This window comes from Marinobacter algicola DG893, assembly GCF_000170835.1.
Taxonomy (GTDB): domain Bacteria; phylum Pseudomonadota; class Gammaproteobacteria; order Pseudomonadales; family Oleiphilaceae; genus Marinobacter; species Marinobacter algicola.
In genome coordinates this window covers 57672-115342 of sequence record NZ_ABCP01000006.1, presented here as the reverse complement: position 1 = coordinate 115342, position 57671 = coordinate 57672, and the positions used below count along the sequence as shown (strand labels likewise).

Genomic DNA, 57671 nt, shown 5'->3' with positions numbered 1-57671 from the left:
ACACCGAAGTTGTTGGTGATGGTGCCGGTCTGGTCGCCTACCATGAAGTAGTTGATCTTGCCGATGGTCTCGGAGCTGCTGTGCCACGCCTTGTGGGTGAAGTGGGTATCGGTGGATACGGAGAACACTTCCACACCCAGTTTCTGCAGCTCTTCGTACTTGTCGGCCACGTCGCCCAGCTCGGTCGGGCAAACGAAGGTGAAGTCGGCCGGGTAGAAGAAGAAGACAGACCACTTACCTTTTACATCGGCTTCGGAAATTTCAACAAACTCGCCGCCCTTAAAGGCGGTGGCGTTGAACGGTTTAATTTCGCTGTTAATCATACCCATAATAGATATCTCCCGTTGGTTGAGTTTAGGCATTGGCTAACTTGAGTTGGCTAAACTATTGATTTGATCAAAAACATTCAAATTGATTGTTTTTAGCCGTTCGATAGGAAACCGCTATTTCATTTCTGGGAAGGCTGCGGAGAAAGACTAATCCGTGTTATCGGGCTCGAAGGCGCCCTTGTGAAAGTCGATGGCAGCGTCCACTTCTTCCATACCGCAGACCCTTGGTTCCGCCAACGTGCCACCGGCCAGTGCCCGAAGCACTGCGTGCACGCCATGAGATAATGATTCGGTATTGTAACCGCCCTCCAGCACCATGGCCAGCCGGCCGTTACAGTGCTTGTCCGCAATCTCCTGCACAATGCCCGTCATGGCCGCAAAGCCTTCGTAGGACACATTGAGCGCCAGGTCATACCAATGGGCATCAAAGCCGGCGGAGACCAGTACCAGGTCCGGTTTGAAATAGTCTGCGGCAGGTACCAGTATCTCACGCAGCGCTTTCAGGTAAGCGACATCGCCCGCGCCACCGGGCATGGGAACGTTAATGGTGGTGCCCTCGCCCAGGCCGGCGCCAACATCGGTTAACGCGCCACTGCCTGGGTAAAATGGTGCGGCCCGGTGAATATCAAAAAACATGGTGTCCGGGTCAGCCCAGAAGATATCCTGGGTGCCATTGCCATGGTGGGCGTCCCAATCGACGATCAATACCCGTTCACAGCCCAACTCCGCCTGCGCGTGTGCGGCTGCAACGGCAACATTATTGAAAAGGCAGAACCCCCTTGCGCGCACTGGTTCGGCATGGTGGCCAGGCGGCCTGACCATCGCGAAGGCGCTGTTCGTGCGGCCCTCAACCACCGCTTCCACGGCTGCGATAGCGGTACCTGCAGCCACTTCGGCAGCTTCAACACTACCCGGTGAAACGGCGGTGGTATCCACATCCAGCCACGCACTTTCGTCCCGCAATGAGAATATGTCGTCCAGGAAGGAAGTCGTATGAACCCGCCTCAACTGATCCGGCGTTGCGGCCTTACCAGGCTCGATCCGGACACCGGGAATGGGCTCACGGGCGAGCAAGTCCATGATCGCGGTAATACGGCCCGGATGCTCCGGGTACTTCCACTGCACATTAAGCCCCGAAAGAATGGAACGTACCCGTTTGTCCAGGCGACCGGGCAGAAAATCCATGTTGGTATCCGGGTGATGGGCCAACACCCGTTCATCATAAAAGACGGTGACGTCCCGCTGTTGTGACAAGGCAATGCTCTCCTCTGCCGGACCTTAGCACAAGCATAGTCTTCTCAGGGCAAATCACAACGTTGCTCACAACCGCCAACGCGTCGGATGCGAGTGTTTGAGCATTTCAGAAGCAGCACTGGCAATGTATGGACAAAATATAATTCTGACGGAACAGATCCGCGCCAGTAGTTGGATATTATTCATCCGTTTTGGGAGGTGACCACAAGGGCACCTCCTCACGGCTGGGCGGTTCCCAGTCCTGCTGCATCACGTCACTCAGGGTATCCTCCAGCTTCATGAACAGCTCACCGTAACGTGGGCTGAAGCGGATACCCTCTTCGATTTCCTTCCAGGCGTCGAACAGTTCGTCCTCGTGGGACTTTTCATTGTTGATAAACGCCCAGGTCATCTGTCGCGACCGCAATGGGTGAACGCCGAATGCGGTCAGTGCATGGCCACCCAGCTCCACCGCAGAATGGTAGGTTTCGCTGACGACATCGTCGGCGCCGGCCTGGCGCAATTGATAGCCATGGCCCCGGTCGAACGCCCGTGCCAGAACCCAGACGCCGGGGTAGTGTTGCTTGACGTGGTGCACCAGGGCCACGGCTCTATCCCGGTCGTCAATCGCAACCACGAGCAAGCGCGCGTGGGCGATGCCCGCCGTTTCCAGTAACCCCGTATGGCTGGCATCACCGAAATAGCTCTTGATATTGATACGTCGCAGGTTTTCGATCTGATCCAGGGCCAGGTCCAGAGCGACAATGGGAATCTTGTTGGCGCGCAATAACCGGCACACAATCTGGCCAAATCGTCCAACCCCGGCCACGATCACTGGCGCCTGCTCCTCGATCACATCGGCTTCCCGCTGCTCATTGCGGGCTTCACGATACCGCGGCAGGATCAGCCGGTCATAGGCAATGAACAACAGCGGCGTCAGGAACATGGACAGCGCCACCACCAACCCCAGAAGCTGGGCGATGTCTGTGGGGATCACACTGTTCTGCATGCTGTAGGTCAGCAGCACGAAGCCGAATTCGCCGGCCTGGGCCAGCCCCAGGGTGAACAACCAGCCATCACGGCCCCGCAGCCCGAATAACAATGCAAGCAGCAACAGAATGGCTGCCTTGACCAGGATAACCGCCAGCGCCAATGTGATCACAGTGCCCCATTGCGCTGCCAGCATCTCAAAGTTGATACCGGCGCCCACTGTGATGAAAAACAACCCGAGCAGTAGCCCTTTAAAGGGTTCGATGTTGGCCACGAGTTCGTGACGGAACTCGCTGTTGGCCAGCACCACACCGGCGAGGAAAGCCCCAAGCGCCGGCGACAGATTGACGACACTCATCAGCGCGGCAATACCGATCACCAGCATTAACGCGGTGGCTGTAAACACCTCCCGCATACCGGACTGAACCACGTAACGAAACAGGGGCCGACTCAGGAAATGACCGCCGACGATCACCGTGGTCACAGAGCCGATCACCACCAGGGCGTGAGCCCAGCCCGGCAGATGCGCCACCAGGCTGAAACCGCCCTGGTGCCCCGGATCCGTCGCCCCAACGCCCGCCAGTTCGGATATCGCCAGCAGGGGAATCACCGCCAGCATCGGAATAACGGCAATGTCCTGGAACAACAGCACCGAGAAAGCACCCCGGCCACCCTCGGTTTTACTGAGCCCCTTCTCGTTAAGGGTCTGCAGAACAATGGCGGTGGAAGACAACGAGAAGATAAGGCCAACGGCGACGGTGGTCTGCCATTGCAGCCCCATCCACCAGGCAATCGCCATTCCGGCAGCGGAGGTGAGCACCACTTGCAGGCCACCCAGGCCCAGCAAGCGGATCCGCATGGCCCAGAGGGATTTCGGGTCCAGTTCCATGCCCACCAGAAACAGCATCATGACCACACCAAATTCGGCGAAATGCTGAATGGTTGCGGTTTCCTGGCCCACCAGCCCCGTCACCGGCCCGATAACGACACCGGCCACCAGATACCCCAATACCGAACCCAATCCCAGGCGCTTTGCCAATGGCACCGCGACAACAGCGGCGGTCAGATAAATAAACGCCTGGATAAAGTATTCGGTCATTACGGCCCCATCAGTTCAGCGAAGGATAAACACCTTGATACTAGCTGGATTCCCCCGTGTTGCCATCCACCGGAACCGCAAACCTCTGTGACGCAGGACTTTTAATTACGACTCCACTGCTGTTCAAGCAACGCACGCTCCTGGTCGGGCCCGATGGCGGGCTTGGCCATCATCCGGTCCAATTCCTCGTCAAGCACACTGCCACCGCTCGCCGTCCGGTATACATCAGGTGCCAGAGAGGGCTCCGCTTCGGCCGTAGCCACCTGCTCCCAGGAGCCCATGCCGGTGCGACAGGCAATTCGCTCCGACGCGGAGGTTTGTGTCTCCAGGCGAAACTGGCGGCACCATTGGCCTGCCTGGCTCTGGAACGTCAGTCTCGGCGTCATGCTCGCCTCGTCATTAACCTGGTAAACCTCGCCACTGGGCTGGCTATCCAGAACGTTCGCCACCGCGGGCGACATCGGATCGCCGTCCGTTGCCACCGTCAGCCATTGCGTCAGCGCCACCCCCGCGATGATAGCGGCGGCGATCGCTTTACCCGTGTGGCCGGGCAGCCTGCGCCACCACGGAAAGGTGACCACATTGTCCTGCGCGGGCGCAGCACTCCGGGAGGCCTTTTCCTCCAGCATTTGGGTAATCGAAGCCGGCATGGGACGGTCATCAATCGAGCCGTAATGGGCCTGCAGCTCGGCATCCACGGACGCCATCTCGGCCAGTCGATCGGCCAGCGTCGGGTCTTTCTCGAGCTGGTCTCGAACCGCTTCCATCTCCGCGTCGGTCAATTCGTTATCGAGGAAAGCCGACAGGGTTTCATCAGTCATCTTCACGAATCGGTCCTCATGGTTGCAGGCGTCAGGGCCTCACTCAATGCCGCCCTGGCTCGGGCCAGCCGGCTCATCACCGTACCCTTGGGCACCTCCAGGATTTCAGCCACGATTTTGTAGGGCATGCCCTGGATCGCCACCAGGGAGATGATCTGGCGCTGGTCCTGTGGCAGCTTTGCCATCGCAGCGTCCACCCGGTGCCACTCTATCTCTTTGGTGGTCTGGTGCTCGCCATTGATCACCTGGCCATCCGTCAGCTCCGGGTGTTCCGCTGCGTCCCGCCGAACCTTGCGCGCTCGGCACTCGTCTATCCAGACATTGCGGCAAACCCGGAACGCCCACTTGGTAAGGTCGGCGTCGTCCGGCATGTCCCTGGTCAGCAAGCGCTCCACCGTATTCTGCAGCAGGTCGTCGGCGTCTGACAGGGAGCCGGTCAACGAGTAAGCGAATCGTCGGAGCCTTGGTAATAGTTCGGTGATTTCCTCTTTCATAGCCTTCCATTTCCAAAGGAGTTATCGGTAAAACGGTCGTGAAACCGATTTATTCCATGAACGAAGGAATTTTTTTTCCGCCGGGCCGTTGTATCGTATGACACACATCTTTAATCGGACGGGCACGATGAAACCTTTTCTCTTGAGACACTTGTTCCCTGCAATCGCTCTTTGCACGCTTTCCGCACCGGCCTTGTCCATCGGTGTCGGTGACGTAACCAGCGGCCAGATAGACCCGATAACCCGCCAGGTTGAACAGAAGACACAGCGCATGGTGGAGCAGGCCATGGACCGTCGCCTTGAGAAGCAGATCAACACACAGGCCACAGAGCTCATGGAACCGCTCGAAGTGTTACCATCGGTCCTTTCCATTCTCACGCGTCAGGGACAAAAAGCGTTCAATGATATCCAACTGGACGACGGTTTCCGTGCCGTGGAAGGTCAGTGGCTGGTGACCGGTACCGGTGCGGAACTCGCCCGCCTTGACCAGCCGGGGATCACAGTTCTCGAACGCCGAGAGCTGACCGGCCTGGGAATGACCGTGGTGCGGTTCCGGGTCACTGCCGAGCTGGATTCCCATAATGCCCTACAGGACGCCCTACCAGAACTCGCGGATCGACTGGACCGCAACCATATCTATGCTCCGCAAATGGATGCGAAAGAGCCCCTGTCAGAGACCAATGTGCCACAGTGGCGTAGCCTCTGCACCGCCCCGGTTCGCGTTGGAATGGTGGATACGTCGATTGCCACAGACCATCGGGTATTTGAAAGTGCACAAGTTGTGCAGGAGCGTTTTCTGGCATTGGCGGAAGTGGACGGAACACTGACTGAGCCGGCAATTCATGGCACGGCCGTCGCCAGCCTGCTGGTGGGCAACCGGCCTGGGCAATGGCCTGCCCGGCTGCCGCAGGCTACGATCTTCAATGCCTCGGTGTTCTATGACCGGGATCGCACCCTCTCAGGCGCCACACTTGGCCATTTACTGGAGGGCCTGAACTGGCTGGCCGGTCAGGATTTGTCGGTTATCAACATCAGCCTGACCGGCCCGGACAACCAGCTTCTCGCTGCGGCGGTGAGCCGCCTCAGGGAGCGCGGCGTGCTGATGGTTGCGGCGGTCGGCAATCAAGGGCCCTCTGCCCCGCCATTATATCCGGCCGCCTACACGGAAGTGATCGGTGTGACGGCGGCGGACCGTTCCGGGAAGCTCTACCGCTGGGCCAATCGGGGTGAACAGGTGATGTTTGCCAGCAGCGGCGTCACCGTTCCGGTAGCACACCCAGATGCCGGCATGGTTGCAGACAGCGGCACCTCGCTGGCGTCGCCGGTGGTTGCCGCTGCACTGGCCTGCCAACGTAACGAACTTTCGGAAGACAAGGCCGTTGGTGCCCTGATCAATGCAGCGAAGGATCTTGGCCGTCCTGGCCGGGACACCGAATTCGGTCACGGCTTTCTGGATTTCTGACTGCCGGGTTTCAGAAATCCGCCCGGAGCGTCACCCCCGCCACCGTCTTGTCGTAATCGGCGGAATCCACGTTCGAGGTATACTGGCCCCAGGAAACACTGGGCTCAACACTGAATACCTCGTTAAGCCCGATCCGCCAGCTGGCCTCCAGAATACGGGCTTTGTCCGCCCGCTCATTGCTCGAGCGTTCGGTAAGGTCGCCGGTCAGAGGGTCCGTCAGAACCGGATCGGTGCTGGTGACAGTCACCTCTTCGTATTCCCTGTCCTCATAGCGCCAGCCAAACCGCAACCGGTTTTCCTCGCCGGCCAGGGTAAACCGATGCACCAGCGCTACCCGAACCCGAAACAGGTCGTTGTCGTAGGCTTTCGCCTCCGCATCTTCGCGATCACCGTCGAGGCCGATTAGAAAGTGGCTCTGGGCCTGGTTGAAAAAGAAGAACGCATCCAGGCTGGCGCCTTTTATCTCGGCATCCCGTGCATCGTTGTCATCGAATTCCTTGCGCTTGTCCTGCAGGCTGCCCCGCAGATAAACGTCCTCCGCGAGCAGGCTGCCCAGGTAGACACTGGCACGCCGGAAATCAAGGAACGGGTCTGACCCCAGGGTTGCGTGGGAATAGTGATAACTGGTGCCAACGGTCACCGGGTCGAAGTCATAGCTGACATCGGCCGACAGCAGGTGAATGTTTTGATCGAACTCATCAAGATTCTGGTACCGTCTGCCCGAGAGCGAATAGCCGAGTGTCACGTTTAATCGCTCGGTGGGTTTCAGGATACCTTCCAGACCGGCATCAAAAACCCAGGCCTGATCGCTCTCATCGGCGGACGTATTCAGTTCGTCCACGGTCACGTTGCTGTCGTGCTCATAACCGCCTTCAAGATATCCCGTCGCCGACGCTTTCTCCTGCGCCTGAACCATCAATGCCGGTGACGCCAGGCCAATGGCCAGCGGCAATGTCAGAATACGTGGAATCAGCTGCATGTCTGCTCCTTTAAGTTGGGCGTCCAAAAGAAAGCCGGGCCATAGGGCCCGGCGAGTCTCGAGGAATTGTTACAGTAGGCCGCCACTGCCGGACCCTTTCACGGTCCCCTTGACGGTGTTCTGCACTTCACTCCGGACGCTCTCAGATACAGACGTTCCGATCTGCTGATTGGTTTCAGCGCGAATCTCGGCATTTCGAGCCTCATTCATGCGCTCTTGCGCCTGTTCACGCTTCTCACCGGCTTCATCGCGAGCTGTATCCGCTGTGGCATCAGCGGTTGCTCGCACTTTCTCGCCAGTTTCGACACCGGCGCTGACCGCCTGATTGGCCCTTCCGCGGGCTTCTTCGCTGGCCGCCTGGCGTTGGTCGGCAGCTTCGTCTCGAGCGGCTTCGCCGTTGACACTGCCCTCTGCGCTTGCAGAGGCACCACCGTTCGCGGAAACACCGTTGCGGGTGCTGGCTTCCGCACTCATGTTGGTCTCAGCCTGCGCGTTGGCATTGGCCGAGCCAGACCCTTCAGCGGCGAAAGCGCCGGTGGAAAGGATGGAACAGATTGCGAGTGTCAGTACGTGCTTTTTCATGGTTACGTCCTCCTGATTTACCCGTTTCGGGTGGCTTTCATCAGGGAGACGGCTGAGCCTGGTGTTTATTCCAAAAAAATTCACCGTCTAGGTTTTTGGCACGTAAGAGCGGACATCCCAGCAGAAATAGCGTTTCAGCACACTGTTCGCCTCCTGCTCTTTCTGGCGCCAGCCGTAGACCTTGGGTTTGCTGGTTTCAATGGCGAGGGTGCCAAACACCAGCCAATCGTAGATCGCCAGTGTGGAGGTCACATTCTTCGCTGAATTGGGCCCGCGGGCATGATGATGGTGATGCTGAGTGGGAAACACCAGAATGTGCGCCAGTGCCCACATGGTCCTGCGCACCCAGGCCCAGCGGTGGTTGTGGAAGTACAGGTCATAGTTCCAGTTCACATGAGTATGGGCCGCCCATAGACCCTTGAAGGCGGTGGCAATCAGGAACACCTCTACCAGCCCCAGATAGAGGCACAGCAATTGAAAGGTGTAATTGGGCATGATCAACCACCAGGCCCAGCCGTTGACGAAGGTCTGCGTTACCGTCAATTGGCCCTTGTTGTCCTGGCCCCCCGACATGTGGTGCGGGCGGTGGCTCATCTTGTAAAACGCCTGAACCCATTGCAGAACACGGTTATTGGGTCGGCGCCGGTGGGCAAACAGGTGGAAACTGCCGTGGATAAACTCCTCCACGCAGAAAAACACAATCAATGTGGGCCAGAAATACGACTGCTCGAGCCAGGCCAGTGAACCGGCGCTGCCGGGAAGCAACGTTGACAGGCCAAGCGTCAGCAATAGCAGCACCAGCGGCCGCTGCACGGCCACCATCATGAACGTGGCCAGGAACGCCATGCGCCAGTCCTGCTTGTTCTTTCGGCCGTCACGGGTACGGCCGCTTAGCACCTCCCAGAGGGCAGTGACCACAATAAAAGCCGTAACCAGCATCGTCAGTTTCTGATCATCCATTATTGTTCTCCGAGACGAGGGTTTGTACGTCTTCTGACGCTACTGGGGAGAGCTATATTTTTCTATTCAATATTTGCTATAAGTATTATCCATGAAACTGAATTTACGAAGTGTCGATCTCAACCTGCTGCCGGTCTTCGACGCCATAATGGAAGCCGGGCAGCTCTCCCGCGCCGCCGATTCCCTGGGCATGAGCCAGCCGGCGATCAGTGCCGCATTGCAGCGCCTGCGTCATACCCTGGGTGATCCCCTGTTTGTGCGTACCCATCAGGGTATGGTGCCGACGCCCCGCGCCCGTGAGCTGCACAGAAGTCTCAGCCAACAACTGGGCGCCATGCGGGACACGCTGGACCCGGCCAATCGCTTTGTGCCCGGGACCAGCCAGCGACGCTTTCGCGTGCTCAGCAACGACTATTTCGAAATGGTGGTGTTACCAACGTTACTGACCCGCCTGAGAAGCGAGGCGCCCAATGTGGTGGTGGAGGTTGCCCTGGCTGGCGATGACATGCCCCAGAGGCTGTATACCGCCGAAGCGGATCTTGCCGTGGATGCCTTTGCAACGGAGAACGATCGATTACGGCGGCAAGTGCTTCTGGCGGAAAGGCTTGCAGTGGTGGCACGAAAAGACCACCCCGATCTGTGGGACGATTGCAGCAAGCAGCAGTTTTTGGACGCCGAACACGTCGTACTGCCGGATCGGAACCGGCGCTTGCCCCTGGACCAGATCCTCAACGAACCGGGTTGGCAACGGAGAACCGGGGCGAGGGTCACCCAGTTCGCCAGTATGCTGGCCACCTGCAGCCGCTCCGACATGATTGCCACGGTGCCCGAACGTCTGGCCCAGCAATATGCCCGGGCATTCGGGCTGAAGACCTTGCCGTTTCCGGTGGAAGTCCCCCCGTTGCCGGTCTACCTGCTATGGGCACCGGTGATGGACAACGACCCGGCCCATATTTGGTTCCGCCAGCGCCTGATGGAAAGTGTCTCCACCTGACGGCTTACCACTCCAATTGTGCGCCGGTCTGGTACTCGATGACCCGGGTTTCAAAGAAGTTCTTCTCCTTACGCAGGGTGGCCTGCTCATCCAGCCAGGGTGAGACGTTCTTCGCGCCCGGAAACGGTTCTTCCAGGCCCACGGTTCTGGCCCGGCGATTGGCCACAAAACGGAACTGCTCGCTGTGGTACTGCGCGGAGTAACCCAGGATCGGGTCTCGCAGGATGTAGTTGGCGTAAGCGGTTTCAGCGGCTTCGGACTCGTCCCACATATCGCGCACGGCTTTGGGGTCCAGAGTGATGTTTTCCTCTTCCAGGATCTGGTTCACCACTTTCAGCCCGAACGAGAAGTGCATGGCTTCGTCCCGCAGGATGTACTGCAGCTGCTCGCCGGTGCCTCGCATCAGACCCCGACGCTGCAACGCGAAGATCGGGCTGAAACCGTTGTAGAACCAGGCACCCTCAAATACCGCTGCGAAGAACAGGTAAGACATGATGAATTCCTGCAGGTCGTCCTTGTCACGCAGGTTCATGTCAGAGCGCATGGCGGCATCCAGCCGGCGGTTGGCCATCTGGATCTTGCCGTTGATAGCGGGGACCACCCGATAGCGATTGTAGATCTCGCTCTGGTCCAGGTTGAGGGTTTCAATGCAGTGCTGGTAGGCCCAGGTGTGCATGGCTTCCTCGTACACCTGCCGCGCCTGGTAAATCTGCAACTCCGGAGCACTCATTTTCTCCATCACCGCCAGGCCGATGTTGCGCATCGCCAGGATGTCGGAGGTGGTGAGGTACGCCAGCACGTTCTCATACACGTGCTTTTCCGGGGCGGACAGGCGGTGGTGGTAGTCGTGAACGTCCTGCGCCATGTTCACATCCAGCGGTGTCCAGTGGTTCTTGTTGGCGTTCATGAAGTATTCCCAGGCCCAGGGATACTTGAAGGGTGCCAGCTGATTGATGTCGGTTTCGCCATTGATCACGCGTTTGTCATCGACATTGACCGGTGCCGGGCCCTCATGTGCAGCCGGGCGGGTTTGGGTGTTTGGTTCGTCGTCCCAGTTAAGCATCTGTTTACCTCTCGAATCTTGGTGGCGGTCGGATTTACTGGCAGGCTTCGCAGTCCGGCTCATCAATGCTGCATACCTGTGGTTGCGGTGCTGCTACCGGCGCGGTTTTCTCGGCTCCCGTGGCCCCCAGCGAGCGCAGGTAATAGGTGGTTTTCAGCCCCCGTTCCCAGGACAGCTGGTACAACTCATCCAGCTTCTTACCGCTGGGCTCCGCCATGTAGAGGTTCAGGCTCTGGGCCTGATCCAGCCATTTCTGACGCCTCGCCGCCGCCTCCACCAGCCAGCGGGCATCGATCTCAAAGGCGGTGGCGTAGCGGGCCTTCAGTGCTGCCGGAATCCGGTCAATCTGCTGCACGCTGCCATCGAAGTACTTGAGGTCATTCACCATCACGTTGTCCCACAGCCCCTCTGCTTTCAGATCACGAACCAGTGATGGATTAACCACCGTGAACTCGCCGGAGAGGTTCGATTTCACGAACAGGTTCTGGTACGCAGGTTCGATGGACTGGGAGACACCGACGATGTTGGAAATGGTCGCCGTTGGCGCAATGGCCATCACATTGCTGTTACGCATGCCATTGCGGGCGATGAGCTCCCGCACGGGAGTCCAGTCGAGGAGCGTGTCGGTGTTAAGGCTCAAATCGCCCTCACGACGGTTCGCCTTTAGCAGGTTGATGGAATCAATGGGTAAGATCCCCTCGTGCCACAGAGAGCCCTCATAGGTCTCATAGGCACCGCGTTCGCCGGCCAACACCGCCGAGGCCCGGATCGCGAAATAACTGATCTGCTCCATCGCAACATCGGCAAACTCGACCGCTTCCGCGCTGGTGTAGGGCAGATTGAGCCGATACAGCGCATCCTGGAAGCCCATCAGGCCGAGACCAACGGGCCGATGTTTGAAATTGGAGTTCCTGGCCTGTGGGACCGCGTAGTAATTGATGTCGACCACGTTATCGAGCATGCGAACCGCGGTATTAACTGTGCGTTCGAGGCGCTGAACGTCCAGCTCACCGTTGTGGACATGGGCCGCCAGGTTGATCGACCCCAGGTTGCACACGGCGATCTCATCGGCACTGGTGTTCAGGGTGATTTCGGTGCATAGATTGGAGCTGTGTACCACGCCCCGATGCTGCTGAGGCGAGCGCAGGTTGCACGGGTCCTTGAAGGTAATCCATGGATGACCGGTCTCAAACAGCACGGTCAGCATCTTGCGCCAGAGCTGTTTGGCTGACACCGTCTTGAACAGAGTAATCTCGCCCCTGGCCGCCATCGCTTCGTATTCCTGGTACCGTTCCCTGAATGCATTGCCGTACAGGTCATGCAGATCCGGAGTGTCGTTTGGCGAGAACAGGGTCCAGTCCTGATCACTGCGCATGCGTTCGATCAACAGGTCCGGTACCCAGTTGGCGGTGTTCATGTCGTGGGTACGGCGACGTTCATCGCCGGTGTTCTTGCGCAGCTCCAGGAACTCCTCGATATCCAGATGCCAGCTTTCCAGGTAAGCACACACGGCACCCTTGCGCTTGCCGCCCTGATTCACCGCCACCGCCGTGTCGTTCACCACTTTCAGGAATGGCACCACACCCTGGCTGCTGCCATTGGTCCCCTTGATGTGGGAGCCCAAAGCCCTGACTGGCGTCCAGTCGTTACCCAGGCCGCCGGCCCACTTGGACAGCATGGCGTTGTCGCGGATGGCACCGTAGATACCCTCCAGATCATCCTGAACGGTGGTGAGGTAGCAGGATGAAAGCTGGGAATGGCGAGTACCACTGTTGAAAAGGGTCGGCGTAGAGGCCATGTAGTCGAAGGATGACAGCAGGTCGTAGAACTCAATGGCCCGCGCGTTGGGGTCATCTTCCTGCAATGCCAGACCCATGGACACGCGCATGAAGAACACCTGGGGCAATTCCAGCCGGTCACCTTTCCAGTTGAGGAAATAACGGTCGTAGAGGGTCTGCAGGCCGAGGAACCCAAACTGGTAGTCCCGCTCCGGCTTGAGGGCGGCACCCAGGCGTTCCAGGTCAAACGCTGCCATGGCCTCGTCGAGCAGTTCGTAGTGGATACCCTGCTCAATAAAGGTGCTCAGGGCCTGCGGATAAATTTCCGCCAGCGGCAGGCTGAGAGGCAGCTTCAGGGCAGTTGCGGTTTCCAGCCGCAATTGTTCCAGCAGCAGACGAGCGGTCACGGCACTGTAGTCCGGTTCCTGCTCGATGCGGCCGCGGGCGGTCATGATCAGCGCAGACAGTACCTCTTCCTCGGCAATACCGTCGTACAGGTTCCGCAACGCCCCTTCCACCAGGGATTCGCCATCGATGCCCTCCAATTCTTGGCTGGCACGTTCCACCTGGACTTTCATCAGCCCCAGATCCAGAGGCGCGGCCTCACCGTTGGCTTTTTTCACCGTTAGCGTGGGATGGGCCTCCACGGGCGCCAGGCTGGCGCGCTCCTGGGCATGGGCTTCCCGGTAGAGCACGTAAGCGCGGGCCACTTTCTGCTCCTCCGCCCGCATCAAGGCCAGTTCCACCTGGTCCTGGATGTCTTCAATGTGCACCTTGCCGCCGGCTTTCAAGCGTCGGCTGATGGCCTGCATGACCTGATGAGTAACCCGTTCCACGGAATCGTGGATACGGGCCGAGCCTGCCGCTTCATCGCCTTCGACGGCAAGAAACGCTTTGGTCACGGCAACACTGATTTTGCTGGCGTCGAATCCAACCAGGGCGCCGTTACGTTTAATAACCTGTAGGGAGGCAGTGCTGGTTGAGGCAGATTGGCCGGGCTCGGCCAGGGTGGCAGTGGACATGTCGGTTCTCCTGGGTACGCGTTTATGCCAAGACCTTCGCGTACGCAGGGGCGAGCATTGCTCTGGACAGAGACAACGCAAAACCGATCTGCTCACCTTGATACGCGAAGGTGCAGTTGTATTCCCTGGCAGGTCTTCGGACTCAGGGGCGTGAACCTGTTGGCTCGGCCTTGCGTGGCGACTTCCCGGCATTCGCCAGTGTCTTTATGCCACGCTCGTTCCCCAATACCGCTGCGCGTCAGTTCCGGAGTCTCACCGGATTCCCGGTACCACGATCATCATGACGAAGGCGATCTCAGATTGATCAACCTTTGCTCACTATATCTGGTACTAAGCCAAGGATATAAACACTATATAGGCTAAGATAGATCACAACAAGGCACTTTTTCGACGGTGTCCGGTCAGTAGCAGAACCCATAGGAGACACCCATGAACAACACCCGACAAAACCTGGTTGCCACTGTTACCCTGATGTTTCTGGCAACCACGGTTCAGGCAGATACCGGAAAAACCTCGCTGGTTAATGCGTTCTCGACGATGGCCTCGCTGGACGAAGGTTGGGAGCCACTCAAGTTTCCGAATATAGACCGCCACAGCCGTTATCAGTTGACGGACGAAAACGGTGAACAGGTGGTCAAGGCCACCACGGAGAACAGCGCTTCCGGGCTGATTGCAAGGGTATCCGTCGAACCCGGGGATTCACTGATCCTGCGCTGGCGGTGGAAAGTGTCGAACGTCTATGAGCAGGGAAACGCCCGCAAAAAGGAGGGTGATGACTACCCTGCACGAATCTACGTGGCCTTTGAGTTCGAGCCGGAGGAAGCCGGCTTTTTCGAGCGCGCCAAACGCAAGACCGTGGAAGTGGTGTTCGGGGAGGAACTGCCGGGCAATGCGCTGAACTACATCTGGGCCAACCGGCTGCCGGTTGGCGAAATCGTTGCCAATCCCTTCACCGATACCACGATGATGGTGGCGGTGAACTCCGGTGCCACCAACGCGGGCGAATGGGCCACAGTGGAGCGGGACATCGTCGCGGACTACCGCAAGGCCTTTGGCCGCAAACCACCGAAGCTGGTGGGCGTCGCCATTATGTCGGATTCCGACAATACCGGAGCCTCTGCCACCGCGTGGTACGGCGATGTCAGCCTGGTCAAACCAGATTGACGACGCAAAACAGACCCACCGTACCCATCACGATGGTATAGGGAAACGCCATCACAACCATCCGCCCGTAGGACAACCGCACTAGCGGGGCGATTGCAGACGTCAGCAGGAACAAAAACGCCGCCTGGCCGTTGGGGGTCGCCACGCTGGGCAGGTTGGTGCCGGTGTTGATGGCAATGGCCAGCTCCTGGAAATGCTCGTAGTCGATACTGCCAGCGTCCAGCGCCTGTTTGATTTCACTGATATAGACGGTGGCTACGAACACATTGTCGCTGATCATCGACAACAACCCGTTGGCAATAAAGAACATGCCCGGCTGCTGGTCCTGCGGCAGGCTGAGCACAAAATCGATGATCGGCTTGAACAGGTGTTGCTCGTGAATCACCGCGACAATGGCAAAAAACACCACCAACAGCGAGGTAAACGGCAGCGACTCCTGAAAGGCCTTGCCGATCTGGTGCTCATCGGTAACACCGGTGAACGAAGTGATCAGGATAATCACCAGAAGGCCGATCAATCCCACCTCTGCCAGATGAAACGCAAGCCCGATAACCAGCACCAGGGCCGCCATCGCCTGCACCCAAAGGGCAGCCTGGTCGGCCTTTGTGCGCTTGATGCGCTCGTTGTCAGCGAACTCTTCCAGTACCTGGCGAACGGGTTTCGGCAGGCGGGCGCCATACCCAAACCAGCGCAGCTTTTCCAATAGCCAGCACGTGGTCAGGCCGGCCACCAGCACCGGCAGGCTCACCGGCGCCATATGCAGGAAGAAACTGACAAAGTCCCACCCAACGACCTTGGCAATCAACAGGTTCTGGGGCTCGCCCACCATGGTAGCCACTCCCCCCAGTGCCGTACCAATGGCGCCGTGCATCAGCAGGCTACGCAGAAAGGCCCGAAACTTGTCCAGATCTTCCCGGTGCAGCTCGATCACGTGTTCATCGCTGTTGGCGTTGTGATCAGCGTGGTGATAGCCCTTGCCGGAGGCCACCTTGTGGTACACCGAGTAAAAACCGACAGCGACACTGATGATGACGGCGGTGACCGTAAGCGCGTCCAGGAATGCGGATAGAACGGCCGCGGCAACACAGAACAGCAGAGACAACGCAGATTTTGAGCGCACACCCACCAGGATCTGGGTAAACGTCACCAGCAGCAGCTCTTTCATGAAATAGATGCCAGCCACCATGAACATCAGCAGCAGGATGACCGGGAAGTTCACCAACACCTCGTGGTACACCGCGTCCGCTGACGTCATGCCTACCAACAGGGCTTCAATCGCCAGCAACCCACCGGGCAACAGTGGATAACACTTCAGCGCCATGGCCAGGGTAAAAATAAATTCTCCCACCAACACCCAACCGGCCACCGCCGGGCCAAGGGTCCATACAATCAAGGGGTTGGCAATCAGGAAAAGCAGAATGACCTGTTTGTACCAGGCGGGTGCATTACCCAGGAAGTTGTGGGTAAAGCCGGAGAGAACGGTTGTGGGCATTGCGGGAATCTTCTGAGTAAACGGTTTGTTGGAATTGTGTGGCAGAAGGCCCGCATCTTCCTTGATATTTGTGTAACCGGTAATCCCCCAAAGGTATAGGGTGAGTGCCTATTTGGTCTCAACATGAAACAAGGAAGAGTGGCCGGACGACCACTCAAAAGAGTTTCGTAATATTACTTAAAAATAGAGCCAGAATCGACTCTATTTTCAGCAACCAGGGTTATTGTGCCCGTTACAACATCCCGCTTACGGGTCAGAACCGGTAGGAAACCGACGCCGTAACGTTACGTTCTGCCCCGAAGTAACAGAAGTCCAGACTGTTGTAGCAGGACGCCACGTATTCCTTGTCCAGCAGGTTGTTCACGTTCAGCCGGGTAGAAACGCCTTCCAGGCCGAGCTTGCTGAAATCGTAGCCCAGGGCCAGATCCACCAGGGTGTAGTCCGGCACTTTTTTGGTGTTGGCGTCATCGGCGTAGATGTCCGCGATGTGACGAACACCCAGTCCGGCGTTGGCACCGCTGAGTACTCCCTGCGAGAACCGGTAGCCCGCCCACAGGGTCAGTTGGTGTTCCGGCACCTGGCTGGCGGTATTGCCCTCGCGATAGGCTTCGGACTTCTCAAAGGTGACGTCCGTGAACGCATATCCAGCCTGGACATTCAGGTTTTCCGTCAGCTGTGCTTTGGCCTCCAACTCCACACCCTGGGACTCAATCTCGCCGATGCTGCGGTAGAAGGACTCCTGCGGCAGCTTGGTGGCCAGGTTTTCCTGGTGGATGCGGAACAACGAGAGCGTGTACAAATCCGTGGTTCCCACTGGCTGGTACCTCAGCCCGGTTTCAATCTGCTTGCCTTCGCTGGGGTCCAGCAGGTCGCCGCTCTCGTCGGTATAGGCACTGGGCGAAAACGACGTGGAGTAGGAGACGTAGGGGGCAATGCCGTTGTCGAACAGGTAGAGCAGTCCGGCGCGGCCACTGAACTGGGTTTCGTCCAGCTCTGCCACGACACCGCTGTCACGATTGGTGTTCTCGATCTCCACCCAGTCGTGACGGCCACCCAACGTCAACCGCCAGCCGCCGGTAGCCAGTTGGTCCTGCAGATAGACCCCGGTCTGTTTCTGCTTGCGGAGATTGCGCTGCGGAGGATACAGGGCGGTAGGTTCAGCCCCGTACTCAGGACTAAAGGCATCGATGGCCGGAAAGGCGCCCGACGGCCAGACCACGTCGTTTTCACGCTGTTGATAGTCCACCCCCACCAACACGGTATGATCCACCGCGCCGGTCGTCACTTCCCCCTGGACCTGGTTATCAACGGTGAGTGCCTGCAGATCCTCCTCGCCACCAGAGTAGTAGCGGTTAAGCTCAGTGGCCGAAGCCCAGCCATAGGCATAGACCTGCTTCAACTCAACGTCCGAATCCAGATAGCGGGCTTTCTGCAAGGCGGACCAGTTACGGTTGATTCGATGCTCCAGGTCGTACCCCACCATGGTCATATCGCGCCGGAACAGGTCGTAGTCCGGTTCGCCCTCAAAAAAGGTGTTGTCGATTTTCTGGCCGTTGCGGGACTCCACCGTGCCCTCGTACGGCAAACCGCTGTGGTAGCCCCCCTCCGGATCACGTTGCAGGTAGGCCAGCAGCGTCACGCTGGTATCGTCAGTCATGTCCCAGGTCAGCGACGGGGCAATGGCACGACGGTCCAGTTCCACGTGATCCTGTTGTGCGTCGGCGGCGGAGGCAATGCCGGTCACACGATAGGCCACCCGTTGCTCATCATCCACTGGGCCGGTGACGTCAAAGGCAAAGCTACGCTGGGCGTTGTTGCCGAGCGAGACACGGATTTCGCCCCCGTCCCGGAACTCCGGACGCTTGCTGGTCAGGGCAACAATCCCACCAGGGGAGCCCTGGCCGTAGAGAACGGAGGTCGGGCCTTTGACAATTTCGATGCGCTCAAGGAACCAGGGATCAATGGCAAAGGAGCTGTAGGAGCCGCCGTCGTTCATCACCCGCAGGCCATCCAGATAGGTGTTGTTGATACTGCCATCGGAGAAACCGCGGAGAATCAGGTAATCGTAACGGTTAGAAGAGCCCACCTGGTTCGTACCCACACCCGGGGTATAGCTGGCGGCGCGCTGCACTGTGCGGGCGCCTTTTTCTTCCCAGTCTTCGCGGCTGATAACGGATACTGATTGCGGGGTTTCAATTACCGGGGTATCGGTTTTCGTGGCGCTGCGGGTCGCTGTCACGTTTAACGCATCCAGCATTGTCGGCTCGCCCTGTCCCTGGGCAACAGTCAGTGGTGCGCCGGTGACACCGATAAGGGCCACGGCAACCGCAAATGACAAACGGGAATGTCGGAACATGAAAACCTCACTTGGACCTAAAAGTTATGTAATGCGAATTATTCTCTTTTAGATCCAGGATTAGATATTCAATATGACAGATTGTGTATGAGAGGTGCCAAGTCCGGCTACTCAGATGACATTTTTGGGGGAAACACCGAAGTGGCGTCGAAAGGCAGTGGCGAAATTGGTGGCGTGACGATAACCCGAGCGGTGCGCTGCCTGCTGCACGGAGTAGCCCTGCTCCAGGTAATGCCAGGCCAGGTTCAGCCGGCACTTGCGCAGATACCCGAACACCGACAATCCGTAGGTCGCACGAAATTTACCACGCAAACTGCTGGGACTCATTGCGGCACGGCGGGCGAGATCTGTCAGGGAGTAATCGTCCGTCGGAGCGAATTCCAGCAACTGACGAATGGCTTCGAGGCGCTGGAGCTCCTGGGTGGACGCGCGACTTTTCCGCTCAATCTCTGGCACCTGCTCCGGGAGACCATAGCCCACCAACTGCAGCGCCAGGCCTTCCAGCACCAGCGTTTTCTGAAGCTCAGGCAGCCTGGCGCCAAGGGCTTGCTCAAGGGCCGTCATGAGAACCAGTGGAACGTCCCACAGCACCACCGGATCCTGCACCCCCCTGAGCAACGCCCGTAGAGAGCCCTGCTCGGTCTGCGCCGGCAACGGGCCACCGGGATCAAACGCCAACACGATGGTTTCCAGACGTTGACCGGCAGGCTGATAGGCCGCCAGCGCGTACTCCGGTCGTAGTTGCAGACTGGCGGCCATGCCACTCCCAAGCTCCCGCTGGACCGCACCGATCGACAGGCGAATGCGTCCTTCGAGCACGATCACCATTAACAGCGGCGCATGACCCAGCGACACCGATTCGTAGCTGTGGGAAATTGTCAGGTCGGAATGGGTAAAACGAAACCCCGAAGGTAGCGAGGTTTCATCAATCCGCCCCCGGGCGATGGTTGAATCGTCATCGGGGGCATCATGGCCATCGACACCGGGAAAGCGGTAGCTGATCCCATAGTCGCGGCCAAAAGCCAGGAAATCCTGCCTGCCAAACGACACTGACTCGGCACGATCGCCCAACACTAGCCAGCGGAACTCGCTGTCGTGCCTGACGACGCGGGCACAACGGCATCTGCCAGCAACTCAGCAGTGATCGCAGACAGGGTCCAGCCCAGATGACCATGCCCCGTGTTATAGAACACGGTGGGTAACCGACCCGGACCGACTCGCGGCATCATATTGGGCAACATGGGACGCAGTCCCGCCCAGGGTACGACGCGGCGGGTACAAACCCCTGGGAAACACTGCTCGACCCATCGGGTGAGCGGCCGGATACGATCATCCCGGATATCACGGTTATAGCCGCTGAATTCCGCCGTACCCGCAACCCGGAAACGATCATCTCCCAGCCGGCTGGTGACAATCTTGGTGGCGTCGTCCAGCAAACTGACGGTCGGTGCCGCTTCCTGGGAGGCTTGGTCGTCCAGCTCAACGGTGATGGAATATCCCTTCACCGGGTATATGTTGACTCGGTCCCCCAGCTTGGCGGCCAGTTCCCGGCTACCCACACCCGCACAGATCACCACACCATCAAAAGTGTCGCGGGTCTGCTCCTCGCCGTCATGGGAGGTTACCCAGGCATGGGACCCGTCCGCACTAAGCTCAGTCACCGAGTGTCCATAGCAGGTTTTGACGCCGAGGCGAAGAATGGCCTCCGCCAAGCCATTGGTGAATTTATGGATATCACCGGTTGAATCGCTTTCGGTGTAGAAACCGCCGTAATAGGTCCCTGCCAGCGTGGGCTCAATAGCGCGCATTTCCTCGGGTGTGACTGCCCGACGCTCCAGGCCGCCGGCGGCCAGCAACCTGGACACATTCGCCGCATGGTCGAACCCGGCCTTGTCCCGATAGATATGGAGGATGCCCTGCTTCTTGAGGTCGAAGTCGATCCCCTCCTCTTGCGCCCACGCGAACAGATAGTCGCGGGCGGCTATCGCCAGGCGAGCGGTTTCGGTGGTGTTTTTCTCGTACTGAGGGATAGCTGCGATGAACTCAGCAAACCAACTCAATTTGTGCCAGGAAGGCTTGGGATTGACCAACAGCGGCGCATCCCTTCGGGACATCCACTTGAGGCCCTTGATGATGGTCTGCCAGTTGTTCCAGACCTCAGCGTTAGAGGCCGACAGTTGGCCACCGTTGGCGAAAGAGGTTTCCATCGCCGCATAACGGTGTTTCTCGTAAACGGTGACATCCAGGCCGCGCTTGGCCAGGGTGTAAGCGGTGGTGATACCCGTGATGCCACCGCCAATAACTGCAATTCGCTTCATAATACTCTCCAGGGGCGTCCAGGGTTTCCTTTCACCATAGAAGGTCTACACCGCATGGTAGAAAGCACCCCTTCCGTCACTGGACCTGAGAGATTCACGCGCCGTTCCAACGGAACCAGCCGCTTGCTCCTTCGGTGTGCCAACGGACGCAGTCGTCGGCAACTCTTCGGAAAGTCTTCATGTCAGCGGTCCTTTTGCCTGAGAGTTTCCGGGGCAGTTGCTCCTTCGGCGCCGAGTGCATGGTTTGCAACTCGGTCTCTCCCGCTGACACCTCATTGTTCGACGAATACTCGCGTAACTGGAACGCAAAAGTTGAACTCGCCCTGCGGAATATTAGCACACTCCGGGGGGCAGACTTCGAGTTTGTAACAGGCTACTCGACCGTAACACTCTTCGCCAGGTTCCGCGGCTGATCCACATCGGTGCCCTTGAGCACCGCAACATGGTAGGAGAGGAGCTGCAATGGCACGGTATAAACGATTGGGGACGTTATCGGGTGTACCGATGGAAGCGGCATCACGTGGATGCCTTCCTGTGGCCGCACGTCCGCCGCCTGGTCGGCAAAGACAAACAGCTCGCCGCCGCGAGCGCGAACTTCTTCCAGGTTGGACTTCAGCTTCTCCAACAGCTCGTTGTTGGGCGCCACCGTAACCACCGGCATCTCCCCATCCACCAGAGCAAGGGGGCCATGCTTAAGCTCACCCGCCGGATAAGCTTCAGCATGGATGTAGGAAATTTCCTTGAGCTTCAGGGCACCTTCCAGAGCCACCGGGAACATGGCACCACGACCCAGGAACAGACTGTGGTTCTTGTCCATGAACGACTTCGACATTTCGGCGATATCGCCATCCAGTGCCAGTACCTGATCCACCTGGCTGGGTAGTAGGCGAATCGCCTCAACAATTTCTGCTTCGCGCGACTCTTCCAGGCCGTTGTGGCGAGCCAGCGCCAGGGTGAAGATCAACAGCGCGGTCAACTGGGTGGTAAACGCCTTGGTGGACGCAACCCCGATTTCCGGGCCGGCCTGGGTCATGATCACCAGGTCAGATTCCCGCACCAGGGAGCTGCCGGGCACGTTGCAGATGGCCATGGCGGCGCGGAAACCGGCCTTTTTCGCCTGGCGCAGGGCAGCCAGAGTGTCGGCGGTTTCGCCGGACTGGGAGATACACAGGAACAGGGTGTCCGGCTGAATCACATGCTTGCGGTAGCGAAACTCAGAGGCCACTTCCACGGAACAGGGCACACCCGCCAGTTCCTCTATCCAGTAACGTGCCACCATGCCGGCATGGTAACTGGTGCCACAGGCGATGATCTGTACATGGCGAACGTCTTCCAGCAGGTTGCCGGCCTGGGTGCCAAGCGCCTGCTCCAACACGCGGGTGTTGGTTACCCGGCCTTCCGTTGTGGCGCGGATGACCCTCGGCTGCTCATGGATTTCTTTGAGCATGAAATGGCGGTACTCGCCTTTTTCGGCGGCGTCCTGGCTGTGTTCAAAACGAATAACCGCACGTTCCACCGGCTGCTTGTTGCGATCATGAATCTCAATGCGATCACGGCGGATATCAGCGATGTCCCCTTCTTCGAGGAACATGAAACGGTCTGTGACCGGCAGCAACGCGAGCTGGTCGGAAGCGATGAAGTTCTCGCCGATGCCGACACCCACCACCAACGGACTGCCTTCACGGCACACCACCATATGGTCTGGCTCGTCGGCATGGATCACCGCCAGCGCAAAGGCACCACGCAAACGTTCAATGGCGGTACTCACCGCCTCGTATAGACTGTTGCTCAGGCGGAACTGCTTTTCGATAAGGTGTGCAACGACTTCGGTGTCCGTCTGGGAGGTGAACTCAAACCCCTCGGCTTTCAGTTCTTCCCGTAACTCCTGATAGTTCTCGATAATGCCGTTATGGACAATGGCCAGGCGGTCACCGGACATGTGCGGGTGAGCATTGATCTGGGACGGTTCACCGTGGGTCGCCCACCGGGTGTGTGCGATGCCGGCAGCTCCCTCAAGCCCGTTGCCAGTGATGGCATCGGCCAGGGCCGCAACCTTACCCACTTCGCGGGCCCGGTTAATGGCTTGTCTGCCGTCAATCACAGCCATGCCGGCGGAGTCGTAGCCCCGATATTCCAGACGACGCAGGCCTTCGAGAAGAATTCCCTGAACATCCCTTTCTGATACCGCACCTACAATGCCACACATGTCGCTGTCACCTGTCCGTTGTAAATCGTTTAAATCACTTTTTCGTCGGCCGTTCCCAGCCGGAGATATTGCGCTGGCGAGCTCGTGCGACCGCCAGCTCACTCTCTGCCACATCGCGGGTGATGGTAGAGCCCGCACCGACGGTCGACCCGGAAGCAATGCTGACCGGCGCCACCAGTGAAGTGTTGGACCCCACAAACACGTCATCACCAATAACGGTTCTGGACTTGTTCACCCCATCATAATTACAGGTGATGGTTCCTGCACCCACATTTACGTTACGGCCGAGTGAGGTATCGCCAACGTAACTGAGGTGGTTGATCTTGCTGCCCTCACCTACATCGGCTTTTTTGGTTTCGACAAAGTTGCCCACCTTGGTCCTGGCCGCCAGTCGGGTACCTGGCCGGAGGCGTGCAAATGGCCCGATACTGGCGCCCGCACCCACGTCTGCACCGTCGATCACTGAGTAGGCTTCAATGCTTGTACCAGCCGCGATTTGGCTGTCCCGTATCACACAACCCGGCCCGATACTGACGCCGTCCGCCAGGGAAACCGTGCCCTCAAACACGACGTTAACATCGATCAGCACGTCCTGGCCCACAGACAACTCGCCCCGCACGTCCACGCGAGCGGGGTCGGCCAGGGTTGCGCCCTCAGTCATTAAACGGTCCGCTTCCTGACGCTGCACCCAACGCTCAAGTTCGGCGAGTTGAAGGCGGTTGTTAACACCCTGGACTTCGTATTCGCTGCCAGGCTGGGCAACCGCGATCTCCACACCGCGATCAGCCGCCATGGCAATGATGTCAGTCAGGTAGTACTCACCTTGGGCGTTACGATTAGAGAGCTGCGGCAACCAGTCCTTCAAGTGCCGTGCCGAGACCGCCAGGATTCCGGTATTTACCTCCCGGATTTGTTTCTGGGCGTCAGTGGCATCCTTCTGTTCCACGATCGCACGCACCTTGCCACTGTCATCCCGCAGGATACGCCCGTAACCATCCGGCGTTTCCAGGTTCACGGTCAACAACGCGAGTGAACGATCACTTACTTGAGAGACCAGGTTCTGGAGCGTTTCAACGTTGGTTAGCGGTACGTCGCCATAGAGAATCAACACCCGAGCCTCATCCGGCAGAGCCGGCAAGGCCTGAGCAACCGCGTGGCCAGTGCCCAGTTGCTGTTCCTGCAGTGCCCAGATGAGATCTTCGGCGGGGGTAATCTGCCGAACCTGCTCCGCACCATGTCCAATGACGCCATGGATACCGGAGGCGCCCAATTGGCGGGCGGTATCAATAACGTGATGGAGCATAGGCTTGCCAGCCACCCGGTGGAGAACTTTCGGCAGCGACGATTTCATTCTTGAACCCTGGCCGGCGGCCAGAATCACAACGTGAAGGGGAGTCATACGATTACCACGCTCCGGATCGGTAGCCAGTTTCAATGCCTGAATACAAAAAAACCGCACCCTTGGTTGCCTGACAACGTTTCGCTGTTCTCAGGCGACTCAGGATGCGGTTTCGGTGATCGGCAGTCCCGAACAGAAATGCTTAACGCATCTTGTTGCGCAGCTGCTGGATGGTGCGAAGCTGAGCAACAGCTTCGGCCAACTCGGCGGCGGCACGGGAATACTCGAACTCACCCGTTTGGTTGGCGAGTGCCTTCTCAGCCTCACGCTGAGCTTCGATCGCCGCTGCTTCGTCCACATCCTTGGCACGGACAGCTGTGTCCGCGAGCAGCGTTACCAGATTCGGCTGAACTTCCAGATAACCACCAGACACGTAGAGGATCTCTTCCTCTCCGCCCTGTTTGATTATCCGGATAGGACCCGGCTTAAGCTGGGTCAGCAGCGGCGTATGACCCGGGGCGATACCCAGGTCACCTTCAGAGCCCGCTGCGATCAGCATTTCAACCAATCCGGAATAGATCTTTGTTTCGGCACTTACCACGTCACAATGCACGGTCATACCCATGTTGTTGCCTCTCTGATCGATCCGGAAACAAGCGCTTTAGGCTCAGATTACTTCTTCGCCTTGCTCTTCATTTCCTTCGCTTTCTCGACCGCTTCCTCAATGGTACCAACCATGTAGAACGCCTGCTCAGGCATATCGTCATAGTCACCGTTGAGAATGCCCTTAAAGCTGCTGATGGTTTCCTTCAGGGAAACGTACTTACCGGGGGAACCGGTGAAGACTTCAGCAACATGGAACGGCTGGGACAGAAAACGCTCGATCTTACGGGCACGGGCAACGGTCAGCTTGTCTTCTTCTGACAGCTCGTCCATACCCAGGATGGCGATGATGTCTTTCAACTCTTTGTAGCGCTGCAGGTTAGTTTGCACGCCACGAGCCACTTCATAGTGCTCGTCACCGATGACCAGCGGGTCCAGCTGACGGGACGTGGAGTCAAGCGGATCGATCGCCGGGTAGATACCCTTGGAGGCGATGTCACGGCTCAGTACCACGGTCGCGTCGAGGTGTGAGAAGGTGGTTGCCGGTGACGGGTCGGTCAAGTCATCCGCCGGCACGTAGACCGCCTGGATGGACGTGATGGAACCGGTCTTGGTCGACGTGATCCGCTCCTGCAGCTCACCCATCTCCTGGGCCAGGGTCGGCTGGTAGCCTACCGCAGACGGCATACGGCCGAGCAAGGCTGATACTTCAGTACCGGCCAGGGTGTAACGGTAGATGTTGTCGACGAACAGCAGTACGTCACGACCTTCGTCACGGAACTTCTCAGCCATGGTGAGACCGGTCAGGGCCACACGCAGACGGTTTCCGGGAGGCTCGTTCATCTGGCCGTAAACCATCGCTACCTTATCAAGGACGTTGGAGTCCTTCATTTCGTAGTAGAAGTCGTTACCTTCACGAGTCCGCTCACCAACACCGGCGAATACGGAGAGACCGGAGTGCTCTTTCGCAATGTTGTTGATCAGTTCCATCATGTTGACGGTCTTACCAACACCCGCACCACCGAACAGGCCAACCTTACCACCCTTGGCGAACGGGCAGATCAGGTCGATAACCTTGATGCCGGTTTCCAGCAGGTCGGCGGAGGCAGACTGGTCTGCATAGCCCGGTGCCTTGCGGTGAATCGCCCAGCGCTCTTCTTCGCCGATCTCGCCCTGTTCGTCGATCGGACGACCCAGAACATCCATGATACGGCCCAGAGTCTGGGTGCCAACCGGTACCGAAATGGCCTTACCGGTGTTGTCTGCTTTCAGGCCTCGCTTGAGACCCTCGGTGCTGCCCATGGCGATGGTACGAACAATGCCGTCACCCAGCTGTTGCTGGACTTCCAGAGTTGTTTCGCCACCTTCAAGCAGCAGTGCGTCATATACGTTGGGTACGGAGTCACGTGGGAATTCCACGTCGATAACCGCGCCAATGATCTGAACGATGTGTCCGCTACTCATGCTCGGTTCCTCGTTATCTAGATAGTCAATAAAACCAGTTGGATTGTTGGCGGATCAGACCGAAGCCGCGCCGCTGACAATCTCCGAAATCTCTTGGGTGATGGCTGCCTGACGCGCCTTGTTGTACGCCAACTGAAGCTCGTCGATGATGCCACCGGCGTTATCAGTTGCGCTCTTCATGGCGATCATACGGGCGGCCTGTTCACATGCCAGATTTTCTACCACACCCTGGTACACCTGGGATTCAATGTAACGTGGCAGAAGGCCATCGAGGATCTGCCTGGCATCGGGCTCGTAGAGATAATCCCACTGGTTCTTGATCTCTTCCTCGTCTTCCCCCGGAGGCAGCGGCAGAATCTGCTCCACCTGCGGGGTCTGGGTCATGGTGTTTTCGAACTCGTTGCTGACCAGATAAAGACGGTCGATCTTGCCTTCCGAGAACGCGTCCAGCATGACTTTGACGTTGCCGATGAGTTTTTCGGAGCTCGGGCTGTCCCCCAGATGGGTCAGCGCCGCAACGACGTTACCGCCGTAGCTCCTGAAGAAAGAAGCACCTTTCTGCCCGATGGCGCACAGATCAGCCTCTACCCCTTTCTCCTTCCACGCTCGCATGTCACGGACAAGCGCTTTGAACAGGTTGACGTTCAGACCACCACAAAGGCCACGATCCGTAGACACCACCACATAGCCCACGCGCTTGACTTCACGCTCGACCATGAATGGGTGCTTGTACTGGACGTTCGCCTTGGCAATGTGCCCGATAACCTGGCGCATCTTTTCCGCATAAGGGCGTGTTGCCTTCATGCGTTCCTGAGCCTTGCGCATCTTGCTCGCCGCGACCATTTCCATGGCGCTGGTGATCTTCTGCGTGCTCTTGATGCTGGATATCTGGTTACGTATTTCTTTTCCGACGGCCATAACTCACTGCCTTCTCAAGTTAGACACTCATTGCTCATAAATCGGCCCGCAACGCATTGCAGGCCCATTCGTTACCAGCTCTGAGTGGTCTTGAATTTCTCAAGTGCAGCTTTCAGGCTCGCGGCGATTTCATCGTTGTAATCGCCTTTCTCGTTGATCTTGTCGAGAAGTTCCTTTTGCTCGGACCGCATCCAGTCCAGCATCAGTGCTTCGAACTTCACTACATTGTCGACATCAACGTCGTCCAGGAAGCCTTCGTTGGCTGCGAACAGAACCGTACCCATTTCAGCCACGGACATCGGGCTGTACTGGTTCTGCTTCATCAGTTCGGTTACCCGCTGACCGTGCTCGAGCTGCTTACGGGTCGCTTCGTCAAGGTCGGAAGCGAACTGTGCGAAAGCAGCCAGTTCACGATACTGGGCCAGCGCCAGACGGATGTTACCGCCAAGCTTCTTCATGATCTTGGTCTGGGCGGAACCACCCACCCGCGATACCGAGACACCCGCGTTCATCGCCGGACGGATACCGGAGTTGAACAGGTTGGTCTCCAGGAAGATCTGGCCGTCAGTGATCGAGATCACGTTGGTCGGTACGAACGCGGAAACGTCGCCGGCCTGGGTCTCGATGATCGGCAGAGCCGTCAGGGAACCGGTCTGGCCCTTCACTTCGCCGTTGGTCAGTTTTTCAACTTCTTCGGCGTTGATCCGGGACGCACGCTCCAGCAGACGGGAGTGCAGGTAGAAAACGTCACCAGGGTAAGCTTCACGGCCCGGCGGACGACGCAGCAGCAGGGAGATCTGGCGATAGGCCACAGCCTGCTTGGACAAGTCATCATAGATGATCAGGGCGTCTTCACCGCGGTCACGGAAGTATTCACCCATGGACGTGCCGGAGTAGGGGGCCAGGAACTGCATCGCTGCAGGATCGGCGGCACCGGCGGCAACCACGATGGTATGGTCCATTGCGCCATGCTCTTCCAGCTTGCGCACAACCGCGGCAATGGAAGACTGCTTCTGGCCGACTGCCACGTAGATACACTTGATGCCGGAATCTTTCTGGTTGATGATCGCGTCGATGGCGACGGCGGTCTTACCGATCTGGCGGTCACCGATGATCAGCTCACGCTGGCCACGACCGATTGGCACCATGGTGTCGATGGCTTTCAGACCGGTTTGGACCGGCTCATCAACGGATTGACGAGCGATAACGCCGGGAGCCACTTTCTCGACCGGTGAGGTCAGATCGGTGCCCAGCTCGCCCTTGCCATCAACGGGATTACCCAGGCCATCAACCACACGGCCCATCAGTTCCGGACCTACCGGTACTTCCAGGATGCGGCCGGTGCAACGAACCTTCTGGCCTTCCGCCAGATCTTCGTAGTCACCCAGTACAACCGCGCCCACGGAGTCACGCTCCAGGTTCAGGGCCATACCGAATACGCCGTTGGCAAATTCAATCATCTCACCGTACATAACGTCGGCGAGACCGTGGATCAGTACGATACCGTCAGAAACGGAGAGGATCGTACCTTCGTTTTTTGCATCGGAAGAGATATCGAGCTTTTCGATTCTCTTCTTGATGATGTCACTGATCTCGGATGGATTCAGTTGCTGCATGCCTTTATCCTCAAACCTTGTGCTGAAATCAGGAGCCCAGAGCGTCGGCCAGTTTGGTCAGCTTTCCGCGTACAGATGCGTCAATCACCATGTCGCCGGTGCGTACAATCACACCGCCGATCAAAGACTTGTCCATTGACGCTGCGAGTGACACTTGACGCTCGAGTTTGGTCGACAGTGCCTGGGCGAGCTTCTGCTGTTGTTCGTCCGTCAGCTCATATGCAGAGGTGACTTCAATATCAACAGTACGCTCAAAGTCAGCCCGGTACGTATTGAAGAGCGCTGCAATCTCGGGCAGAAGACTCAACCGGCGATTGGCCGCCAGAATCATTAAGAAATTGCGAACCGACTCTGTGACGTTGTCTCCAACGCACTCCAGAATCATGTCTGCCTTCTTCTGCTCTTCGGTGCCTGGACTGGCGAGAAGCTGTCGAATGTCTTCGTTGGCTGTAATCTGCCCGGCAACGGTTAGCACTTCAGACCATTCAGCCAGTTGCTTCTGGTCCTGAGCGGCCGAAAATGCTGCCTTTGCGTAAGGGCGGGCCAGCGTTCTCAGTTGTGCCATGATGAACCTCGTCGTTTAGAGTTCTGCTGCCAGCTTGTCCAGCATCTCACTGTGCTTGTTGGCATCGACAGAGGTTTCCAGGATCTTCTCAGCACCGGCAACCGCGATGGCGGCAATTTCCGCACGCAACGCGTCACGAGCCTGATTGCGCTCCTGCTCAATTTCGGCCTTGGCCTGCTCAATCAGCTTCTGGCCTTCCTTGCGGGCATCGTCTTTCGATGCTTCCACAATCTGGGCCGCACGCTTGTTGGCCTGTTCGATCAGGCCAGCCGCTTGCTGTTTGGCTTCACGCAGTTCCTTGGCTGACTTTTCCTGAGCCAGTTCCAGATCGCGCGCGGCGCGGTCTGAGGCAGCCAGTCCGTCAGCGATCTTCTTTTGACGCTCCTGCAGTGCGGCCATAATCGGCGGCCACACATATTTCATGCAGAACACGACAAAGATAAAGAACGCGATGGCTTGACCAATCATCGTCAAATTAATGTTCACGTCTTCACCTCTCGCCTGTTGTGTAAAGAATCATCAGACCGGGAATATTCCCGGCGGCGACTCGATTAACCGGCGATCTGGCCGACAAACGGGTTGGCGAAAGTGAAGAACAGAGCGATACCAACACCGATCATGGTTACGGCGTCCAGCAGGCCTGCAACGATGAACATTTTAACCTGCAGCATCGGGGTCATTTCCGGCTGGCGCGCGGCGCCTTCCAGGAACTTGCCACCGAGGATACCAAAGCCGATAGCGGTACCCAGGGCACCCAGGCCAATCAGCAGTGCAACGGCAATCGCGGTCATTCCAACTACAGTTTCCATGATAACTCCCAGTTTTCAGTTAGGTTTTCAGTTTAAGGGTTTCGGTTTTCAAACTACGGTTTAATGGTTCCGATCAATGACTGTCTTCATGAGCCATGCTCAGGTAAACAATCGTCAGCATCATAAAGATGAACGCCTGCAGCGTGATGATCAGAATGTGGAAAATGGCCCAGGGTACCGACAGCGCCCACTGCGCCCAGAATGGCAGCAGGGCGATCAGGATAAAGATCAGCTCACCGGCGTAGAGGTTACCGAACAAACGCAGTGCCAGTGAAATCGGCTTGGCCAGCAGGCTCACGCCTTCCAGCAGCAGGTTGACCGGTACCAGCAGTACTTTGAGAAAGAAGTTGTCGGAAGAGAACGGGTGCAGGGTCAGCTCGCCAACAAAGCCACCAACACCTTTCACCTTGATGCTGTAGTAGATGATCAGGAAGAACACGGAGAGCGACATGCCCAGTGTGACGTTCACGTCCGTGGTCGGCACAACCTTCATATATTCCAGACCCATCATGTGGAACAGCTGGGGCAGGAAGTCCACCGGCACGAGGTCCATCAGGTTCATCAGGAAGACCCAGCAGAAGATGGTCAGCGACAGGGGTGCAATCACCTTGTTTCGGCCGTGGAAGGTTTCCTTGACGCTGGTGTCGACAAATTCGATCAGGATTTCAACGAAATTCTGCAGACCACCGGGCTGACCGGAGGTTGCACGCTTGGCCGCCATGCGGAACAGAATCAGAAACAATGCGCCGAGGCCAACAGCCCATCCAAGAGAGTCCACGTGAACAGCCCAGAACCCCATATCGGAGGCTTCCCGGGCATTATGGGCCATGGTCCAGCCCGCTTCTGACATCACCGAACCATCCGCACGCTCATAACCGGCCGGAAGTTTACCGTAGGTGAGGTTCTGGAGGTGGTGCTGGATATACTCTGATGCGCTGCCTGCCATAACGTTCTCTCAGGTCCTGTTAGCTTCGCTGCGTTCTGCGGCCCGCAAGGAGCGGAGTCAACCAATTGGTGACCAACATGATCGCAAATGATAAAAAAAGTGCCGCTATATCAAGCGACGGAATCCATTTGAACACCATCGTAAACAGGATGGCGCACAGGATGAGCTTGCCGGCCTCACCCTGATAAAAAGAACTCATGATCTGCCTGGCAGACCGCGCGCCGGAGTAGCGGAAAGCCTTGAAGGCAAAATAGCCGTGGGGCAGAAGAAAAATAAGCCCCCCAAGCAGTGCTGAATAACCGGCCACCTGGCTTTTAAAGAGGAATGCCAGACTGACGACGACCAATACCACACTTTCTATTAAAAACCATCGTGCGATGGGTGGACGCTGTATGCCACCCTGTTCAGCCTTCGTCATGGTATTTCCCGGTTGCCACACCGCTTTGCTTCGGTGCCGTTTATTAATTAGACAATCGCACCGATACAAGCGCCGCAGATTATATGTGTTCAATCTACACGAATCAACAAAACCGGAACGGTCGCTCCGCCCCGAAACACGCAGAAAAACTGGCGTTGGGGGACATGGCGGACACAAATAGACACCAACACGAAGGGGCAGCACTATATGTAGTGGTACCTAGTCAAAACTGACCTTTGGTACCCCACCGTTGGTCGCAGGGTGCCAACACTAAATTGTTAACAGTGGCGCTGTGAAAATCCTGCCAGGGACGTTACTTGATATGGCCCAAAATGCCATCCAATTCGTCGAGGGAGGTGTATTCGATCACCAGCTTGCCCTTGCCACGCTGACCATGATCGATCGACACCCGTGCACCGAGTCGCTCGGCCAGGTCGTCCTGCAGGGCACGGATGTTCGGATCCACTTCACCCTTGGCTTTCTTGCGGTTCGGCGATTCCTGTTGCACCCGGCGAACCAGGGCTTCCGTCTGCCGCACTGACAAGGATTTCGCGACCACCTGTCGTGCCACCTGCATCTGCTGCTCGGGTTGAAGCGTAAGCATGGCGCGGCCATGACCCATTTCCAGATCACCGTGCTCCAGCATGACACGAACGTCTTCCGACAGGCTGATCAGCCGCAGCAGATTGGTGATGGTGGTACGGGACTTGCCCACCGCTTCAGCGACCTGAGCCTGGGTCAGGCCGAACTCATCCTGCAGGCGTTGTAGTGCAAAGGCTTCTTCGATGGGGTTGAGATTCTCGCGCTGGATATTCTCGATCAGCGCCATGGCGATGGCGGCATCATCCGGCACGTCACGGATAATGGCGGGAATACGGTCGAGCTCAGCCATCTGGGTGGCTCGCCAGCGGCGCTCGCCGGCGATCAGCTCAAAGCGGCCTTCGGCAATCGGGCGCACCACCACGGGCTGCATCACACCTTGCTGACGAATGGAGTCCGCCAGTTCCTGCAGAGCCGCCGGGTCCATGTCACGACGAGGCTGGAACCGGCCACGCTGGATCAGGTCAATCGGAACTTCCCGGAGCTCACCATCGTGATCCTTCAGTTCCTGGTCCAGATTGACCCTGGAGCCCTGCAACAAAGCGCCCAGTCCGCGCTCACCCAGTCCTCGTTTCTTCGCCGCCATGGTGTTTGTCATTCTTCCCGATGAAATATCTGTGTGCAAAGGAGAGGTAGTTTACACGGCAACAGCCGCGGATGTCTTTTGCGATCCATGCCGGCGTACCATCTCGCCAGCCAGGGCCAGATAGGCCACCGCGCCCTTGGACGCGCGGTCGTATTTCAGAGCCGGCATACCATAGCTGGGAGCTTCCGCCAGCCTCACGTTGCGGGGGATCACCGCCCGGTAGACCTTGTCGCCAAAAAACTCGTTGAGTTGGCTGGAAACATCCAGAGTCAGGCTGTTGCGGGGGTCGTACATGGTACGCAGGATGCCTTCCACCTGCAGGTCCGGGTTAACGGTTTCCTGAATCTGCTCAACCGTGTTCATCAATGCCGCCAGGCCTTCCAGGGCATAGTATTCACACTGCATGGGAATCAGCACCGTATCCGCCGCTGACAACGCATTGACCGTCAGCAGGCTGAGGGACGGCGGACAGTCGATCAGGATGTAGTCGTAGTTTTCCCGCACCTTGTTCAGGGCCAGACGCAGACGATGCTCGCGGCCGATTTCGTTCATCAGTTCCACTTCGGCAGCGGTCAGGTCGCCGTTGGCCGGCAGTATGTCGAATCCCGAGACGTCAGCCCGGAAAATGACCTCCGCTGCCGCTGCCCGTTTAGTGAGCATGTCGTAACCGGAGAGCTCCAGGGCATTCTTATCCACACCACTGCCCATGGTGGCGTTGCCCTGGGGGTCCATATCCACCAGTAACACGCGGCGCTTGGTTGCGGCCAACGACGCAGCCAGATTGACGCAGGTGGTGGTTTTACCCACACCGCCTTTTTGATTGGTCACTGCAATCACACGCGCCATGACTCGCCTCCTGTCGTGAAATTCTGATGGCTGGAATCCCGACCGATCACCAGCAGGTGCCGGTCGCCGTCCGAGCCAGGTACCGATAATGACTGTCGGGATGTTACCTGCCAACCCGCTGGCAGGGCAGCCACCTCATCATCCGGAAACTGGCCTTTCATGGCAAGGAACTCACCCTCATCCGCAAGCAGATGCCCGCACCAGTTGACGAGATTATCCAGTGCCGTAAACGCACGACTGCTGATCTGCGGGTATCGGACCGCGGGATCACAGCTTTCAGCCCGGCCGTGAATGATCTCGACATTCTTCAGGCCGAGCTCCAGCACACACTGGGTCAGGAAGCGGGTTTTCTTGCTGTTGCTGTCCAGCAGGGTAAAGCGCCTGTCGGGCAACGTGATCGCCAGGGGGATGCCGGGCAATCCGCCCCCGGCGCCAACATCCAGCAGATGATCCGCGGTGACAAACGGCAGGATACTGAGGCTGTCCAACAACTGGCGCGACACCATCTGTCGGGGCTCCCGCACAGCCGTCAGGTTATAGGCCCGGTTCCACTTATTCAGCAGGGCCAGAAACGCCAGCAGCTGTTGCTGGCTGGCGTTGTCCAGTTCCAGGTTGAGGTCAGCCAGGCCCTGGGTGAGCTGGCGTTGCCAGAGTGCGTCGCTCATGGGCGCACTCAGGCGGATTGCTTGCGCAGCAGGTCGCGCTTCTTGAGGTGTACCAGCACCTGGGAAATGGCGGCCGGGGTCACACCCTGGATGCGTGAAGCCTGGGCCACGGTTTCCGGCCGTACTTCCTTGAGCTTCTGCTTGATCTCATTGGACAGGCCACCAATGGCATCAAAATCAATATCATCCGGTAACCGGGTATTTTCATTCCGGCGCAGGCGCTCGATTTCGTCCGCCTGGCGGGAGATATAGCCCTCGTACTTGATCTCGATTTCCACCTGATCCGCCACCGCCGGGTCGTCTGCGTGGCCTTCGGCCATGTCGGCAATGTGGCGATAGTTGATCTCCGGGCGCCGCAGCAGCTCCGCAAGTGTCTGGTCACGGTTCATGGGCTGACGCAGGTGGCTGTTGGCGGCGTCCCCGCCAGATGTGCCCGGATGAATGCGCGTGGTTTCCAGGCGCTGACGTTCAGCGCCGATGGCTTCACGCTTGCTGTTAAAGGCCTGCCAACGCTGGTCATCCACCAACCCGAGCTTGTGACCGGTTTCCGTCAGGCGAAGGTCGGCGTTGTCCTCCCGCAGGATCAGCCTGTATTCAGCACGGCTGGTAAACATGCGGTACGGCTCGGAGGTACCCATGGTGATCAGGTCGTCCACCAGAACGCCGAGGTAGGCTTCGTCACGACGGGGGTACCATTCGTCCTTGTCCTGAGCACGCAATGCCGCGTTGATACCCGCGAGAAGGCCCTGGGCACCGGCTTCTTCGTAACCGGTGGTGCCATTGATCTGGCCCGCAAAGTACAGGCCCTGGATGAATTTGGTTTCCAGGGTGTGGCGCAGGTCCTGTGGGTTCAGGAAGTCGTACTCGATGGCATAGCCGGGCCGCGTGATATGGGCATTCTCGAAGCCCGGAATGGTCCGCACGGCAGCAAGCTGGATGTCGAACGGCAGACTGGTAGAGATGCCGTTGGGGTACAACTCATTGGTGGTCAGCCCTTCCGGTTCCACGAAAATCTGGTGCGAGTCCTTGTCGGCAAAACGATTGACCTTGTCCTCGATGGACGGGCAATAGCGAGGCCCGATACCTTCGATGTTACCGGCAAACATGGGCGACCGGTCAAAGCCACTGCGAATGATGTCGTGGGTTTGTTCAGTGGTGCGGGTAACGTAGCAACATACCTGTTCAGGATGCTGGTTGCGGGAACCCAGGAAGGACATCACTGGCGCCGGATCATCACCCCACTGCTCCTGCATCACCGAGAAATCCACGCTGCGGGCGTCAATACGGGGTGGGGTGCCGGTTTTCAAGCGCCCGACGTTGAACGGCAGTTCACGTAAACGCTGTGCCAGCGCGTTCGCCGGCGCGTCACCGGCACGACCACCGGAATGCTGCTGCATGCCGATGTGGATAACACCGCCAAGGAAGGTTCCGGTGGTCAGCACCACCGTGGGCGCGCGGAAACGAATGCCGGACTGGGTGACCACGCCGGTGATGCGCTCACCGTCCACAATCAGGTCGTCGGCAGCCTGCTGGAACAGGGTCAGGTTAGGCTGGTTCTCGAGGATTTCTCGGATAGCCGCCTTGTACAGCACCCGGTCTGCCTGGGCGCGGGTGGCGCGAACTGCAGGGCCTTTACGGGAGTTCAACACCCGGAACTGGATACCCGCCTTATCGGTCGCCATGGCCATGGCGCCGCCGAGAGCATCGATTTCCTTGACCAGATGGCTCTTACCAATGCCGCCAATGGCGGGGTTGCAGGACATCTGACCCAGGGTCTCGATGTTGTGGGTCAGCAGCAGGGTCTGTGAGCCCATACGTGCAGCCGCCAGCGCGGCTTCAGTACCGGCATGGCCACCACCAATGACTATGACATCGAAACGGGTCGGATAATCCACAACATCACCTCGGCAAACGGGGACTCAGAAAAATTCTCGGTCTCAGGAAACAGCCTGAAAATCAGGGCGGGGAGTATAACGCCTCACCCGGTAAATTGCAGTCAGAATGTGCAAATTTTAACCAGACAGGCGGGGTTATCGAAAGACCCGATCGCTACCTACCCGATACAGCCGATTCAACGGCGGGTTTCACGAATAGTGGATAACCGAAATCTGACGGATATCAGCGGCTTGTAGACACCTTCTCAGAAAACTTTTCAAGAAAGTTATCCACATAAATGACCTTATCAAAAACACCCCAAAAAACACTTTAACCACTTGTTTTATAGAGCTTAAATTTACTTTAATCAAAGCTTATCCGAAGGTTATCCAATAAATTATCCACAACTTTGTGCCACCAGTGGGAAAAGAGCCCCGTCACCGGTATCGCGATGCGCGTTTGGCGGGCACAGTGAGAATTTCTCACGCCAAGCCGCACCTTAATGGTGCGCATGTTCAATCTCTAGCAACGGTTATGTTTTTTTGACGGAATACAGCGCCTTTAATCGTTGGTTTTCTGTCAAATTGGCATGAAATTCGCCAGAAATACTCACTTTCATTCACCTTTCAGCTATGGCCAGGATGGCTTCACTGTTGAGGACCCTGACCATGAACCGTGTTATTTCACTTTCCCGGCATCGGAAATCGCGTACCCAACCTCCTTATCGTGAGAATATCTTCGCAGACCTTGATTTCAGTTCCGCGTACCAGCCAATCCTTAGCCCAACCCACCAGAAGCTCGTGGGATTCGAAGCTCTGGTACGCGTCACCCGCGACCAAATGCCAATCTCACCAGCGGAATTGTTCAGCCGTGCCAGTAGCGGTGAGCAAACAGTGGAACTCGACAGTTTCCTGCTACACCGTCACCTGGAACAGTTTTCCGGTCACTCAATGCCGGTCTGGCTCTTCCTTAATATCAACCCGGAAACCTGTATACATCCCGCCTCTTCCCTGGATCGGCTGGTGGACCATTGCCGATCCTGTGGCATAGCCCCAGACCGGGTGGTCCTGGAATTGGTGGAAACCGCCAGTGAAAACCCCGACGCCCTGCTGAAATTTATCCACATGGCCAAGGCCAAAGGTTTCCGGATTGCCATCGATGATTTCGGCGTAGGGGACTCCAATTTCGAACGGCTCTGGCGAATGGACCCGATGATCGTAAAACTCGACCGCAGCCTGCTGGTCAACGCCGAGCAACACCATCGTGCCCGTCTGTTGCTGGAAAGCCTGGTACGGATGATTCGTGAAAGCGGTAGCCTGGTACTGCTGGAAGGTATTGAAAGCGAGGTTCAAGCTAAAATTGCCCTGGCGACCGAAGCAGATCTGCTGCAGGGATTCCTGCTGGGAAGGCCAGGGGAAGTATGTCCGGCCATCGTGGAACAACGTGAAACCGGCCTCAAATCGGTGATGAATCACTCACGGGAATCGACTCTGCAGGAAAGTTCCGATCACGACGACTTCCTGCGCCTGCTACGCTTTGAGATCCTTGAGACCTGTCACCGACTGGCGCGGGGAGAGGCGTTCACCTCGGCCTGCGAACCCATGCTTCGGATCAGCGGCATAAAGCGCTGCTTCCTGTTGGATCGTGAGGGCGTCCAACAGGGCAACCTCGCCTTCGGCACTCGCCACTTTGCGCCACAGGAATTCAATCCGCTGTACCACTCCGCCGGCGCCTGCTGGGCGCATCGGGAATACTTCCGTAACGCTGTCACACGCCCGCAGCACATCAATGCATCGCGTCCCTACGTGGCGCTACCAGATGCCATCCGTACGGTCACCCTGTCTACCTCGCTCACCAGCGACAACAACCGCCAGGTCTTCTGCGTAGACCTGCACCCCGATGAACTCTTCGGAGGCCAGCTGTGTTTTCCACAAACACTCTGAAACCCGGTCGTTAGAACTGATCCATCTCTTTTGACTGCGGGGCGGCGGTCATACCGCGGCCACCAGGAGACTGGCCGGCCTGTTTTTCCAGCTCCAGTGCAATGGCGTTGGTCGACTTGGCAAACCGGGCCAGCAGGTTGTAGAGCACAGGAATGATAAACAGGGTCAGGGTTGTTGCGAACACCAGCCCGCCGAGGATGACGATACCGATCGAAGCCCGGCTTTCCGCCCCCGCTCCCGTTGCGAGCACCAAAGGCACGGCACCGAAGACGGTGGATATGGTGGTCATCAGCACCGGCCGGAAGCGCAGGCTGGCACCTTCCAGAATCGCGTCCTTCACCTCATAGCCCTTATCACGGAGCTGGTTGGCAAACTCGACAATCAAAATGCCGTTCTTCGCCATCAGCCCCAGCAACATGATGATGCCAATCTGGCTGTAGATATTCAGGCTGATGCCGGCCCACCACAGGCCCAGCAGGGCTCCGGTGACCGCCAATGGTACCGACAGCATGATGATCAGCGGATGAATCCAGCTTTCGAACTGTGCGGCCAGCACCAGGAAAACAATCACGAATGCCAGGCCAAAGGTGACGTAGATCGCCGACGACGATTCCTGGAACTCCCGCGAAAGCCCCTTGTAGCTCACCCTCGCCTCCGGCGGCAAGTTATCCACAGCCAGATTGTTCAGATACGTCAGGGCCGAACCCAAATCGTAGCCATCGGCCAGGGAAGCACTGATGACGACCGCCGGCAACCGGTCGATGCGTCGCAGGTCGGGATTGGCTCCGATTTCTTCCACCGACACCAGGGCCTGGAGGGGGATCAGGGTGCCTCCCTCACGGGGGCGCAGGAAAATCTGCCCCAAGTCCGACGGCGTCGCCCGGTCAGCGTCCGCAGCCTGAAGGATGACGTCGTACTCCCGGCCCCGATCCAGGTAGGTGGTCACTTGCCGCGACGCCAGCATGGTCTGCAGCGTCAGGCCCACATCTTCGATGGTGACATCCAGGTCCGCGGCGCGCTCCCGATCAATGGATACGCGCAGCTCGGGGCGGGTCAGTTCGAAATCGGTTTCCAGATTCAGCAGGTTCGGGTTTTCATTCGCCCGCTCTACAATTTCCTCGCTCCAGGCCTGCACGCTTTCGTAATCCGGCCCGGCCACCACAAACTCCACTGGCTGGTCAAAACCACGCTGACCAAGCCCCGGTGGGTTCACCGCAATCGCGCGAATACCTGTGATTTGGCCAAGCTTGCCTCGCAGCTCGCTGGTGATCTGCTGTTGTTTAACATCACGATCCTCCCACGGCACCAGGCCCATGATCATGAAGGCGTTGTCCTCTTCCTCGCGGAAGCCCACGATCGACAGCAACCGATTGGAAACGCCCTCCTCAAGGTAGGGCAACAGTTCCTGCTCCGCCTTACGCACGTAGTGATCGGTAAACTCGACCGTCGAGCCCCGGGGGGCACTGGTTGGCATGATGATCACGCCCCGGTCTTCCGTGGGCGCCAACTCCTGCGGCAATCTTGGGAAAATCACCGTGGCAACGATAAGCCCGACAAGCCCAAGGCCCAGCAATAAACCCGGCTGATCAAGGGAGAATCTGAGCATGCGTTCGTAGCCGCGGGTCAGGCCATTGAGAACCTTTTCACTGGCTGCCCACAAGCGGTGTCCTTCCGCCGATTCCGGGCTGTGCCGTAGCCATTTGGAGCACAGCATCGGCGCCAGGGTGAGAGCTACCAGGCTGGACACCACCACCGCCGCTGCCAGGGTAAACCCGAACTCGGCAAACAGTCGCCCGATGTTGCCGCCCATAAAGGAGATTGGCACGAACACCGCCACCAGGGTGAGCGTAGTGGCAATGACGGCAAAGGCCACCTGCTTGGCGCCGCGATAGGACGCCAGCAGTGGTGGCTCGCCCTCATCAATCCGGCGCTGGATGTTCTCCAGCATGACAATCGCGTCGTCTACTACCAGACCAATGGCCAGAATCACCGCAAGCAGGGTCAGCACGTTGATGGAGAAGCCGAGAAAACCCAGCCCGATAAAGGCGCCGATAACCGCCACCGGGATGGTCACCGCCGGTATCAGCGTGGCCCGCCAGGAGCGCAGGAAGAGGAATATCACCAGAATGACCAGGGAAACGGCAATGGCGAGGGTAGTTACTACTTCCTTGATCGACGCGCGAATGAATATCGACTCATCGTAGCTTTCGGCAATCGTCACTTCCGGAGGCAGCGTCTCGCGGATCTTTTCAAGCTCCGCGCGCACGGCGTCGGACACCGCCACCGTGTTGGCCTTGGACTGGCGAATAATACCCATACCGATTGCAGTCTTGCCGTTGGCCCGAAGTCGGCTGACATCGGATTCAACCCCCATCTGGACATTGGCCACCTCGCCCAGGCGCAGCAGATCATTGCCGTCGCGGCGAATCACCAGATCACGAAACTGCTCCACATTGGTGAGTCGGCCTTCCGCACGCACCGTGAAGTTGCGGGTGGACGAGTCCACTGAGCCGGCTGGCAGTTCAACGTTATTGGCTCGCAGTGAGCGCTCGACTTCGGCCACGGTGATATCCCGCGCCGCCAGGCGTTCGCGGTCAAGCCAGACCCGGATGGCGTAACGCCGTTCACCACCAATGCGTACGTTGGCAACGCCATCCAGTACGGAAAGTCGGTCGGCAAGCACCCGTTCGGCAAAATCGCTCAGTTCCGCACTGTCCCAGACGTCACTCCGCAGGGTCACCCACATCATCGGTCGGGCGTCTGAGTCAGCCTTCTGGACCACCGGCGCCTCGGCCTCTTCCGGCAGCTGATCGGCGATGCGGGATACTGCGTCGCGCACATCGTTGGCGGCGATGTCGACGTTCCGGGAAATGGTAAATTCGATACTGGTTCGGGATTCGCCCTGTTCGGTGGAGGACTCAATGGAGCGAATACCTTCAATACCGCTGATAGCCCCTTCAACCACCTGAGTGATCTGAGTGTCGACCACTTCGGCTGCAGCACCGATGTAATCCGTGGAAATGGACACCACGGGTGGATCAATATCCGGATACTCCCGCACTGGAAGTCCCAGCAACGCCGCCAATCCGAAGACCACAATGAGAAGACTGAGAACCGTCGCAAAAACCGGACGTTTTATGGAGACATCGGACAGGATCACGGTTCAAGACTCCAGGGAATTGGCAAAGCGGTTATCGGGGATCACATTTTCCCCTTCCACCACACTGATCCTGTCACCACTGCTGAGTCTGTCCTGGCCGGTTACAATCACCTGCTCATCCAGCGATAACCCGTCAACGATTTCCACCAGACCAGGCATCCGGGAGCCTAGGGTCACCGACACCCGTCGGGCGATACCGTCTTCGGCCACAAACACGTATTTTTCGTCACCGCGAATCATCACTGCCTGCTCGGGAATAACCAGAGATTCACGTTCGCGGAGTGTCAGCGTGGCGGACATGAACTGCCCAGGCCGGAGTTTGCCATCAGGATTGTCGATAAGCGCCCGGACCGGAAGCGTGCGGCTCAGTTCATCAATTCGCGTACCCAATTCCACCAGTTCACCACCAAAGGTTTCCCCGGTGTAGGCCGGCGATGTGCCCCGCACGGTCTGGCCAATGTTGATCTGGCCAAGGAAACGCTCCGGGATTGCGAACCCCAGTTCCATCCTGGTGGTGGAATCCAGGGTCGCTACCGACGTGCCTGCACCGAGATAGGTTCCCAGGCTGATATCAGAGAGGCCGATAACCCCGGCAAACGGCGCTTCAATACGGTGGTTGTCGAGTCGGGTACGAGCCGCCTCGCGCTGGGCTTCCGCCACATCGACAGCGGTGCGCAATTCATCCACCTGGGACTGGGAAATGCTGTTGTTGGTCTGGAGCTTCCGCGCGCGATCAAACTGGCGACGGGCATCGGAGAGGGTGGCTTCCGCCACTTGCAGATCGGCACTGGCCTGACGATCGTCCAGCCGCAGCAACAGGTCACCGGCCTGGACCCGTTTTCCGGCATCGAGGTTCATTTCAACGACACGACCGCTGACTTCGGTGGTCAATTCCACCTGATCCCGGGCCCGAAGGCTTCCCACCGCCCTGACGGTGTCACTGACCAGCTCCATTTCGGGGGTGACCGTGTTCACTTTGCTTGCAGGGCGTTCCCGCTGGGCGTCCGCTGCCTGCTCCCCGGTCAGATGTTGCCAGGAGAATGCCCCCCCGGCGGCCAAAGCCACGAGTACCAGAGCGATCAACCATTGCTTAACCATAATTGCATTATCCGTCTGCTTGATTGTGCCCCAACAACCGGCTGAAGGTTCAACATGGGCTATCGTTTGCTGATCACCAGCACGATCTCCCCGACTTCAATCCCCCATTTGGTCATGGTGGTCTGGTTGATCAGGGTGTCCGGTGTAATCAGGTACATCCAGTCATCCATGCGGACATCAATGGTGCCGTCACCATAGGACACCCGCAGGACATAATTCATGTTAATGGCATTACCTTGCCAACGCATGGTGCCCGGCTCCACCACATCACCGGCATCGGCGTGCAATGCGCCATTGTCGGGTGTCAGCGTCCATACCCGGGTCTGGACTTCACCATCGTCGAACCGGAACTCTTCATTCAGGGTACCGACGCCGCTACTGTCCCAACTGGCAGAAATATCCGCATCGAAGGTGCGAATCACTTCGCCCGAGAAATCCTTGACCACCCCCCGGGCAGAAAGTTCGCCGGTAAAGAATTCCTGGGGCGTCAACACCGGACCGCGGTCACTGTAATCTTCAAGCGCCGGCCCGGCACAGCCCGCCAGCAACACTGTCGCCAACAATAACCAGAGACAGCGGGGCAAACCAGTGCTCCTGTTCATCCCGATCGATATTTGCATGATATTTACACTCCCCTGGCAATTCAGAATGGATGTTCGGCCCTTCAAATACGCCCATGGCGTTGTTATCGATCATTAGAGGACGTCGGTGTCCATGTTCGCGTCATTTCAGCCAATTGTCCTTTTTGACAGGGGGCATGGCGGTTTCCGTCAATGGCAGGTCGCCGGCAATGCCGTAAAACATCGGGCAATGGAAACAGAACCACAGAGGTATTTGCTATGCCGTTGTACAAGGCACCCCTACGCGACATGAAGTTCCTGCTCAACGAGGTTTTCGACTACCCGGGGCACTACACTCGTTTGAAGACCGGTGAGAATGCCACTCCCGATATCGTCGATGCGATCCTCAACGAATGCGGCAAATTCTGTGAAGCGGTATTGAGCCCGCTCTACCAGAGCGGCGACGAGGAAGGCTGCAAACTGGACAACGGCGAAGTCATCACTCCCAAAGGCTACCGTGAAGCCTATCAACAGTACGCTCAGGGCGGCTGGCAGGGTCTGTCTGCACCGGAGGAGTACGGCGGGCAGGGACTTCCGGCCTCCATGGGCCTGTTCAAACAGGAGATGATGGGTACCGCCAACTGGTCTTTCTCAATGTACCCGGGCCTGTCGATGGGCGCCATGAATACCATCTTTCTGCATGGCAGTGACGACCAGAAGCAAACCTATCTGGTGCCGCTGACTGAAGGTCGCTGGGGCGGCACCATGTGCCTGACCGAGCCCCAGTGCGGGACCGATCTGGGACAGGTGAAAACCAAGGCGGCCCCTCAGGAAGACGGCAGCTTCAAACTCTCCGGCACCAAGATCTTCATTTCCTCCGGTGACCATGACCTGACCGAGAACATCGTTCACATTGTGTTGGCCCGTTTGCCGGATGCGCCGAAGGGTACCCGGGGCATCAGTCTGTTCATCGTGCCCAAGTTACTGCCCGACGGGAATGGTGGCGTTGGCGAAGCCAATGGCGTGACCTGTGGCAGCCTGGAAAAGAAAATGGGGATCAAGGCCTCAGCCACCTGCGTGATGAATTTCGATGAGGCCACCGGTTTCCTGATCGGCCCGGAAAACGAAGGGCTGAACTGCATGTTCACCTTCATGAACACCGCGCGGATCGGCACCGCCATCCAGGGCGTCGGCCCGGCGGAACTGTCCTACCAGTGGGCGCTGGATTACGCCAGGGAACGCCGATCCATGCGCGCCCTGTCGGGTAAGAAAGAACCCGACGAGGTGGCCGACAGCCTGATTCACCATGCCGATGTCCGCCGCATGTTGCTGACCCAGAAAGCCGTCGCCGAGGGCGGCCGGGCCATGCTGTACTATGCCGCACGGCTGGCCGACCACATGGTGGAAGGCCACACCGCTGGCGATCAGAAGAAAGCCGATGCTTACGACGACAAACTGGGGTTCCTGACCCCCATTCTGAAAGGCTTCCTGACCGAGCTGGGTAACGAAGCCGCTAATCTGGGAGTACAGGTATTCGGCGGCCACGGTTACATCCGTGAGCACGGCATGGAACAGATCGTCCGCGACACTCGCATTGCCACGCTCTATGAAGGCACCACCGGTATCCAGGCGCTGGACCTGCTGGGCCGCAAGGTCCTGCTGATGACTCAGGGCGGGGCCGTCAGGGAGTTCACCCTCAAGGTCGCCAATTTTGCCCGCAAGACCCTGACCGACAAACGGGTACGACCTTTCTCGGTGGAGTTACTCAAGCTTACCGCCCAATGGAACGTGCTCACGGTTCGGCTGATGCTGGCCGCCCGCAAGGACCGAGATGTGGTGAGTTCCGCTGCCAACGATTTCCTGATGTACAGCGGCTACGTGACCATGGCCTACATGTGGGCACGAATGGCCGCCGTCGCCTCAGACAAACTGGAGAAGGGTGGTGCCGACTCGGAAGACTTCTACCGCGCCAAGCTGGCCACGGCAGAGTTCTACTATGAACGCCTGCTGCCCAGGGCCCAGGCCCACGCAACCGGAATGTTGAGCCCGACAAGAAGCCTGATGCAACTGGCGCCCGAGCACATGGCGTTCACCGACTGAGGCGAGTGCGATCTGTGGTACGGTCTTACAGGCCGTACTTGGTTTCGATGGCCTCAAACATGCCGGTTTCATGAACCTTTCGAAGCCCGGCATTAAGCTTTTCGACCGTGGCATCCGGCGTATCCAGGTTGATCGCCAGGAAAAGCTCAGTGTCGTTAAACGAGTAAACCGGATCCAGCCCCTCCACGTTCTGTTGGGATGCAAAATAAGGGCCGGCCAGTCGATCTGCGATCCACAGGTCAATCTGGCCGAGCTCCAGCCGTTTCGGGTTGAGGTCATCGCTGTCCAGCGCGGACACCTCATAGCCGCGCTCAAGCAGGTATTCGGTCATAACGTCGTTGCGGTAACCGCCAAAACGCAGCCCTTTCGCATCCTCAAGCCGATCAATCTGCAGGTCTGTACCCGCCGGCGCGAAAATGGTCCAAAGATTCCGGGTCAGCGGGCCAACCCATTTGAAACGCGGTGCACGGGACTCCGTGTAGGTGGTGCAGAAGATACCGTGGTTGCGCTTGCTGAGCGCCCGGTTGTAGCCGTAATCCCAGTTACGCAGCTTGATCACGTAATCCAGATCGGTGTTGTTCAGGATGGCCTTGACCATTTCCGTGCACAGACCGTCAATGTTGGAGCCGTTATGCTCGAACGCCCGCCCGGTGGCGCTCATGTTGTACGGAGGAAAGTTTTCGGTATACAGATACAGCTTGTCTGAAGCCTGGGCGCTGGAAACACCCATCATCAAGACGAGGGCAGCGAGTAAGAACACTGGCAAGTTCCGCACGGTTTATCTCCTTGATATGCGTGGTCGCCATGAGCTGGCGTCACTCTCGTTAATTCTTGGTGTCGCGGGAGTCTACCCCAGGTTTTCACGGTATTTGACAATAAAAATGTGTGTTTTCGTAAGGGAAAGAACCGGCATCTGCCTAGTCTGCAGATCCAGGGGCTGGCACCGGCATACTGACGTATTCGCCCTGGGAAAAGTCGATACCCAACTCCCGTACCCGTGCCTGAACCGGCTCGTTGTGGACAAATTCCGCCACTGTCTGAATATCCAGACTGCGGGCGAACTGGACAATGCCACTGGTCACCAGGAACGCGGTTTGATCTTCATGGAGGTTGCGAATCAGACTGCCATCAATCTTGATAAAGTCCACGTTCAAACTCAGCAGGTGGGAAAAGTTTGAGTAGCCAGTGCCGAAATCGTCGATGGCAATACGGCAACCATAGGGTTTGACCTGTTCGATGAACGCACGGATGTCGTCGTAGTTGGTAATGCCGTCCGATTCCAGGATCTCGAAGATAACGCGGTCACCAATGCCCGAGGTTTCGATGGCGGAGAGGATTTGAGCGACGGTCTCCGGCTCGGTGATATCGCCGTAGGAGAGATTGATCGAAAACTCGTCGTCACGACCGGTAAAACAGGCAAAACACTTTTCGATCATCAGTTCGGTAATACGACGGTTCAGTCGCAGTTTATTGGCGATGTCCATAAAGCGGCCAGCACTGATCACGCTGCCATCCGGTTCAACCATTCTCACCAGGCATTCGTATTTGGAGATACGACCGCTCTGGTTATCGTGGATCGGCTGAAACCAGGGCACCAGGCGATCATGATCAATGGCTTCTTTCAGGCGATTGGCCCAATACAGATTATTTTCGTAGTTTTCCTCAACCCCCACGGCAGGGTCATACAACAAGTGGTGGCGCCCTGTTTCGCGAGCCTGTAATACCGCCACTTTAGCCTGGCTGACTAACTGGTCGGCAGCGTCTTCCGGCTTGCGGTTCTTGCGAAGCGCGATGCCGATACTGACATCCACCGTCAGGCGCTGTTCTTGCCAGTAGACCCGGTCGCCAGTGACCAGATGCCGAACCTGGACAGCAAGTTGGTGAGCCACTTCCGGCGTCATTGCCGGTGCCAGGACAGCGAACTCATCGCCGGGAAGGCGGTATACCCGAAAAACCTCTCGGTTATGATCACGGCTGAACGCCGTCAATCGTGTGGCAACCGCCAAGAGCACATGGTCACCACAGACATTACCGAACAAGCTGTTGATCTGGTTGAAGCGGTCCAGATTGATGATCAGCAACGCGGCAGCTTGATGGTTCTGAAGATCCCGCAACAGACGGACCCGATTAGGCAGACCGGTGAGTTCATCGGTGTAGGAAGCCTGCAGCTCACGAATCAGCTGGATAATCCGGTACAGAAGATACAGGCTCAGGATCAGCATTGCCGACACGGTACCAACGAGAATCCGGTAATTGGTGCGCTCCATCGGCAACAGCACTGCATTGATCTCATTTCGCGGCACGCCGGCACCGTACACCATGCCCCCGGCGGTGGCCGCAAAGTAGAGTTCATAGTCTTCGTTGCCCGCTGACAGGCCTCGGGTGGTCAATTCCCCGACCTCCCCCAACGACCGTGCTGCGTCAACATCAGTGCCAAGGTCCAGTGCCAGGATGGCGTCTATCAGAGCCTGCTCCTTGCGGGTGTCTTCGCCCTGACTGAGGCTCGATAGATTGCGATTGTTACGGTCATTCAGAAACGTAAAACTGTGTTGGGTGACGGTGATACGACTGACAACGTCAATGATCTGGTCCGCGCCCCAGGCCGTTGTAGCCATGCCCAGCAGGTTGCCGTCACGATCGTACATAGGACTGGCGAGCGTCAGCACCGCTCTTTCGGTATTGAGGTCGAAATACACCGGCGACCAGTAGACGTGTCCGGAATTGTCGGGGTCGGCCGTCCACTCCTGCTCCAAGGTGCGACTGAACCAGGGCGCGTTGCGATAGTGGTCAAAGCGGGATTCGGTATCCAGCCTTGTCAGTGCGTTGTCGTCGTTACCCTGCAAGAAGTAGGGCATATAGCTGGTGCCTGTTTCCGATAACACGCCCGGCTCAAACCACAGGCCGGCACCCGCCGCTCCCTCGAAGTCCTGCAAATGGGCGTTCAAGGTGTGCTCCAGGCTCCCACGCACCACAGACAGCGCACGACCGGACATTCCACTTTCAACCATCTCGTGGAAACTCTCACCAACGTTGGCGAGGGTGATGGTGTAGCTTGCCAAAGCGGATTGACGGGCATTAATGCGCGACAGCCCCGCGCCCACCACCTCATTGATCTGTTGCCGACGGAGCTCGGAAAGAGCATCCCGTGAGTAACTGAGATTCAGGCTGGATAACAGAAGCATTCCGGCAACAAATACCAGCAGCAACAACCCCAACATCCACATGATGGATTGGCGTGAAGATGGGGTTTTCCTATGGGTCAGGCGGCTGGGAAGTGTCCCCGGCATTACGGATATCCTCGGGCAATGAGTCAGATGTCGCCGGCAGGAAGGTCTTCAAGGTATCGGTCCAGCGCTGCCTGGGCTTGCTTATGGCCCCGCTTTGCGGCCTCAGTGTACCAATAAACGGCTTGATCCATATCCTCCCTGACACCACGGCCGGTGGCGTACATCTGGCCCAACAGGAACGCGGCTTTGCCAGAAGCAGGTGCCGCCTTTTCTGCCCATACCCGTGCACTGGCGTAGTCCTCGAAGGCATGGAAAATAATGGCCATATTGGCCTGCGAGCGCACGTCGCCGTTGTCAGCCGGATTCTGGCAGGCCTTTCTGGCTTCACTGTAATTGCGAATGGCCATCAATAAGTAGCAGTCACTCAGGGCCCGATCGGAAACGCCGCTGGCATCGGCGACATCGACCGTGGCTGGTTCCGGCTCAGCACGAGGCTCAGGTTCCGGTGTCGACGGCCGCCGTTCCACCCGCTCCGCAAAGGCGGCAACCTGGTCCGGGCATGAGTAACGATAGCCGGCTTGATAACGTTGGAGCATTGCGTTGGTAGCTGGCTCATTGGCGTATTCTTCTGCAATGGCCTCACAACGCAGATCCCTTTCCCGCTCTACATTTTGCAGTACGGAAGCCCGGGATGGATCGTCGCGGTGCTCAGCAAGGTATTCCGTCAGCGGGTCGATGTACGGCTGGTCAAACAGTGCCTGCTGTTCCCGTTGATGGGGATTCGGCGTTTGCGGGTTAACGATCTTCTTCATCACCTGCCCGGTTCGTTCCAGCAAATCCGACGACGCCTTGGACAAGCGATCACCGTCGACGCTTGCGCATCCGCTTAGAAAGAGCAAAATTAGAAGACAGGAATACGGACGATACATCTACACTCACTAGCCGTTTTCAGCAGTCGATGAAGCGACTAGTTTTACACGGAAGGAGGCCGGTTCAAACCGTTTCTTTCGAGGCTTATTTACCGATGCAGAAACTGCTGAAGATTTTCCCCAGTAAGTCATCAGGCGTCATTGCGCCAGTGATTTCACCCAGCGAATCCTGGGCAGCACGAAGGTCCTCTGCCAACAGTTCACCGGCTCCGTAACCTTGTAACTGGTCCTCACCCTGCAGTAGGGAAACGCGGGCACGCTCAAGGGCATCCAAGTGACGACGCCGGGCGATAAAGCCGCCTTCGGTGGTACTGGCAAATCCCATGCACTGCTTAAGGTGATCGCGCAGCACTTCCAGACCGTCCGCTGACTTGGCCGCGATGCGTACCACCGGCGCCGCACTGGCGTCCAGTTCCTCGAAGCCAGCAGGTTCGCCCGTCAGGTCCACTTTGTTACGGATGACGGTGAGGGGCGCGCCGGACGGTAACTGGTCGATGAAGTCCGGCCATAATTGATGGGGTTCGGTTTCCGGTGTGGTAGTCGCATCCACCATCAACAGTATGCGGTCGGCCTGACGAATCTCGTCCCACGCCCTGGCAATCCCGATCTGTTCCACTTCGTCAGGACTGTCCCGCAAGCCGGCGGTATCAATGATGTGCAAGGGCATACCATCAATATGGATGTGTTCGCGCAACACATCCCGGGTGGTGCCTTCAACCGCGGTCACAATGGCTGCCTCCCGCCCTGCCAGGGCATTGAGCAGGCTGGACTTGCCAGCATTGGGACGGCCGGCAATCACCACCTTCATACCATCTCTTAAAATGGTGCCCTGCTGGGCTTCCGCAAGAATAATATCCAGGTCCTGAATGATGACCTGCAGGTCGTTCGCTACTTTGCCATCTGCCAGGAAATCGATTTCCTCTTCCGGGAAATCGATCGCAGCCTCGACATAAATCCGTAGGTGGGTCACAGCCTCAACCAAGGCGTCAATTCTGCGGGAAAATACACCCTGAAGGGACCGCACCGCGCAGCGCGCTGCCTGCTCCGAACTGCTTTCAATCAGATCAGCGATAGCCTCGGCCTGGGTCAGGTCCAGTTTGTCGTTCAGGAAAGCCCGTTCAGAAAATTCACCGGGCCGGGCCAGGCGAGCCCCAAGTTCGCACACCGTTCTCAACAGCAGGTCCAGAATAACCGTGCCACCGTGGCCCTGGAGCTCAAACACATCCTCGCCGGTAAACGAATGGGGATTGGGGAAATACAGCCCGATACCTTCATCGATCAGTTCCCCTTGAGTGTCGAGGAACGGCCCATAATGGGCGTAACGCGGCCTGGGCTCGAAACCCAGCATCTGGCGTGCAATTGCCGTCGCATGTGGGCCGGATACCCGAACAATACCCACACCGGATTGGCCCGGCGCCGTAGCAATTGCGGCAATGGTATCGGTGGCATTGAACATCGTTATTTTCCCCTTTCCCCTTGGCCCCCTGAAACAACAGAGGCTCCCAAAAGGAGCCTCCGCAATCACTGGAACCGTTGGATGATCGGTCAGCTCTTCTTGGTCGCGACTTCCGCTTCAATCTTGCGGGTAATGTACCACTGCTGGCTGATGGACAGGATGTTGTTGACCAACCAGTACAGAACCAGGCCTGCCGGGAACCAGAGGAAGAACACGGTAAAGATCAGCGGCATCAGCTTCATGATCTTCGCCTGCATCGGGTCCGGTGGTGTCGGGTTCAGACTCATCTGCAACATCATGCTGGCACCCATCAGGATCGGCAGGATGAAGTACGGGTCCATGACCGACAGATCCTGGATCCACAGCATGAAGGGTGCATGTCTCAGCTGGACACTTTCAAACAGCACCCAGTACAGGGATATAAAGACGGGCATTTGTACCAGTATCGGTAGACAGCCACCCAACGGATTTATCTTCTCCCGTTTGTACAACGCCATCATTTCCTGAGACATGCGCTGGCGATCATCGCCGTACAGTTCTTTCAACCGTGTCAGCTGGGGCGCTACCGCTCGCATTCTTGCCATGGACCGGTAACTGGTGGCTGACAATTTGAAGAACACCGCCTTGACCAGGACTGTCAGCAGGATGATCGCCACACCCCAGTTGCCCACCAGCCCGTGGAACCAGTCAAGAATAATGAACAACGGCAGGGCAATGAAGAACAGGAAGCCGAAATCAACCGTCCGGTCGAGGTTCGGGGCAACGTTCTCAAGGCGTTCAATGATCTTGGGACCAACATAGGCCTTGGCGGATACTTCGCTGGTTTGACCTGGCTCCACAACGGTAGCGGGGTATACGAAGCCCATCACGTAGAGCGGGCCGCGACGAGTGGACTGGAACTGGGCCGGCTGATCACGTTCTGGAACCCAGGCCGCCAGGAAATAATGCTGGAGAAAGGCCAGCCAGCCATTGGTCACCGACTGGTTGATCGGGTTCTCGGAGAGGTCGTCAAAATCGAACTTCTCGTAGGGATCTTCCGGCGAACTGACGACCATGCCCAGGAAGGCACGTATGCCCAGGCTGTTCTGGGCAGTGGGGTCCGGTGCCTGATCACGGACAATCTTGCCGGTCATATTAGCCTGCCAGACACTGTCGGACTGGTTGTTGATCTGATAACGAACATCAATCTCGTAACTGTCCCGGCTAAACAGATACTGTTTGGTGACTTCGACGTTGTTGTCTGTCGTGAAGGTGAGATCGACCGTCAGTGTATTCTCGCCCTCCTGCAGTTCATATTCTGACGCAGACGCGTTGTACACCGGAGCGTTGCCGTTGCGTTTGCTGTCAATGCCATCGCGGCCAATCAGCCCACTTTCCATGATGTAGGTGCGCTTGCTGGTATTGGTCAACAACCTCAGGGATTCTTCACTGTCGAGCGACCGGTCGTGCTGTAGTAGAGAACTTTCAATCAGATTACCGCCTACACGGTCGATCTTGAGCTCGTAGACGTCGGTCCGCACGGTGATAAGTTGATCACTGGCTGAAACCGAGGAGGTTTCTGAGGCTGAGAGCGTCTGGCCGTCGCCTTCCGGGGTGGTGAATTCTTCGCTTGAGGTATCGGGGCCAGTGGCGCTCTCACCAGGGAGAGTCATGTCATCCGTGGACGCAGGCTGGGTGGTGGTACTCGCCTGTTCCGTAGCGGGTTGGGTCTGGGGCTGGTGATAGTCTTCGTTCCAGGCAAGCACCATCATGTAACTGACAATGGCAAGGCCGGCAAATAATACAATGCGTTGAATATCCATAAACTTACTGTTTGGTCTGGTTAGTGTTATGGGTTTGGCTGGCCGGCCCGCAGCAGATGGAAGGTACTACCTCAGTGCGAACGTCAGTGCCCGGAACGGGATCATACCCGCCTTTTGCCCATGGATGACACCTCATTAGACGTTTGACCGAAAGAAAAAGGCCTCTAATGGCGCCGTGGGCAGTGATGGCTTCGACAGCGTATTGGGAACAAGTGGGATAGTGACGGCAATGACTGGCCATCATCGGACTGATCGCGTACTGGTAGACTCGGATGGGCAGGAGCAGCAGTTTGCGCATTAACCCGTTCCTTTGCCGGTACCGGAAAGTTCCGATGTGGTTGGTTTCTGGAGCTGGCGGTTTTTCTTCCTGAGGCGTGCCCAGAGCTCCGTCAGGGTAGCATTGAGTGCCGTATTATCAAGCTCCGTCAAACCTCGCCGTCCAAGAACCACGATGTCCAGGGCAGGGAATTCCTGTTCGTGCCTGAAGGTTTCCCGAACCCGTCGTTTAACGCGGTTGCGCTGTACCGCGAGTTTGAGATTCTTCTTTGAAAACACCAAACCAATCCTGGCGTGCCCCAGGGAATTGGGTGTGGCCAGGATCAGGAAATGTCGGTGCGGAACCCTGAGCTGTACGTCATCGAAGACTTTGCCGTAATCGGATGGCTTGAGCAGCCTGGACGATTTTGGAAAGGTCAAAGCCTTCATCAGGCGGTCAATGTCTTATGCAGACAGACGGGCGCGGCCCTTGGCGCGACGACGGGAAATCACTTTACGTCCGTTGGCAGTTGCCATGCGGGCACGGAAACCGTGAACGCGCTTACGCTTCAGTACGCTTGGTTGAAACGTTCTTTTCATGGTGTCGGTCTCACATTACAGATGTTGGAAATTCAATTGTTGGCTGGAAAATGAACAGCCAAAACAGGAGCGGCATTCTATGCAATGTGGCGGTGGAATTCAATGGTTATTCGAGACCAGTGACGGGTTATTTCTATCTTCGATGATTCAGGGTTCAGGTAATAAATTCATTAGGTCTTTTTGTATTCTCTTTAAGGATTATTATTACTGTTATTACGCAGGCCTTTTTCTGTGGAAAATCGATAGAAACGATTTAGAAACAGTCAATTGGAAGGTTTATAAAGCGGTTGAGAAGTGGGGATGAGGCCTGTGTATATCCGAGGCAGGAAATGTGGGTAAGTTGCGGGTTTGCTCAGATCGCGATTTATCCACCGAACATCGGGGTGTCGTCCACAGGGTTGAGGGCACTCTGTGCACACAGGTCTGTGGGTAACTTTTTCTGTGCGATGTTTCTGTACACAAGCCTGTAGGTAAGTCTGTAAAAATTTGAAATAAAAGAAAATAAATTTCCACAGGCTGTTTATTAAATGCGTTTGGCTCTTTCACTCGCGAGGTGCTCAGGTTAGAATCCTTGGTCATCTCTTTCGTCGGGTCATGGAGATCCGTGACGAGAAATTTCTGAGGCATCGGAGGCAAGACTGTCGTGCCGAATAATCTATGGCATCAGTGTCTGGAAGTACTCCGGGACGAGTTTCCCGCCCAGCAATTCAACACCTGGCTTAGACCCTTGCAGTCGGATCACCGCGAGGGTCAGTTGATGCTGTTTGCACCCAACCGGTTTGTCATGGACTGGGTGAACGAAAAATACCTCAGAAGAATTGAAGAAGTCTTGAAGGATCTTCACGGTGGTCAGGCGCCTCGAATTGATATGAAGGTGGGGTCCGCACCACGGTCGTCTGACCTGGTGGTCCGTTCGGAGAACGCGGTCAGTGGCGTAGCCGCCGAACAGGAGGAAGCGGGTAGTCGGGTAACGGAAGAAGAGAAAGGCGTGGCGGCCACAGTGACCACGCCGTCGGTAAAGGCCAAGAGTTCCAGTGAACGGCGTTCGGTTCAGGTTGAGGGTGACATCAAACACCAGAGTTTCCTCAACGAAGGCTTTACCTTTGACACGTTTGTGGAGGGTAAATCGAACCAGTTGGCTCGGGCGGCCTCGATGCAAGTCGCAGAAAATCCTGGTGGGGCCTACAACCCACTGTTTTTGTACGGTGGTGTGGGGCTGGGTAAGACCCACCTGATGCATGCCATTGGCAATGACATTGTACGGCGCAACCCGAGAGCCAAGGTGGCTTATCTTCGCTCCGAGCGGTTTGTCGCGGATATGGTGAAGGCACTTCAGTTAAACGCCATCAATGAGTTCAAGCGCTATTACCGTTCTGTGGACGCACTGTTGATAGACGATATTCAGTTTTTTGCCCGCAAGGAGCGCTCCCAGGAGGAATTCTTCCATACCTTCAATGCGTTATTGGAGGGTGGGCAACAGGTTATTGTGACCTGTGACCGCTTTCCGAAAGAAATTGTGGATATGGAAGAGCGCCTCAAATCCCGTTTCGGCTGGGGCCTGACTGTGATGGTAGAGCCACCGGAGCTGGAGACGAGGGTCGCCATCCTGATGAAGAAGGCGGAGCAGGTGAACGTCAAACTCAGCAGCGAGGCGGCGTTTTTCATTGCGCAGAAAATTCGATCGAACGTTCGTGAGCTAGAAGGGGCGCTGCGTCTGGTGATAGCGAATGCTCACTTCACTGGATCGGAAATCACGCCGCCGTTTATCCGGGAAAGCCTCAAGGATCTGTTGGCGCTGCATGAGAAGCAGGTCAGTATAGATAACATCCAGCGTACGGTGGCGGAGTACTACAAGATCAAGGTGGCCGATCTGTTGTCAAAACGGCGCACCCGTACGGTGACCCGGCCAAGACAGGTTGCCATGTCCCTGGCCAAGGAATTGACCAATCACAGCCTGCCGGAAATTGGCGATGCGTTTGGTGGCCGTGATCACACCACGGTATTGCATGCCTGCAAAAAGATTGTAGAGCTGCAGGAAACGGATCCTGGCATCCGTGAGGATTATCAGAACTTTATGCGGCTACTGACAACCTGACCAGGTTAGCGGCGGCCAATACACATTCACCTTCCAATAAAAGAATGCTGAGTGCCATGAAACTGACGATCAGCCGAGAATCTCTGCTTACCCCCCTTCAGTCCATTGCCGGTGTGGTGGAGCGAAAACAGACAATGCCCGTTCTCTCCAACGTGTTGTTGGTGGCCGAGGACAATACCCTCACGCTGACCGGTACCAATATGGAAGTGGAACTGGTGGGCCGGGTGTCACCGGTACACGTTGACCAGCCGGGCCGTATTACAGTACCGGCGCGGAAGTTGTCCGATATTTGCCGGGCGTTGGGTGACGAGGCGCCTATTGAGTTGGCGTTGGAGGGCGACCGCCTGCATCTGCGTTGTGGTGCCAGCCACTTTACGCTGTCGACCTTGCCGGCGGAGCATTTTCCCAACGTTGAGGATGATGCGGAAAGTTTTGGCCTGGAGCTGCCTCAGAAAGAACTCAGTCGAATGTTCGACGCCACCGCTTTTGCAATGGCTCAACAGGATGTTCGCTATTACCTGAACGGGCTGTTGCTGGAAGTTGACAAGGATCACGTTCGCACCGTGGCGACTGACGGCCATCGCCTGGCCATGGCGCATTTTGATTTGCCCACCGGCTGCCCGGAACCCCGCCAGGTGATCGTGCCGCGTAAGGGTGTGCTGGAACTGGCGCGCTTGCTGGATGATGTGGAAACCCCGGTGACCCTGGTGATCGGAGACAATCATCTGCGGGCGACGGTTGGTTCCTATACCTTTACCTCGAAGTTGATCGAAGGCAAATTTCCCGACTATAACCGGGTGATTCCCCGGGGTGGAGATAAAGTTGTCCTGGCGGATCGTGCTACCCTCAAGAACACACTTCAGCGTGCCGGCATTCTTTCCCATGAAAACATCCGTGGCGTACGCCTGAATCTGGCGCCCAACGAGTTGCAGGTATTTGCCAACAACCCGGACCAGGAACAGGCCGAAGACGCGCTGCCGGTCGAGTATCAGGGCGAATCACTTCAGATTGGCTTTAATGTAGGCTATCTGGTGGATGTGATGAATGCGCTGGATGAGGATCAGGTCAAGATTACCCTGGCCAATCCCAACAGCAGCGCGTTGATCGAGGCCGAGAACGACAATCGCTGCCTCTATGTTGTCATGCCGATGCGGCTGTAAGTCTGCCGGATTGGTCGTGGCCGCCAGATATTTACCGGATCAGTAAGGAAGAGAGTCATGGGAACGGTGACGAATAGCCTCAAGGGTGCCTTTCGAATCGGTCAGACCGTATCGGTGTTGGGACGCGCCGGAGTGAATTGGGTGCGGGGCGATCGACCGCCCGCACCGCGGTTGCTCAGGCAGACGTTTGAATCCTTGGGTGCCACCTACATCAAGCTCGGCCAGTTTATCGCCAGCTCCCCCACGTTTTTCCCCAAGGAATACGTGGAGGAATTCCAATACTGTCTGGACCGTACCCCGAGCCTGCCATTCAGTGTGATCCGGAAAATTGTCCGGGACGAATTGGGCCGGCCAATCGAAGACGTTTACTCTGATATTGACCCGGTGGCTTTGGCATCGGCGTCGATTGCACAGGTTCACGCCGCGAAACTGGTCACCGGCGAGGATGTGGTGATTAAGGTGCAAAAGCCGGGTGTGGAAAATATTCTGCTGACGGATCTGAATTTCCTGTATTTGTCCGCAAAAATTCTGGAGACCCTGGCGCCCAAACTGTCCTGGACTTCGTTGTCTGGAATCGTGGAGGAAATCCAGCGCACCATGATGGAGGAATGCGACTTCATCAAGGAAGCGAACAACCTTAAGGTGTTCCGTGAGTTTCTCCATAACACCCATAACGAGGATGCCACTGTGCCAC

48 protein-coding genes and 2 riboswitches (2 of these 50 cut by a window edge) are annotated in these 57671 nt (G+C 57.4%); of the genes, 8 read left to right on the top strand and 40 right to left on the bottom strand.

Annotation, left to right across the window (positions count from 1 at the left end; translation table 11 throughout):
* From ahpC to MDG893_RS06910, 5 genes are all read right to left on the bottom strand, one after another.
* Positions 1-329, bottom strand: partial view of an alkyl hydroperoxide reductase subunit C gene (ahpC, locus tag MDG893_RS06930; protein WP_007153032.1) — the 5' portion only. 235 nt of this gene lie to the left of the window's left edge; only the first 329 of its 564 coding nucleotides appear in the window; it begins with the start codon at positions 327-329; its stop codon lies beyond the left edge, outside the window.
* Positions 330-476: 147 nt separating this feature from the next.
* Entirely contained in the window at positions 477-1583 is a 1107-nt protein-coding gene (locus MDG893_RS06925; protein ID WP_007153031.1) for a histone deacetylase family protein, read from the bottom strand.
* Between the two features lie 178 nt (positions 1584-1761).
* Positions 1762-3651, bottom strand: a complete 1890-nt coding sequence (locus MDG893_RS06920) for a monovalent cation:proton antiporter-2 (CPA2) family protein (RefSeq protein WP_007153030.1) — start codon at positions 3649-3651, stop codon at positions 1762-1764.
* A gap of 101 nt (positions 3652-3752) precedes the next feature.
* On the bottom strand, positions 3753-4478 hold the full coding sequence (locus MDG893_RS06915; RefSeq protein ID WP_007153029.1) for an anti-sigma factor family protein: 726 nt from the start codon (positions 4476-4478) through the stop codon (positions 3753-3755).
* Positions 4475-4966 carry an RNA polymerase sigma factor gene (locus tag MDG893_RS06910; RefSeq protein WP_007153028.1) on the bottom strand — a complete coding sequence of 164 codons (492 nt, stop codon included), beginning with the start codon at positions 4964-4966 and terminating at the stop codon, positions 4475-4477. Before MDG893_RS06910 ends, MDG893_RS06915 begins: the two co-directional genes overlap by 4 nt.
* Before the next feature lie 127 nt (positions 4967-5093).
* On the opposite strand from MDG893_RS06910, the gene MDG893_RS06905 reads away from it, so the two are divergent.
* On the top strand, positions 5094-6428 hold the full coding sequence (locus tag MDG893_RS06905) for a S8 family serine peptidase (protein WP_157132788.1): 1335 nt from the start codon (positions 5094-5096) through the stop codon (positions 6426-6428).
* 10 nt (positions 6429-6438) lie between these two features.
* Here MDG893_RS06905 and MDG893_RS06900 read toward each other — a convergent pair whose 3' ends face one another.
* From MDG893_RS06900 to MDG893_RS06890, 3 genes are all read right to left on the bottom strand, one after another.
* A complete protein-coding gene (locus MDG893_RS06900; RefSeq protein ID WP_007153026.1) occupies positions 6439-7407 on the bottom strand; it encodes a surface lipoprotein assembly modifier in 969 nt (322 codons plus the stop codon).
* Between the two features lie 69 nt (positions 7408-7476).
* Positions 7477-7989, bottom strand: coding sequence for a hypothetical protein (locus MDG893_RS06895; RefSeq protein ID WP_007153025.1), 513 nt, complete (start codon positions 7987-7989; stop codon positions 7477-7479).
* Positions 7990-8076: 87 nt separating this feature from the next.
* Positions 8077-8949: a sterol desaturase family protein gene (locus MDG893_RS06890; RefSeq protein ID WP_007153024.1), complete on the bottom strand. Its 873-nt coding sequence runs from the start codon at positions 8947-8949 to the stop codon at positions 8077-8079.
* A 91-nt stretch (positions 8950-9040) separates the two neighbouring features.
* Here MDG893_RS06890 and MDG893_RS06885 point away from each other — a divergent pair, with 91 nt between their 5' ends.
* Positions 9041-9943 carry a LysR family transcriptional regulator gene (locus MDG893_RS06885; protein ID WP_007153023.1) on the top strand — a complete coding sequence of 301 codons (903 nt, stop codon included), beginning with the start codon at positions 9041-9043 and terminating at the stop codon, positions 9941-9943.
* A gap of 4 nt (positions 9944-9947) precedes the next feature.
* On the opposite strand, the gene MDG893_RS06880 is transcribed toward MDG893_RS06885, so the two are convergent.
* Both MDG893_RS06880 and MDG893_RS06875 read right to left on the bottom strand, forming a co-directional pair.
* A complete protein-coding gene (locus MDG893_RS06880) occupies positions 9948-11069 on the bottom strand; it encodes a ribonucleotide-diphosphate reductase subunit beta (RefSeq protein WP_279625876.1) in 1122 nt (373 codons plus the stop codon).
* Positions 11041-13806, bottom strand: a complete 2766-nt coding sequence (locus tag MDG893_RS06875; RefSeq protein ID WP_007153021.1) for a ribonucleoside-diphosphate reductase subunit alpha — start codon at positions 13804-13806, stop codon at positions 11041-11043. Before MDG893_RS06875 ends, MDG893_RS06880 begins: the two co-directional genes overlap by 29 nt.
* 110 nt (positions 13807-13916) lie before the next feature.
* Positions 13917-14110, bottom strand: a riboswitch (cobalamin riboswitch).
* Between the two features lie 125 nt (positions 14111-14235).
* Here MDG893_RS06875 and MDG893_RS06870 point away from each other — a divergent pair.
* The gene (locus MDG893_RS06870; protein ID WP_007153020.1) at positions 14236-14970 is read left to right on the top strand and encodes a DUF3047 domain-containing protein; all 735 of its coding nucleotides are present in this window, start codon (positions 14236-14238) and stop codon (positions 14968-14970) included.
* On the opposite strand, the gene nhaB is transcribed toward MDG893_RS06870, so the two are convergent.
* The 19 genes from nhaB to mnmG all read right to left on the bottom strand — a co-directional run bounded on the left by nhaB (position 14957) and on the right by mnmG (position 36612).
* A complete protein-coding gene (gene nhaB / locus MDG893_RS06865; RefSeq protein WP_007153019.1) occupies positions 14957-16462 on the bottom strand; it encodes a sodium/proton antiporter NhaB in 1506 nt (501 codons plus the stop codon). The two genes, MDG893_RS06870 and nhaB, sit on opposite strands and share 14 nt — an antisense overlap.
* A gap of 253 nt (positions 16463-16715) precedes the next feature.
* Positions 16716-18818, bottom strand: a complete 2103-nt coding sequence (locus tag MDG893_RS06860; RefSeq protein WP_007153018.1) for a TonB-dependent siderophore receptor — start codon at positions 18816-18818, stop codon at positions 16716-16718.
* A 111-nt stretch (positions 18819-18929) separates the two neighbouring features.
* A complete protein-coding gene (locus MDG893_RS06855; protein WP_007153017.1) occupies positions 18930-19892 on the bottom strand; it encodes a helix-turn-helix transcriptional regulator in 963 nt (320 codons plus the stop codon).
* Positions 19892-21136: a D-amino acid dehydrogenase gene (locus MDG893_RS06850; RefSeq protein WP_007153016.1), complete on the bottom strand. Its 1245-nt coding sequence runs from the start codon at positions 21134-21136 to the stop codon at positions 19892-19894. Before MDG893_RS06850 ends, MDG893_RS06855 begins: the two co-directional genes overlap by 1 nt.
* 176 nt (positions 21137-21312) lie before the next feature.
* Positions 21313-21410, bottom strand: a riboswitch (glycine riboswitch).
* 99 nt (positions 21411-21509) lie between these two features.
* On the bottom strand, positions 21510-23342 hold the full coding sequence (gene glmS / locus MDG893_RS06845; RefSeq protein WP_007153015.1) for a glutamine--fructose-6-phosphate transaminase (isomerizing): 1833 nt from the start codon (positions 23340-23342) through the stop codon (positions 21510-21512).
* Between the two features lie 34 nt (positions 23343-23376).
* On the bottom strand, positions 23377-24741 hold the full coding sequence (glmU, locus tag MDG893_RS06840; protein ID WP_040474392.1) for a bifunctional UDP-N-acetylglucosamine diphosphorylase/glucosamine-1-phosphate N-acetyltransferase GlmU: 1365 nt from the start codon (positions 24739-24741) through the stop codon (positions 23377-23379).
* Between the two features lie 142 nt (positions 24742-24883).
* Complete coding sequence (locus MDG893_RS06835; protein WP_007153013.1) at positions 24884-25306, bottom strand: F0F1 ATP synthase subunit epsilon; 423 nt, start codon at positions 25304-25306, stop codon at positions 24884-24886.
* Between the two features lie 47 nt (positions 25307-25353).
* Positions 25354-26748 (bottom strand): F0F1 ATP synthase subunit beta, encoded by a 1395-nt coding sequence (atpD, locus tag MDG893_RS06830; protein ID WP_007153012.1) that lies wholly within the window; start codon positions 26746-26748, stop codon positions 25354-25356.
* 54 nt (positions 26749-26802) lie between these two features.
* Positions 26803-27666, bottom strand: coding sequence for a F0F1 ATP synthase subunit gamma (gene atpG / locus MDG893_RS06825; protein ID WP_007153011.1), 864 nt, complete (start codon positions 27664-27666; stop codon positions 26803-26805).
* A gap of 71 nt (positions 27667-27737) precedes the next feature.
* On the bottom strand, positions 27738-29282 hold the full coding sequence (atpA, locus tag MDG893_RS06820; protein WP_007153010.1) for a F0F1 ATP synthase subunit alpha: 1545 nt from the start codon (positions 29280-29282) through the stop codon (positions 27738-27740).
* A gap of 28 nt (positions 29283-29310) precedes the next feature.
* On the bottom strand, positions 29311-29847 hold the full coding sequence (locus tag MDG893_RS06815; RefSeq protein WP_007153009.1) for a F0F1 ATP synthase subunit delta: 537 nt from the start codon (positions 29845-29847) through the stop codon (positions 29311-29313).
* A gap of 15 nt (positions 29848-29862) precedes the next feature.
* A complete protein-coding gene (locus MDG893_RS06810; RefSeq protein ID WP_040474381.1) occupies positions 29863-30333 on the bottom strand; it encodes a F0F1 ATP synthase subunit B in 471 nt (156 codons plus the stop codon).
* Positions 30334-30398: 65 nt separating this feature from the next.
* Complete coding sequence (atpE, locus tag MDG893_RS06805) at positions 30399-30656, bottom strand: F0F1 ATP synthase subunit C (RefSeq protein WP_012138088.1); 258 nt, start codon at positions 30654-30656, stop codon at positions 30399-30401.
* Between the two features lie 73 nt (positions 30657-30729).
* A complete protein-coding gene (gene atpB, locus MDG893_RS06800; RefSeq protein WP_007153006.1) occupies positions 30730-31602 on the bottom strand; it encodes a F0F1 ATP synthase subunit A in 873 nt (290 codons plus the stop codon).
* A gap of 19 nt (positions 31603-31621) precedes the next feature.
* Positions 31622-32020 (bottom strand): F0F1 ATP synthase subunit I, encoded by a 399-nt coding sequence (locus tag MDG893_RS06795; protein ID WP_007153005.1) that lies wholly within the window; start codon positions 32018-32020, stop codon positions 31622-31624.
* 313 nt (positions 32021-32333) lie between these two features.
* Positions 32334-33206 carry a ParB/RepB/Spo0J family partition protein gene (locus tag MDG893_RS06790; protein ID WP_036212072.1) on the bottom strand — a complete coding sequence of 291 codons (873 nt, stop codon included), beginning with the start codon at positions 33204-33206 and terminating at the stop codon, positions 32334-32336.
* A 51-nt stretch (positions 33207-33257) separates the two neighbouring features.
* A complete protein-coding gene (locus MDG893_RS06785; RefSeq protein WP_007153003.1) occupies positions 33258-34052 on the bottom strand; it encodes a ParA family protein in 795 nt (264 codons plus the stop codon).
* On the bottom strand, positions 34040-34717 hold the full coding sequence (gene rsmG / locus MDG893_RS06780; protein ID WP_007153002.1) for a 16S rRNA (guanine(527)-N(7))-methyltransferase RsmG: 678 nt from the start codon (positions 34715-34717) through the stop codon (positions 34040-34042). The genes MDG893_RS06785 and rsmG overlap by 13 nt, the downstream gene beginning before the upstream one ends.
* 8 nt (positions 34718-34725) lie before the next feature.
* Positions 34726-36612, bottom strand: coding sequence for a tRNA uridine-5-carboxymethylaminomethyl(34) synthesis enzyme MnmG (mnmG, locus tag MDG893_RS06775; protein ID WP_007153001.1), 1887 nt, complete (start codon positions 36610-36612; stop codon positions 34726-34728).
* Between the two features lie 648 nt (positions 36613-37260).
* Between mnmG and MDG893_RS06770 the strand changes: the two genes are divergently transcribed.
* A complete protein-coding gene (locus tag MDG893_RS06770) occupies positions 37261-38535 on the top strand; it encodes an EAL domain-containing protein (RefSeq protein WP_040474380.1) in 1275 nt (424 codons plus the stop codon).
* A gap of 10 nt (positions 38536-38545) precedes the next feature.
* On the opposite strand, the gene MDG893_RS06765 is transcribed toward MDG893_RS06770, so the two are convergent.
* The 3 genes from MDG893_RS06765 to MDG893_RS06755 are packed head-to-tail and all read right to left on the bottom strand — an operon-like array spanning position 38546 to position 43395.
* Positions 38546-41695, bottom strand: coding sequence for an efflux RND transporter permease subunit (locus MDG893_RS06765; protein WP_007152999.1), 3150 nt, complete (start codon positions 41693-41695; stop codon positions 38546-38548).
* 3 nt (positions 41696-41698) lie between these two features.
* Positions 41699-42793: an efflux RND transporter periplasmic adaptor subunit gene (locus MDG893_RS06760; protein ID WP_007152998.1), complete on the bottom strand. Its 1095-nt coding sequence runs from the start codon at positions 42791-42793 to the stop codon at positions 41699-41701.
* A 59-nt stretch (positions 42794-42852) separates the two neighbouring features.
* Positions 42853-43395 (bottom strand): DUF3833 domain-containing protein, encoded by a 543-nt coding sequence (locus MDG893_RS06755; protein WP_425268452.1) that lies wholly within the window; start codon positions 43393-43395, stop codon positions 42853-42855.
* A 237-nt stretch (positions 43396-43632) separates the two neighbouring features.
* Here MDG893_RS06755 and MDG893_RS06750 point away from each other — a divergent pair, with 237 nt between their 5' ends.
* A complete protein-coding gene (locus MDG893_RS06750; protein WP_007152994.1) occupies positions 43633-45453 on the top strand; it encodes an acyl-CoA dehydrogenase C-terminal domain-containing protein in 1821 nt (606 codons plus the stop codon).
* Between the two features lie 25 nt (positions 45454-45478).
* Here MDG893_RS06750 and MDG893_RS06745 read toward each other — a convergent pair whose 3' ends face one another.
* The 8 genes from MDG893_RS06745 to rpmH all read right to left on the bottom strand — a co-directional run bounded on the left by MDG893_RS06745 (position 45479) and on the right by rpmH (position 53722).
* The gene (locus MDG893_RS06745) at positions 45479-46228 is read right to left on the bottom strand and encodes a substrate-binding periplasmic protein (RefSeq protein WP_007152993.1); all 750 of its coding nucleotides are present in this window, start codon (positions 46226-46228) and stop codon (positions 45479-45481) included.
* A gap of 142 nt (positions 46229-46370) precedes the next feature.
* Complete coding sequence (locus MDG893_RS06740; RefSeq protein ID WP_157132787.1) at positions 46371-48740, bottom strand: bifunctional diguanylate cyclase/phosphodiesterase; 2370 nt, start codon at positions 48738-48740, stop codon at positions 46371-46373.
* 23 nt (positions 48741-48763) lie between these two features.
* The gene (locus tag MDG893_RS20465; RefSeq protein ID WP_050776474.1) at positions 48764-49537 is read right to left on the bottom strand and encodes a tetratricopeptide repeat protein; all 774 of its coding nucleotides are present in this window, start codon (positions 49535-49537) and stop codon (positions 48764-48766) included.
* A gap of 157 nt (positions 49538-49694) precedes the next feature.
* Positions 49695-51065, bottom strand: a complete 1371-nt coding sequence (gene mnmE / locus MDG893_RS06730; protein WP_007152990.1) for a tRNA uridine-5-carboxymethylaminomethyl(34) synthesis GTPase MnmE — start codon at positions 51063-51065, stop codon at positions 49695-49697.
* An 89-nt stretch (positions 51066-51154) separates the two neighbouring features.
* Positions 51155-52867 carry a membrane protein insertase YidC gene (yidC, locus tag MDG893_RS06725; RefSeq protein ID WP_007152989.1) on the bottom strand — a complete coding sequence of 571 codons (1713 nt, stop codon included), beginning with the start codon at positions 52865-52867 and terminating at the stop codon, positions 51155-51157.
* Positions 52868-52871: 4 nt separating this feature from the next.
* Complete coding sequence (gene yidD / locus MDG893_RS06720) at positions 52872-53165, bottom strand: membrane protein insertion efficiency factor YidD (RefSeq protein ID WP_040474378.1); 294 nt, start codon at positions 53163-53165, stop codon at positions 52872-52874.
* Entirely contained in the window at positions 53165-53572 is a 408-nt protein-coding gene (rnpA, locus tag MDG893_RS06715; RefSeq protein ID WP_007152987.1) for a ribonuclease P protein component, read from the bottom strand. The genes yidD and rnpA overlap by 1 nt, the downstream gene beginning before the upstream one ends.
* Before the next feature lie 15 nt (positions 53573-53587).
* Complete coding sequence (gene rpmH / locus MDG893_RS20655; RefSeq protein WP_008172542.1) at positions 53588-53722, bottom strand: 50S ribosomal protein L34; 135 nt, start codon at positions 53720-53722, stop codon at positions 53588-53590.
* A 643-nt stretch (positions 53723-54365) separates the two neighbouring features.
* On the opposite strand from rpmH, the gene dnaA reads away from it, so the two are divergent.
* The 3 genes in view from dnaA to MDG893_RS06695 are tightly spaced (at most 57 nt apart) and all read left to right on the top strand, a layout consistent with a single transcriptional unit that may run on beyond the window.
* Positions 54366-55817 carry a chromosomal replication initiator protein DnaA gene (gene dnaA / locus MDG893_RS06705; protein ID WP_040474377.1) on the top strand — a complete coding sequence of 484 codons (1452 nt, stop codon included), beginning with the start codon at positions 54366-54368 and terminating at the stop codon, positions 55815-55817.
* 56 nt (positions 55818-55873) lie between these two features.
* Positions 55874-56977 (top strand): DNA polymerase III subunit beta, encoded by a 1104-nt coding sequence (gene dnaN / locus MDG893_RS06700; protein ID WP_036211756.1) that lies wholly within the window; start codon positions 55874-55876, stop codon positions 56975-56977.
* Positions 56978-57034: 57 nt separating this feature from the next.
* Positions 57035-57671: the 5' portion of an ABC1 kinase family protein gene (locus MDG893_RS06695; protein ID WP_007152982.1), read on the top strand. It continues 635 nt past the right edge of the window; only the first 637 of its 1272 coding nucleotides appear in the window; the start codon lies at positions 57035-57037; its stop codon lies beyond the right edge, outside the window.

Coding starts and splice junctions, on each gene's coding strand:
- dnaN (WP_036211756.1), top strand. CDS start 55,874: ATGAAACTGACGATCAGCCGAGAATCTCTGCTTACCCCCCTTCAGTCC.
- atpG (WP_007153011.1), bottom strand. CDS start 27,666: ATGGCCGTCGGAAAAGAAATACGTAACCAGATATCCAGCATCAAGAGC.
- MDG893_RS06910 (WP_007153028.1), bottom strand. CDS start 4,966: ATGAAAGAGGAAATCACCGAACTATTACCAAGGCTCCGACGATTCGCT.
- MDG893_RS06760 (WP_007152998.1), bottom strand. CDS start 42,793: ATGGTTAAGCAATGGTTGATCGCTCTGGTACTCGTGGCTTTGGCCGCC.
- glmS (WP_007153015.1), bottom strand. CDS start 23,342: ATGTGTGGCATTGTAGGTGCGGTATCAGAAAGGGATGTTCAGGGAATT.
- rpmH (WP_008172542.1), bottom strand. CDS start 53,722: ATGAAAAGAACGTTTCAACCAAGCGTACTGAAGCGTAAGCGCGTTCAC.
- rnpA (WP_007152987.1), bottom strand. CDS start 53,572: ATGAAGGCTTTGACCTTTCCAAAATCGTCCAGGCTGCTCAAGCCATCC.
- atpE (WP_012138088.1), bottom strand. CDS start 30,656: ATGGAAACTGTAGTTGGAATGACCGCGATTGCCGTTGCACTGCTGATT.
- MDG893_RS06905 (WP_157132788.1), top strand. CDS start 5,094: ATGAAACCTTTTCTCTTGAGACACTTGTTCCCTGCAATCGCTCTTTGC.
- MDG893_RS06890 (WP_007153024.1), bottom strand. CDS start 8,949: ATGGATGATCAGAAACTGACGATGCTGGTTACGGCTTTTATTGTGGTC.
- MDG893_RS06770 (WP_040474380.1), top strand. CDS start 37,261: ATGAACCGTGTTATTTCACTTTCCCGGCATCGGAAATCGCGTACCCAA.
- MDG893_RS06875 (WP_007153021.1), bottom strand. CDS start 13,806: ATGTCCACTGCCACCCTGGCCGAGCCCGGCCAATCTGCCTCAACCAGC.
- MDG893_RS06790 (WP_036212072.1), bottom strand. CDS start 33,206: ATGGCGGCGAAGAAACGAGGACTGGGTGAGCGCGGACTGGGCGCTTTG.
- MDG893_RS06885 (WP_007153023.1), top strand. CDS start 9,041: ATGAAACTGAATTTACGAAGTGTCGATCTCAACCTGCTGCCGGTCTTC.
- MDG893_RS06895 (WP_007153025.1), bottom strand. CDS start 7,989: ATGAAAAAGCACGTACTGACACTCGCAATCTGTTCCATCCTTTCCACC.
- yidC (WP_007152989.1), bottom strand. CDS start 52,867: ATGGATATTCAACGCATTGTATTATTTGCCGGCCTTGCCATTGTCAGT.
- atpB (WP_007153006.1), bottom strand. CDS start 31,602: ATGGCAGGCAGCGCATCAGAGTATATCCAGCACCACCTCCAGAACCTC.
- MDG893_RS06750 (WP_007152994.1), top strand. CDS start 43,633: ATGCCGTTGTACAAGGCACCCCTACGCGACATGAAGTTCCTGCTCAAC.
- MDG893_RS06835 (WP_007153013.1), bottom strand. CDS start 25,306: ATGGGTATGACCGTGCATTGTGACGTGGTAAGTGCCGAAACAAAGATC.
- MDG893_RS06870 (WP_007153020.1), top strand. CDS start 14,236: ATGAACAACACCCGACAAAACCTGGTTGCCACTGTTACCCTGATGTTT.
- MDG893_RS06785 (WP_007153003.1), bottom strand. CDS start 34,052: ATGGCGCGTGTGATTGCAGTGACCAATCAAAAAGGCGGTGTGGGTAAA.
- atpD (WP_007153012.1), bottom strand. CDS start 26,748: ATGAGTAGCGGACACATCGTTCAGATCATTGGCGCGGTTATCGACGTG.
- MDG893_RS06880 (WP_279625876.1), bottom strand. CDS start 11,069: ATGAGCCGGACTGCGAAGCCTGCCAGTAAATCCGACCGCCACCAAGAT.
- nhaB (WP_007153019.1), bottom strand. CDS start 16,462: ATGCCCACAACCGTTCTCTCCGGCTTTACCCACAACTTCCTGGGTAAT.
- MDG893_RS06795 (WP_007153005.1), bottom strand. CDS start 32,020: ATGACGAAGGCTGAACAGGGTGGCATACAGCGTCCACCCATCGCACGA.
- mnmE (WP_007152990.1), bottom strand. CDS start 51,065: ATGTTCAATGCCACCGATACCATTGCCGCAATTGCTACGGCGCCGGGC.
- MDG893_RS06860 (WP_007153018.1), bottom strand. CDS start 18,818: ATGTTCCGACATTCCCGTTTGTCATTTGCGGTTGCCGTGGCCCTTATC.
- MDG893_RS06900 (WP_007153026.1), bottom strand. CDS start 7,407: ATGCAGCTGATTCCACGTATTCTGACATTGCCGCTGGCCATTGGCCTG.
- yidD (WP_040474378.1), bottom strand. CDS start 53,165: ATGCGCAAACTGCTGCTCCTGCCCATCCGAGTCTACCAGTACGCGATC.
- rsmG (WP_007153002.1), bottom strand. CDS start 34,717: ATGAGCGACGCACTCTGGCAACGCCAGCTCACCCAGGGCCTGGCTGAC.
- MDG893_RS06755 (WP_425268452.1), bottom strand. CDS start 43,395: ATGAACAGGAGCACTGGTTTGCCCCGCTGTCTCTGGTTATTGTTGGCG.
- atpA (WP_007153010.1), bottom strand. CDS start 29,282: ATGCAGCAACTGAATCCATCCGAGATCAGTGACATCATCAAGAAGAGA.
- MDG893_RS06920 (WP_007153030.1), bottom strand. CDS start 3,651: ATGACCGAATACTTTATCCAGGCGTTTATTTATCTGACCGCCGCTGTT.
- MDG893_RS06815 (WP_007153009.1), bottom strand. CDS start 29,847: ATGGCACAACTGAGAACGCTGGCCCGCCCTTACGCAAAGGCAGCATTT.
- MDG893_RS06850 (WP_007153016.1), bottom strand. CDS start 21,136: ATGAAGCGAATTGCAGTTATTGGCGGTGGCATCACGGGTATCACCACC.
- MDG893_RS06740 (WP_157132787.1), bottom strand. CDS start 48,740: ATGCCGGGGACACTTCCCAGCCGCCTGACCCATAGGAAAACCCCATCT.
- glmU (WP_040474392.1), bottom strand. CDS start 24,741: ATGACTCCCCTTCACGTTGTGATTCTGGCCGCCGGCCAGGGTTCAAGA.